At 64.1% G+C, this 56357-nt stretch carries 51 protein-coding genes, 2 tRNA genes, 2 pseudogenes and 1 riboswitch (1 of these 56 running past the window's edge); of the genes and pseudogenes, 33 read left to right on the forward strand and 22 right to left on the reverse strand.

The genetic code is table 11. The annotated features are described in order from the left end of the window. Positions 1-177 precede the first annotated feature (177 nt). The 3 genes from purH to IVA80_RS35135 all read right to left on the reverse strand — a co-directional run bounded on the left by purH (position 178) and on the right by IVA80_RS35135 (position 5159). Positions 178-1770, reverse strand: coding sequence for a bifunctional phosphoribosylaminoimidazolecarboxamide formyltransferase/IMP cyclohydrolase (gene purH / locus IVA80_RS35125; protein ID WP_247439696.1), 1593 nt, complete (start codon positions 1768-1770; stop codon positions 178-180). Positions 1771-1794: 24 nt separating this feature from the next. Beyond that, positions 1795-1876, reverse strand: a riboswitch (ZMP/ZTP riboswitch). 59 nt (positions 1877-1935) lie between these two features. Then, positions 1936-3654 carry a heparinase II/III family protein gene (locus IVA80_RS35130; protein WP_247439748.1) on the reverse strand — a complete coding sequence of 573 codons (1719 nt, stop codon included), beginning with the start codon at positions 3652-3654 and terminating at the stop codon, positions 1936-1938. Positions 3655-3812: 158 nt separating this feature from the next. Continuing rightward, on the reverse strand, positions 3813-5159 hold the full coding sequence (locus tag IVA80_RS35135; protein ID WP_247439697.1) for a transcription antitermination factor NusB: 1347 nt from the start codon (positions 5157-5159) through the stop codon (positions 3813-3815). Positions 5160-5344: 185 nt separating this feature from the next. Here IVA80_RS35135 and IVA80_RS35140 point away from each other — a divergent pair, with 185 nt between their 5' ends. Beyond that, positions 5345-5542: a DUF1674 domain-containing protein gene (locus tag IVA80_RS35140; RefSeq protein WP_247439698.1), complete on the forward strand. Its 198-nt coding sequence runs from the start codon at positions 5345-5347 to the stop codon at positions 5540-5542. Positions 5543-5625: 83 nt separating this feature from the next. After that, the gene (locus IVA80_RS35145; RefSeq protein ID WP_247439699.1) at positions 5626-6216 is read left to right on the forward strand and encodes a thermonuclease family protein; all 591 of its coding nucleotides are present in this window, start codon (positions 5626-5628) and stop codon (positions 6214-6216) included. A gap of 55 nt (positions 6217-6271) precedes the next feature. Here IVA80_RS35145 and IVA80_RS35150 read toward each other — a convergent pair whose 3' ends face one another. Next, entirely contained in the window at positions 6272-6787 is a 516-nt protein-coding gene (locus tag IVA80_RS35150; RefSeq protein ID WP_247439700.1) for a L,D-transpeptidase, read from the reverse strand. A 310-nt stretch (positions 6788-7097) separates the two neighbouring features. Further along, on the reverse strand, positions 7098-9044 hold the full coding sequence (gene acs, locus IVA80_RS35155) for an acetate--CoA ligase (RefSeq protein ID WP_247439701.1): 1947 nt from the start codon (positions 9042-9044) through the stop codon (positions 7098-7100). A 397-nt stretch (positions 9045-9441) separates the two neighbouring features. Between acs and IVA80_RS35160 the strand changes: the two genes are divergently transcribed. Further along, a complete protein-coding gene (locus tag IVA80_RS35160) occupies positions 9442-10611 on the forward strand; it encodes a DNA topoisomerase IB (RefSeq protein ID WP_247439702.1) in 1170 nt (389 codons plus the stop codon). A 123-nt stretch (positions 10612-10734) separates the two neighbouring features. Here IVA80_RS35160 and IVA80_RS35165 read toward each other — a convergent pair whose 3' ends face one another. Then, positions 10735-11190 carry an SRPBCC family protein gene (locus IVA80_RS35165; RefSeq protein WP_247439703.1) on the reverse strand — a complete coding sequence of 152 codons (456 nt, stop codon included), beginning with the start codon at positions 11188-11190 and terminating at the stop codon, positions 10735-10737. Positions 11191-11291: 101 nt separating this feature from the next. Here IVA80_RS35165 and IVA80_RS35170 point away from each other — a divergent pair, with 101 nt between their 5' ends. Next, positions 11292-12371, forward strand: coding sequence for an adenylate/guanylate cyclase domain-containing protein (locus IVA80_RS35170; RefSeq protein ID WP_247439749.1), 1080 nt, complete (start codon positions 11292-11294; stop codon positions 12369-12371). A 28-nt stretch (positions 12372-12399) separates the two neighbouring features. Here IVA80_RS35170 and IVA80_RS35175 read toward each other — a convergent pair whose 3' ends face one another. From IVA80_RS35175 to tsaD, 3 genes are all read right to left on the reverse strand, one after another. Beyond that, a complete protein-coding gene (locus IVA80_RS35175) occupies positions 12400-12813 on the reverse strand; it encodes an EVE domain-containing protein (protein ID WP_247439704.1) in 414 nt (137 codons plus the stop codon). Positions 12814-12815: 2 nt separating this feature from the next. After that, positions 12816-13796, reverse strand: coding sequence for an NAD(P)H-dependent glycerol-3-phosphate dehydrogenase (locus IVA80_RS35180; protein WP_247439705.1), 981 nt, complete (start codon positions 13794-13796; stop codon positions 12816-12818). Positions 13797-13984: 188 nt separating this feature from the next. After that, positions 13985-15106 (reverse strand): tRNA (adenosine(37)-N6)-threonylcarbamoyltransferase complex transferase subunit TsaD, encoded by a 1122-nt coding sequence (gene tsaD / locus IVA80_RS35185; protein WP_247439706.1) that lies wholly within the window; start codon positions 15104-15106, stop codon positions 13985-13987. A 114-nt stretch (positions 15107-15220) separates the two neighbouring features. On the opposite strand from tsaD, the gene IVA80_RS35190 reads away from it, so the two are divergent. The 5 genes from IVA80_RS35190 (at position 15221) to IVA80_RS35210 (ending at position 19976) form a co-directional block, all read left to right on the forward strand. Further along, on the forward strand, positions 15221-15967 hold the full coding sequence (locus tag IVA80_RS35190; protein ID WP_247439707.1) for a uroporphyrinogen-III synthase: 747 nt from the start codon (positions 15221-15223) through the stop codon (positions 15965-15967). A 65-nt stretch (positions 15968-16032) separates the two neighbouring features. Next, positions 16033-17256 carry a hypothetical protein gene (locus IVA80_RS35195; RefSeq protein ID WP_247439708.1) on the forward strand — a complete coding sequence of 408 codons (1224 nt, stop codon included), beginning with the start codon at positions 16033-16035 and terminating at the stop codon, positions 17254-17256. A 37-nt stretch (positions 17257-17293) separates the two neighbouring features. Then, complete coding sequence (locus IVA80_RS35200) at positions 17294-19054, forward strand: heme biosynthesis HemY N-terminal domain-containing protein (protein WP_247439709.1); 1761 nt, start codon at positions 17294-17296, stop codon at positions 19052-19054. A 99-nt stretch (positions 19055-19153) separates the two neighbouring features. Then, positions 19154-19229 (forward strand) — tRNA-Thr (locus IVA80_RS35205). A gap of 189 nt (positions 19230-19418) precedes the next feature. Continuing rightward, positions 19419-19976: a dihydrofolate reductase family protein gene (locus tag IVA80_RS35210; protein WP_247439710.1), complete on the forward strand. Its 558-nt coding sequence runs from the start codon at positions 19419-19421 to the stop codon at positions 19974-19976. 581 nt (positions 19977-20557) lie between these two features. Here the strand turns inward: IVA80_RS35210 and IVA80_RS35215 are convergent. Beyond that, positions 20558-21601, reverse strand: coding sequence for a polysaccharide deacetylase family protein (locus IVA80_RS35215; RefSeq protein WP_247439711.1), 1044 nt, complete (start codon positions 21599-21601; stop codon positions 20558-20560). A gap of 253 nt (positions 21602-21854) precedes the next feature. On the opposite strand from IVA80_RS35215, the gene IVA80_RS35220 reads away from it, so the two are divergent. Both IVA80_RS35220 and IVA80_RS35225 read left to right on the forward strand, forming a co-directional pair. Next, on the forward strand, positions 21855-22160 hold the full coding sequence (locus IVA80_RS35220; RefSeq protein ID WP_247439712.1) for a hypothetical protein: 306 nt from the start codon (positions 21855-21857) through the stop codon (positions 22158-22160). A 191-nt stretch (positions 22161-22351) separates the two neighbouring features. Next, complete coding sequence (locus tag IVA80_RS35225) at positions 22352-22564, forward strand: hypothetical protein (RefSeq protein WP_247439713.1); 213 nt, start codon at positions 22352-22354, stop codon at positions 22562-22564. A 104-nt stretch (positions 22565-22668) separates the two neighbouring features. On the opposite strand, the gene IVA80_RS35230 is transcribed toward IVA80_RS35225, so the two are convergent. Continuing rightward, positions 22669-24357, reverse strand: coding sequence for an MFS transporter (locus IVA80_RS35230; RefSeq protein ID WP_247439714.1), 1689 nt, complete (start codon positions 24355-24357; stop codon positions 22669-22671). Between the two features lie 137 nt (positions 24358-24494). Here IVA80_RS35230 and IVA80_RS35235 point away from each other — a divergent pair, with 137 nt between their 5' ends. The 7 genes from IVA80_RS35235 to IVA80_RS35265 all read left to right on the forward strand — a co-directional run bounded on the left by IVA80_RS35235 (position 24495) and on the right by IVA80_RS35265 (position 32356). Then, positions 24495-25865, forward strand: a complete 1371-nt coding sequence (locus IVA80_RS35235; protein ID WP_247439715.1) for a hydrolase — start codon at positions 24495-24497, stop codon at positions 25863-25865. Between the two features lie 34 nt (positions 25866-25899). After that, on the forward strand, positions 25900-27267 hold the full coding sequence (locus IVA80_RS35240) for a cytochrome P450 (protein ID WP_247439716.1): 1368 nt from the start codon (positions 25900-25902) through the stop codon (positions 27265-27267). Between the two features lie 50 nt (positions 27268-27317). Continuing rightward, positions 27318-28727 carry an adenylate/guanylate cyclase domain-containing protein gene (locus IVA80_RS35245; RefSeq protein ID WP_247439717.1) on the forward strand — a complete coding sequence of 470 codons (1410 nt, stop codon included), beginning with the start codon at positions 27318-27320 and terminating at the stop codon, positions 28725-28727. 294 nt (positions 28728-29021) lie between these two features. Continuing rightward, entirely contained in the window at positions 29022-29510 is a 489-nt protein-coding gene (locus IVA80_RS35250; RefSeq protein ID WP_247439718.1) for a TerB family tellurite resistance protein, read from the forward strand. A 231-nt stretch (positions 29511-29741) separates the two neighbouring features. Beyond that, a complete protein-coding gene (locus IVA80_RS35255; RefSeq protein WP_247439719.1) occupies positions 29742-30521 on the forward strand; it encodes an SDR family oxidoreductase in 780 nt (259 codons plus the stop codon). A 125-nt stretch (positions 30522-30646) separates the two neighbouring features. Then, the gene (locus IVA80_RS35260; protein ID WP_247439720.1) at positions 30647-31441 is read left to right on the forward strand and encodes a glutamine amidotransferase; all 795 of its coding nucleotides are present in this window, start codon (positions 30647-30649) and stop codon (positions 31439-31441) included. 102 nt (positions 31442-31543) lie between these two features. Further along, positions 31544-32356 carry an enoyl-CoA hydratase gene (locus IVA80_RS35265; RefSeq protein ID WP_247439721.1) on the forward strand — a complete coding sequence of 271 codons (813 nt, stop codon included), beginning with the start codon at positions 31544-31546 and terminating at the stop codon, positions 32354-32356. A gap of 104 nt (positions 32357-32460) precedes the next feature. On the opposite strand, the gene IVA80_RS35270 is transcribed toward IVA80_RS35265, so the two are convergent. Next, positions 32461-32536 (reverse strand) — tRNA-Ala (locus tag IVA80_RS35270). Between the two features lie 187 nt (positions 32537-32723). Between IVA80_RS35270 and IVA80_RS35275 the strand changes: the two genes are divergently transcribed. From IVA80_RS35275 to folD, 3 genes are read left to right on the forward strand one after another with little or no spacing between them, the layout of a single operon-like run. Further along, on the forward strand, positions 32724-33014 hold the full coding sequence (locus tag IVA80_RS35275) for a YggT family protein (RefSeq protein ID WP_007598721.1): 291 nt from the start codon (positions 32724-32726) through the stop codon (positions 33012-33014). Positions 33015-33032: 18 nt separating this feature from the next. After that, positions 33033-33401 carry a DUF167 domain-containing protein gene (locus tag IVA80_RS35280; protein ID WP_247439722.1) on the forward strand — a complete coding sequence of 123 codons (369 nt, stop codon included), beginning with the start codon at positions 33033-33035 and terminating at the stop codon, positions 33399-33401. A gap of 1 nt (position 33402) precedes the next feature. Further along, positions 33403-34287 (forward strand): bifunctional methylenetetrahydrofolate dehydrogenase/methenyltetrahydrofolate cyclohydrolase FolD, encoded by an 885-nt coding sequence (folD, locus tag IVA80_RS35285; protein WP_247439723.1) that lies wholly within the window; start codon positions 33403-33405, stop codon positions 34285-34287. Between the two features lie 94 nt (positions 34288-34381). Here the strand turns inward: folD and ppa are convergent, their stop codons facing one another. Both ppa and IVA80_RS35295 read right to left on the reverse strand, forming a co-directional pair. Then, positions 34382-34918 carry an inorganic diphosphatase gene (gene ppa / locus IVA80_RS35290; RefSeq protein WP_247439724.1) on the reverse strand — a complete coding sequence of 179 codons (537 nt, stop codon included), beginning with the start codon at positions 34916-34918 and terminating at the stop codon, positions 34382-34384. 177 nt (positions 34919-35095) lie between these two features. Then, complete coding sequence (locus IVA80_RS35295) at positions 35096-35605, reverse strand: GNAT family N-acetyltransferase (protein WP_247439725.1); 510 nt, start codon at positions 35603-35605, stop codon at positions 35096-35098. A gap of 266 nt (positions 35606-35871) precedes the next feature. Between IVA80_RS35295 and IVA80_RS35300 the strand changes: the two genes are divergently transcribed. The 3 genes and pseudogenes from IVA80_RS35300 (at position 35872) to IVA80_RS35305 (ending at position 37320) form a co-directional block, all read left to right on the forward strand. Further along, complete coding sequence (locus IVA80_RS35300) at positions 35872-36759, forward strand: alpha/beta fold hydrolase (RefSeq protein WP_247439726.1); 888 nt, start codon at positions 35872-35874, stop codon at positions 36757-36759. Continuing rightward, positions 36756-36836 (forward strand): annotated as a pseudogene (locus IVA80_RS38810) (DUF2269 domain-containing protein); the annotation flags it as partial. The gene IVA80_RS35300 and the pseudogene IVA80_RS38810, both read left to right, overlap by 4 nt. 76 nt (positions 36837-36912) lie before the next feature. Next, complete coding sequence (locus tag IVA80_RS35305) at positions 36913-37320, forward strand: thiol-disulfide oxidoreductase DCC family protein (RefSeq protein ID WP_247439727.1); 408 nt, start codon at positions 36913-36915, stop codon at positions 37318-37320. Between the two features lie 93 nt (positions 37321-37413). On the opposite strand, the gene IVA80_RS35310 is transcribed toward IVA80_RS35305, so the two are convergent. The 3 genes from IVA80_RS35310 to IVA80_RS35320 all read right to left on the reverse strand — a co-directional run bounded on the left by IVA80_RS35310 (position 37414) and on the right by IVA80_RS35320 (position 41745). Continuing rightward, the gene (locus tag IVA80_RS35310) at positions 37414-38661 is read right to left on the reverse strand and encodes an NAD(P)/FAD-dependent oxidoreductase (protein ID WP_247439728.1); all 1248 of its coding nucleotides are present in this window, start codon (positions 38659-38661) and stop codon (positions 37414-37416) included. A gap of 183 nt (positions 38662-38844) precedes the next feature. After that, positions 38845-40671, reverse strand: a complete 1827-nt coding sequence (gene typA, locus IVA80_RS35315) for a translational GTPase TypA (protein ID WP_247439729.1) — start codon at positions 40669-40671, stop codon at positions 38845-38847. Between the two features lie 297 nt (positions 40672-40968). Next, complete coding sequence (locus IVA80_RS35320) at positions 40969-41745, reverse strand: Crp/Fnr family transcriptional regulator (RefSeq protein WP_247439730.1); 777 nt, start codon at positions 41743-41745, stop codon at positions 40969-40971. A gap of 187 nt (positions 41746-41932) precedes the next feature. Here IVA80_RS35320 and IVA80_RS35325 point away from each other — a divergent pair, with 187 nt between their 5' ends. Then, entirely contained in the window at positions 41933-42316 is a 384-nt protein-coding gene (locus IVA80_RS35325; RefSeq protein WP_247439750.1) for a response regulator, read from the forward strand. Between the two features lie 24 nt (positions 42317-42340). Here IVA80_RS35325 and IVA80_RS35330 read toward each other — a convergent pair. Continuing rightward, positions 42341-43883: pseudogene (locus IVA80_RS35330) on the reverse strand (alkaline phosphatase D family protein). A gap of 163 nt (positions 43884-44046) precedes the next feature. Further along, on the reverse strand, positions 44047-45492 hold the full coding sequence (locus tag IVA80_RS35335) for a TAXI family TRAP transporter solute-binding subunit (protein ID WP_247439731.1): 1446 nt from the start codon (positions 45490-45492) through the stop codon (positions 44047-44049). A 149-nt stretch (positions 45493-45641) separates the two neighbouring features. Between IVA80_RS35335 and IVA80_RS35340 the strand changes: the two genes are divergently transcribed. The 6 genes from IVA80_RS35340 (at position 45642) to IVA80_RS35365 (ending at position 51329) form a co-directional block, all read left to right on the forward strand. Beyond that, positions 45642-45968 carry a 4a-hydroxytetrahydrobiopterin dehydratase gene (locus IVA80_RS35340; RefSeq protein WP_247439732.1) on the forward strand — a complete coding sequence of 109 codons (327 nt, stop codon included), beginning with the start codon at positions 45642-45644 and terminating at the stop codon, positions 45966-45968. Positions 45969-46060: 92 nt separating this feature from the next. Further along, the gene (locus IVA80_RS35345) at positions 46061-46444 is read left to right on the forward strand and encodes a YkvA family protein (RefSeq protein WP_247439733.1); all 384 of its coding nucleotides are present in this window, start codon (positions 46061-46063) and stop codon (positions 46442-46444) included. 360 nt (positions 46445-46804) lie between these two features. Further along, a complete protein-coding gene (locus IVA80_RS35350; protein ID WP_247439734.1) occupies positions 46805-47461 on the forward strand; it encodes a LuxR C-terminal-related transcriptional regulator in 657 nt (218 codons plus the stop codon). A gap of 169 nt (positions 47462-47630) precedes the next feature. After that, positions 47631-47915, forward strand: a complete 285-nt coding sequence (locus tag IVA80_RS35355) for a circadian clock KaiB family protein (RefSeq protein WP_247439735.1) — start codon at positions 47631-47633, stop codon at positions 47913-47915. Continuing rightward, positions 47912-49381 (forward strand): circadian clock protein KaiC, encoded by a 1470-nt coding sequence (kaiC, locus tag IVA80_RS35360; protein WP_247439736.1) that lies wholly within the window; start codon positions 47912-47914, stop codon positions 49379-49381. The genes IVA80_RS35355 and kaiC overlap by 4 nt, the downstream gene beginning before the upstream one ends. Beyond that, positions 49365-51329, forward strand: coding sequence for a response regulator (locus tag IVA80_RS35365; RefSeq protein WP_247439737.1), 1965 nt, complete (start codon positions 49365-49367; stop codon positions 51327-51329). The genes kaiC and IVA80_RS35365 overlap by 17 nt, the downstream gene beginning before the upstream one ends. 117 nt (positions 51330-51446) lie before the next feature. Here IVA80_RS35365 and IVA80_RS35370 read toward each other — a convergent pair whose 3' ends face one another. The 3 genes from IVA80_RS35370 to IVA80_RS35380 all read right to left on the reverse strand — a co-directional run bounded on the left by IVA80_RS35370 (position 51447) and on the right by IVA80_RS35380 (position 54763). Beyond that, positions 51447-52613 (reverse strand): TAXI family TRAP transporter solute-binding subunit, encoded by a 1167-nt coding sequence (locus tag IVA80_RS35370; protein ID WP_247439738.1) that lies wholly within the window; start codon positions 52611-52613, stop codon positions 51447-51449. An 18-nt stretch (positions 52614-52631) separates the two neighbouring features. Further along, positions 52632-53474 (reverse strand): hypothetical protein, encoded by an 843-nt coding sequence (locus IVA80_RS35375; protein ID WP_247439739.1) that lies wholly within the window; start codon positions 53472-53474, stop codon positions 52632-52634. A 314-nt stretch (positions 53475-53788) separates the two neighbouring features. Next, a complete protein-coding gene (locus tag IVA80_RS35380; RefSeq protein WP_247439740.1) occupies positions 53789-54763 on the reverse strand; it encodes an NADPH:quinone oxidoreductase family protein in 975 nt (324 codons plus the stop codon). Positions 54764-54985: 222 nt separating this feature from the next. Between IVA80_RS35380 and IVA80_RS35385 the strand changes: the two genes are divergently transcribed. Together IVA80_RS35385 and IVA80_RS35390 are read left to right on the forward strand one after the other, a co-directional pair. Next, positions 54986-55825 carry an SDR family oxidoreductase gene (locus IVA80_RS35385; RefSeq protein WP_247439741.1) on the forward strand — a complete coding sequence of 280 codons (840 nt, stop codon included), beginning with the start codon at positions 54986-54988 and terminating at the stop codon, positions 55823-55825. A gap of 106 nt (positions 55826-55931) precedes the next feature. Further along, positions 55932-56357 carry the 5' portion of an invasion associated locus B family protein gene (locus IVA80_RS35390; RefSeq protein ID WP_247439742.1) on the forward strand. 222 nt of this gene lie beyond the right edge of the window, so the window shows 426 of its 648 coding nt (coding positions 1-426); it begins with the start codon at positions 55932-55934; its stop codon lies off the right edge, out of view.

Below are 56357 nucleotides of genomic sequence, written 5' to 3' on the forward strand. Positions count from 1 at the left end.
GAAAGCTCGGCTGATCCCGGCTGACACCGGTCTTGAAGGTACGATTCGTCATGCCGAATCGTACCTTCCTTCGCTATAAGAATCTTGCCCAGTCTCGAAGCGCAATCCGGGAAACCTGTCGCTGCAGATGCGCTGTCCCGGATTGCGCTGCGCTCCATCCGGGCTACCGCTAACCAATCAGTGCCTGAAATGCCGCGTGCCCGTGAACGCCATCGCGATGCCGTGCTCGTCGGCGGCCTTGATCACCTCGTCGTCGCGCATGGAGCCGCCGGGCTGCACCACGGCGGTGGCGCCGGCCTCGATGCAGGCGAGCATGCCGTCGGCGAACGGGAAGAATGCATCCGATGCCACCACCGAGCCCTTGGTAAGAGGTTCGGCAAGCTTCAGCTCATTGGCTGCATCCTGCGCCTTTCGTGCCGCGATCCGCGCTGAATCAACCCGGCTCATCTGGCCCGCGCCGATGCCGACGGTGGCAAGATCCTTGGCGTAGATGATCGTGTTGGACTTGACGTGCTTGGCCACACGAAATGCGAACTTGAGATCGCGCATCTCGGCCTCGGTCGGCGCGCGCCTGGTCACGACCTTGAAAATCATGTCGTCGACCACGGCGTTGTCGCGGCTTTGTACGAGCAGGCCGCCTGCGACCGTCTTGGCGGTGAGGCCGGGCGCGCGCGGATCGGGCAGGCTGCCGGCGAGCAGAAGTCGAAGATTCTTGCGCGCGCCGATGATGGCGATCGCCTCCTCGCTGGCATCGGGTGCGATGATCACTTCGGTGAAGATTTTTGTGATCTCGCGCGCGGTGTCGGCGTCGAGTGCGCGGTTCATTGCGATGATGCCGCCGAAGGCCGAGGTGGAATCGCAGGCAAGCGCCTTACGATAGGCGCTGACGAGGTCGGAGCCTTCAGCCGCGCCGCACGGATTGGCGTGCTTGACGATGACGCAGGCCGCGGTGCGCGTGGCGTCGAACTCGCCGATGCACTCATAGGCCGCATCGGTGTCGTTGATGTTGTTGTAGGAGAGCTCCTTGCCCTGGAGCTGCCGCGCGGTCGAGACGCCCGGCCGCTTGTCGGGCGTCGCATAGAACGCCGCGATCTGGTGCGGATTCTCGCCATAGCGCAGCGACTGGATCAGCTTGCCGCCGAAGGCGCGGAAGTCGGGCGCGCCAATCTCGAGCTGGCGGTTGAACCAGTTCGAGATCGCGGCGTCATAGGCCGCAGTGCGCGCATAGGCCTTGGCAGCAAGCCGCCGGCGCAGCTTCAGCGTGGTCGCGCCATTGTTGGCGGCGAGCTCGTCGAGCACGGCCTGATAGTCCTGCGCCTCGACCACGACGGCGACATCGTCATGGTTCTTCGCCGCGGCGCGGATCATCGCGGGGCCGCCAATGTCGATGTTCTCGATGCAATCCTCGAAGCCGGAGCCTTTGTCGACGGTCGCCTCGAATGGATAGAGGTTGACGACAAGAAGATCGATCGGCGCGATGCCGTGCGCCTTCATCGCCTCCGCGTGGTCCTTGTTGTCGCGGATCGCGAGCAGGCCGCCATGCACCTTCGGATGCAGTGTCTTGACGCGGCCGTCCATCATCTCGGGGAAGCCGGTGAGGTCGGACACGTCCTTCACCTCGAGGCCGGCTGCGGCGATCGCCTTGGCGGTGCCGCCGGTCGAGACCAGCTCGACATCGTGCGCGGCAAGCGCCTTTGCGAACTCGATCAGGCCGGTCTTGTCGGAAACGGAAAGCAGGGCGCGGGTGACGCGGCGGGGATGGTCAGTCATGAGCAAGATCCTCTGTTAAGGGAGTCCCTATGCCCAGGCGCGCGGCAGCTATGTCCCGCGCTTCCCGATGGTGCTCCATCCAAGGTCGCCAGTCGCGCGAGCGAGGGCTCGATAGCAGTTTTCGACGCGCTTCACAACGATCAGATAGAGCTGAGATACGCGCGTCTACAGCGGAAGTTCCGGCTCGCGCCGGGCGTTGCGGCGGGCATTGGTCACCGCCGGCGAGGCGCTCGATCGGACAAAGCTCCAGCGGATCGACGGCGCCTGCCGCGCATCCTGCCGGATCACGATCTGCCCGGTGCGGCGCGGACCGTCATTGCCGGCCAGGAACACGCTGTCCTCGAGGTCGACCTTGTCGTCCAATGCTTCAAAGGTCCAGACGTCGCGGTTCGGCAGCACAAGCATGACGCCGCGAGCATCCGACAGCCGGCTCGCCTTCACCGCCGGATGTAAATGGAAGCGCAGCGCGAAATCGGCATCCGCGCCCTTGAAGCGTCCACCCTGCGGCGGCGACAGCGTGTCCTCGCCGTCGATGCGCGCGCCGTCATTGGCGATCATCAGCACGCGGCGATGGATCGCGCCGAATTTCGCGAGATAGCCGTCATGCGAGGTCGTGAGCAGCGTGCCGTTCTGAACGACCTCGCGATAGCTCTCGACCTCGACAGGTCCGCTGGTGACGGGCGAGCCGTGCAAGAGGCGCTTCATCGCCGACATCTCGACGAACTGGCATGAGGAGGTGTCGCGATAGGTCAACGTTGAATGTGCCGCCGTGCCGCGCGCGAACGGTCGCCAATTGTCGCGCCCCGTCGTCGGCATGCCGCAATTGGTGACGATGCGGCTGATGCCGGAGGACAATTCGAACGACAGGCAGCCGGCATGGGCGTCGTGGCTGACGCCGGCCGGCGGCGGCGGGCCGGTGTCGATGATCAGCGTGGTCTGGCCGGCGTCGAGGCGCTGGAAACCCGTATGCGGCATGTTCGCCATCGGCGTGCCGTGGGTGTCGTCATAGGCGAGCAACGTGGCGAGCAGGTCCGAAGACGTCGCGCTCATGCCGTTGAACAGCGCGAAATTGCCGTCGCCGTGCCGGAAGAAGCGCAGCATGGGCATCATGCGGTCGATCGCGTTGAGCAGCGCCGGCGGTGGCGCGATGTTCCTTGCGGCAAAAGTCTGCCGCAGCGGCAACAGGTCGATCAAGAGTTCGATCAGCGCGCCCGGATTGCGCGAGATGTGGCCGCCGTCGGGCAGGATCTGCCGCTGCAACTCGTCCGAGAGCTTTTTCGAGGCATTGCGGATGTGCCGCGCCTGGTTGGCAAGGCACAGCGCCGCGTAGCACAGCGCGATCAGCACCTGGAGCTTCGGCACCCCGTCGGGAATATTGATCATGGTGTAGCGGAGGAAACGGATCTCCCGCGCCAGCGCCCGCAGATAGCGGCGGTAGAACTTGTTATCGGTGTCGTTGAGCACCAGCGGCGCCTGCGACAGCAGCGAGATCACACGCCGCGCCAGCACGTCGGCACGTCGCGCGACGGCGCGGCGCTTGTTGGCGGGGTTGGCGATCCAGTCCTCGACCAGCGCGCGCGCATTGGCCCGCGTCAGCGCGGTGTCGGCGGCGCGCAAATGGCGCAGCCAGCCGAAGCCGAGCAGCGCGACCTCCCAGTCTTCGGACGGCGGTTCGAGATCGAAGATCGAGCGGCCGTGGCAATTGACGATCTTGCCGGCGAAGACGAAGCGGCCGGCATAGATCTCTGCGGCGCGGGTCGCATCCGCCGTGCGCAGGTCGTGCGGCGCGATGATGAGCCGGTCGGTGCGGCCGGGCCAGACCCGCGACAGCGCAACGGAACCGCCGCTCGCGCGCGCGAGCATGTTCCGCGCGAAGCGGTTCATCACCAGCGTCGAGATACGTCTTCTGCGTTGAGCGACCGACACGCCTTGCCTTGAAGGGGGGAGAGGATTCCGACGAATCCTTATTAATCCCAAAATCGGACGACCGACACCATCTTGAAGGGTCGCGAATCAGCGTTGTCGCAAAAACCGGTGCAAAATCAGGATTTAACGAGCCGGGCCGCGTAGAAACCGTCGAGCCCGCCGAGCTTGGGATCGGCGTTCGGCAGATGGCTGGGCAGGGTGCGCAGGTCGCCCTCAATGGTAACGATCTCGCTGAGCCCCGAGACCTCGGAGGCTTCGATCGGCACACGGCGCAGGCCAGCCTCAGTGGCCAGCAGTGCCGCGATCGCCTGCTCGCCCTCTTCGGGTTCCAGTGAACAGGTGCAGTAGACCAGCGTCCCGCCCGGTTTAAGCAACGAGACGGATTTCTTCAGCAGCCGCTGCTGGAGCGCGGTCAGGGTCGCGACGTCGGATTCCTGCCGGAGCCATGCGACGTCGGGATGGCGTCGGATCGTGCCGGTCGATGTGCAGGGCGCATCGATCAGGATGCCGTCGAAGCTTTCGGCAGGGCCGGCCCATTCCGCGGCGTCGGCGACGACAGTCTCGGCCCGGAGCGACAGCCGCGTCAGATTCTCGCGCAAACGGGCCACCCGGGCGGGTGAGCGGTCGATCGCCGTGACATGCGCGCCGGCTTGCGCCAATTGCGCGGTCTTGCCGCCGGGGGCGGCGCAGAGATCGGCAATGGACTTGCCCTTGACGTCGCCGAACAGACGCGCCGGCAGCGCGGCGGCGGCGTCCTGCACCCACCATTGTCCTTCGGCAAAGCCCGGCAACATGGTCACCGAGCCGTGCAGCAGCATCCGTACCGTCCCGGTCGGCAGCGTCTCGCCATGCAGGCGGCTTGCCCATTGCGCGGCGTCCGACTTCACGGTGAGATCGAGCGACGGCTCGTGGCCGAGCGCCAGCGCCATGTCCCTTGCGGTCGCCTCGCCGTAATGCGCGCTCCAGCGCGCGAGCAGCCAGGGCGGCAGGTCCAGCGATTGCGTGGCAACTTCATCCACCAGCGCCTTGCCCTCGCGCGCGCAACGGCGCAGCACGGCATTGACGAGGCCGGCATAGCGCGCGGCGCGCCGGTCGGATTGCACGAGGCGGACGGAAAGATCGACCGCGGCGTGATCGGGCACGTCCATCCAGAGGATCTGCGCGGCGCCGATCAGGAGCGCGCTCTGTGCGCGCGGCGCTTCGGAGGGAATGCCCTTGTCGAGCAGGCGGGACAGCACATGGCCGAGGGTGCCGAGCCGGCGCAGCACGGTCGCGACCAGGCGGCGCATCAGCGCGCGGTCGCGGTCGGCCAGCGTCTTCAGTCCGGGATGGGCACCGCCGCCGTCGAGTTGGTCATCGAGCGTGCGGTGCTTGTGCAGCACGCCGTCGACGATGTCGGCGGCAATCCGCCGCGCCGCGAGACCGGGCACTTCGGAGGGAGGAGCGAAACGTTGAGATGGCATGCGGCTTAAGGTTCTTAGCGAGCGGCAGTTCCGCCGAAGGGGCGCATGCCTTAACAACCCATCTTTGGCACGCGAATATGCCGAATGTAAGAATCGTCTCTCGCATTTTCAGCCCGTGACAACCATTTCAGCAATGCGTTATTGCAAGTCGCGCACGCCGCGACCCTGCGCTAGGACCCCGGACGATGAGTGACCAGCCCTCCGTTCCCGATCGCAAGCTGCTCTCGCCGGCCGCCCAGCGCGCGCTGGCCGAAGCCGAGGCTCGCCGGCGGGCCGCGGCTGCCCAACCCAAAGCGGCGCCAAAGGAGTTGCAGGGGCCGAAGGGACCCGAGCCCACCCGTTACGGCGACTGGGAGCGCAAAGGCATCGCCTCGGATTTCTGAGACTCCAGTTTTGAAGTTCCGATTTGAAGCTCCGGTTTGAAGCTCTCTTGCCGCTCCGGCCGACTCAGCCCTAGCGTGCGCGGATGTCGCGTTTCGACCCCAGCCATCCATCTCGGCCTTCTTACAGCGGCTCGCCATTCGGCCGCCGCTTCTCCGGATTGTTGCCCTGGATGTTCGTGGTCGGCGTCGCGCTTGCGGCCGTGCTCATCTTCCGCCATGGGACGAACTGGCCTGTTCCGCGCGCGGATGGCGATCGCACGCGGGACGCCGAGATCGTTCTCCAGCAGGCCGGCCATCCCGATCGTCGCGAACCGGTCGATGTCATCCGCACCGTCGACGGCGACACTTTTCTCGCGCGCATTCGTCAGCGCCACGGCCGCGATCTCGTCGTGCGCGTTCGCCTGCGCGGCATCGATGCGCCCGAGATGAAGGCGTCCTGCCAGGAGGAGTTGGACAAGGCCGAAGCTGCGGCTCGCGCGCTACGCGATCTGCTCGGCCAGGGCGGCGTGATGATCACCAATCTTGGCCCCGACAAATACGGCCGCGTTCTCGCCGATGTCACGACCAGGAGAACGGCCAGCGTCTCGGCGGCGTTGCTCGCCGGCGGCTATGCGCGGAGCTACAATGGCGGCCATCGCGACGGCTGGTGCGCGCGCAGCTGGCGCTTCTGGTAACAAAAAAGCCGCGTCGAAGGACGCGGCTCTTGCCGTTTTGCCCTGATCCCGGCGATCAGCGCGCCACGACCACCGTCGTGCCGACGGAGACGCGGCCGTAGAGATCGGTAATGTCGTCGTTGAGCATGCGGATGCAGCCATAGGAGACGAAGCCGCCGACCGAACCCGGCACGTTGGTGCCGTGGATGGCGTATTCGCCGCCGGCCAGCGTCATCGCGGCGACGCCCATCGGGTTGCGCGGCGAGCCGCCCGGAATGACGTCGGGGATGCTGGGCTTGTCGCGCTTCACTTCCGCAGGCGGCGACCATGCCGGGTTGCGATACTTGCCGTCGATGCGGGTGGTGCCGGCCCATTGCTTGCCGGACTTGCCGACGCCGACCGGATAGCGCACGGCGTGGCCGCTATCGAGGATGAGATAGAGCCGCCGCTCGCTGGTTTTGACCACGATGGTACCCGGCGAATAGTCGGCCAGGTGCGCCCCCACCATTTCCGGCCGCGCCTGCGCCGCCGTCGACATCAAGATCCCAATCCCGATGGTGGCGGCCAGTGCCACAGCAATCCTCATCGACATCAATTTTCCCCTTGCCCCAAACGGACCGTCCAAATTGACGCAAAACCGGCCATCGCCAGCTCGCCAAGTCCCCGTGAAGGGACATTCTTGACCGCGCTTGTTAACCGGATGGTTTCCACGCACGGCCGCCGAAGGCCAGTCAGCAGGGGGAACAAAGAAAATGTTCGAAATAAAGTAAATGACCTGAAAACAACACTCGGCCGGAAAGATGCGGGGGGCAGCGGCGCGCGCCCTGACAAGCGCGTGAGGATGTGAACCGCCGTCATTCCGAGGCACACAGTCGCGCACCCCGGAATGACTGATGATGAACTCAAGCCGACTTGCGGTTCTGCCGGTTCTTGACGAGGTCGTCGACCACGGCGGGATCGGCGAGCGTCGAGGTATCGCCCAGGCTGCCCGGCTCGTCCTCGGCGATCTTGCGCAGGATGCGGCGCATGATCTTGCCGGAGCGGGTCTTGGGCAAGCCAGGTGCGAACTGGATCTGGTCGGGCGAGGCGATCGGGCCGATCTCCTTGCGCACCCAGGTCACGAGCTCCTTGCGCAGGTCGTCGGTCGGCTCGACGCCGGCCATCAGCGTCACATAGGCGTAGATGCCCTGCCCCTTGATGTCGTGCGGGAAACCGACGACGGCGGCCTCTGAAACCTTCTCATGCGCGACCAGCGCGCTTTCGACTTCCGCCGTGCCCATGCGGTGGCCAGAGACGTTGATGACGTCGTCGACGCGGCCGGTGATCCAGTAATAGCCGTCGGCGTCGCGCCGGCAGCCGTCGCCGGTGAAATACTTGCCCTTGTAGGTCGAGAAATAAGTCTGCTCGAAGCGGGCATGGTCGCCATAGACCGTGCGCATCTGGCCCGGCCATGACCGCGTCAGGCAGAGATTGCCTGACGTCTCGCCCTCCAGCACCTTGCCGTCGGCATCGACGATTTCAGGCACCACGCCGAAGAACGGCTGCGTCGCCGAGCCCGGCTTCAGCTTGGTCGCGCCCGGCAACGGCGTGATCAGGATGCCGCCGGTCTCGGTCTGCCACCAGGTGTCGACGATCGGGCAGCGATCGTCGCCGACGACGCGGTGATACCACTCCCAGGCCTCGGGATTGATCGGCTCGCCGACCGAGCCGAGCAGCCGCAGGCTTGCACGCGAAGTCTTCTTCACGGGCTCGTCGCCGGCCTGCATCAGCGCGCGGATCGCGGTCGGCGCGGTGTAGAAGATGTTGACCTTGTGCTTGTCGATCACGTTCCAGAAACGGGAATTGTCCGGATAGTTCGGCACGCCTTCGAACATCAGCGTGGTCGCGCCGTTCGCCAGCGGCCCATAGAGGATGTAGCTATGGCCGGTGACCCAGCCGACGTCGGCGGTGCACCAGTATATGTCGTCGTCGTGATAGTCGAAGACGTATTGATGCGTCATCGCGGCGAACACGAGATAGCCGGCGGAGGTGTGCAACACGCCCTTGGGCTGACCGGTCGAGCCTGACGTGTAGAGGATGAACAGCGGATCCTCGGCGTGCATGTGCTCGGCCGGGCATTCGGTGGTCACCATCGCCGCAGCCTCATGGTACCAGAGGTCGCGCGTCGGGTTCATGTCGATCTTGCCGCCGGTGCGCTTGACCACGACGACCCAGTCGACGCCGTCGGTCTTGGCGAGCGCCGCGTCGACATTGGCCTTCAGCGGCACTTTCCTGCCGCCGCGCAGGCCTTCGTCCGCGGTGATGATCACCTTGGATTGGCAGTCGCTGATGCGCTGGGCGAGGCTGTCGGGCGAGAAGCCCGCGAACACCACGGAGTGGACCGCGCCGATCCGCGCGCAGGCCAGCATCGCATAGGCCGCCTCCGGAATCATCGGCAGATAGATGGTGACGCGGTCGCCCTTCTTGACATTGCGGGTGCGCAGGATGTTGGCCATCCGGCAGACCTCGTCATGCAGCTCCTTGTAGGTGATGTGTTTTGACTGCGAGGGATCATCGCCCTCCCAGATGATCGCGGTCTGGTTGGCGCGCTTGTGAAGATGCCGGTCGATACAGTTATGGGCGACGTTGAGGACGCCGTCCTCGAACCATTTGATCGAGATGTTGCCGGGCGCGAAGGAGACGTTCTCGATTTTCGTCGGCGCCTTCATCCAGTCGATGCGCTTGGCCTGCTCCGCCCAGAAGACGTTCGGGTCCGAGATCGAGCGGGCGTACATGTCGTTGTACTTGGCCTGGTCGATCCAGGCGCGCTTGGCCCATTCCGCGGGGACGTCGTAGATCTTCTCGGACATGCTTCCCTCCAGATACGGCATGCCGAGCCCAGGTGACCGGCGAGCCGACTTCATCGTTGAACCGATTATGCGTCGGGCTAACCGGGCCCGACAAGGAGCACAAGCTGGACCTTCGGCGAGCGGCCGGCCATGCGGAGGATCGAGACCATTTGGAGCGACTGTCGCAGATCTGAAACAGACCGGGGCGGCCTTCCGGGTCTTTACCTAACCCCCGGAAGGGCCCACGCAGGGCGCCATGCACCCTGCGGAGGTATTTAGTGACCGCTTCTCACTGATTCGGGACTCGCAATACGGTTCGGAACACCCTAAATGGCCAAACCGGGTCCAACGAGGCCCCCGGAACAAAAATCAGAACGATTGCATTGTCCGGTAACAGGCAGGGCTAAGGCGTAAGACTATGATGGATCAGCGGAATCTCGGGACGATGCGGCCCGCTTCAGCCGATCCTGTAGCCATTGCACTCGCCAAAGCCCTCGGACAATGGCCGAAACCCGCCGCTTTCAGGCGCCCAAGCCCGAAGAGGGCCTTCGACTCGGCGCCCGCGGCGACGGTCGAGGCCCTCGCCAAGGAGCTCGGCCTGCGGCTCGGCGACCAGAACGGGCTGACGATTCGGCGCATCAGGCGCGGCAAGGGCTATTCCTTCGTCCGTCCCAACGGCGCGCATATCCGCGACGCCCGCACCATCCGCCGGCTGCACGCCATGGCGGTGCCGCCGGCCTATCGCGAGGTGCGTTACTCGGCTGATCCGAGCTCGCATCTCCAGGCGGTGGGACGCGATGCCGCGGGCCGGCTGCAATATCGCTATCACGCCGACTGGGAAAAGGTCCGCGAGCACCGCAAGGCCCACCGTCTGGAAAAGCTCGTCGGCGCGCTGCCAAAGATCCGGCGCAAGGTCTCGATGTTTCTCTCGGGCGACGAGCCGACGCGTGAATTCGCACTCTCCGCCGTGATCGAGCTGATCGCGCGCACGGCGATCCGCCCCGGCAACGAATCCTATGCGCGCCTCAATGGCACGCGTGGCGCCACCACGCTGCTGAAGTCCAACGTGTCGCTGGAAGACGACAGCTTCGTGCTGACCTTCAAGGCCAAGGGCGGTAAGGCGGTGCGCAAGGAGTGCGACGCGGCCAAGCTGGTGCGTGCCATCGGCATCCTGAACGGCGTTCCCGGCAAGCGCATGTTCCAGTATCGCGACGCCTACGGCATCGTGCGCGCGGTCAGCACCACGCAGGTCAACGCGTTTCTGCGGGAGATCGCCGGCATCAAGATTTCGCTGAAGGATTTTCGCACGCTGATGGCGTCCGCCGTCGTGGTGGAATCGCTGTCGCGGATCACGCCGGCGAGCAGCCAGCGCGGCCGCAAGAAGCAGGTGCTGGCCGCGATCCGCGCCGCAGCCGACAAGCTCTCCAATACGCCGGCGATCTGCCGCAAGAGCTACGTCCACGACACCATCGTCACTGCCTTCGAGGACGGTATCCTCGAACGCTTCGCTGCGACCATGAAGGGCCAGCGTTCGCAGGCCAGGCGCGAGCAACTTTTGCAGCAGGTGGTGGCGACCGCGGCGGTTTAGCGTTGTGCTGCCGTAGGATGGGCAAAGGCGCGCTTGCGCCGTGCCCACCATTCCAGCAAGAATCGAGTGCGAGAGCGGTGGGCACGCTTCCGCTTTGCCCACCTACGAGTCCTATGTCTTATCCTAGGTCTTATCGGACACGCCGTTGTCCGGACCGGGATCGCTGCCGGCGGCGGCGGCGGTGAGCCGTTCCAGATAGTGCCTCCATCCTTTTGCGTGCGCAGCCGCCTGTTCCTCGGTCGGTAGTCCGCTATGAGTCATGCACAGCAGTGTGCCGCCGTCGCGCTCGATCAGGTCGATCTCGATCAGGCTCGAGCCGGGCGGCACTTCCTGGCCGCCCTCCCAGCCGAACGTATAGGCCAGACGATGCACCGGCACGACCTCGCGAAAGGCGCCGCGGGCGACTCCGCCGCGCGGGCCGACGCCCTTGAGCAGATAGATCCCGCCGGGATGCGGCTCCGTGGTCGCATCGGAGCCCATCCAGCTCAGGATTTTCTCGGGATCGGTCAAATAGGCGAAGACGGTGGCGCGCGGGGCTGCGATCTGGGTTTCGCGTCGCACTACGAACGGCTCGGTCATCGGCGATCATCCCTGGGCTGACACTGGCACATGGCGGCAGTGGAGCGATCGGTCAAGGATTGCCCGTGACAAAGACGGTCCACCTTCGCCATCATCGGGTCATGCAACTCTCCCGGACCCTAGCCTGGCTCGTCGATGCTGCCTCAGATTGTCCCGGGGCCGACCGTCTGCTCGCGGAACTCGGCGCTCATCTGGTTGCCGACGGCGTGCCGCTTGCGGCCGGGGCCCTGACGCTGGAGGTGCCGCATCCGCTGATCGCGAAGCGGACCTGGCTGTGGCGCGCGGAGAACGGCCGGGTCATCGAAGCGCTCGGCTTCGCCCCAGGTGGGCTGGCGCCCGACCCGGCCAATGACGCCGGTCGCCGCTGGCTGCGCGACATCGCGCGCGGCGAGGTGCACGAAGAGGTCGTCGGACGGCAAGATGGGCCGCAGCTCGGCTGGATCGGGCCGCGTCCGTTCACCGCAGACGAGATCGAGCAATTGCGCCAGGCTGCGCGCTTCGCCGCGACGCCCCTTGTCGTGCTTGCCGCGCGTGCAACGCTGCGCGCGACGCTCGATGCCTATCTCGGCAAGCGGAGCGCGGAGCGGGTGCTGGCGGCACCCCTGCGGCGCGATCTCGGCGAGACCATTCAAGCCGCGTTGCTCTATGCGGACTTGCGCAACTTCACGATGTTGTCCGAGACCAGTCCGCCGGCCGACGTCATCGCGGCGCTCGACGCCTGGTTCGATCGCATCGCCGGTGCCGTTCATGCCTTCGGCGGCGAGGTGCTGAAATTCATCGGCGACGGCGTGCTCGCGATCTTCCCGGTGGTCGAGGCGTCACCGCGCCGCGCGTGCGATGCCGCTCTGCGCGCCGCAAGCGCGGCCGAAGCCGGCATGGCGTATCTCAACGGGGAGCGCCGGTCCCACGGGCTTCCGCCGCTCGCGTTCGGCGCGGCCCTTCATCTCGGCGAAATACTCTGGGGCAATATCGGCGCCGCCAATCGGCTCGATTTCACGGCGATCGGTCGCGCCGTCAATCTCGCCAGCCGCCTCGAAGGATTGTGCAAGCCGCTTGGCAGGACAGTGTTAGTGTCAGGCGCGCTCGCGGCCGAGACGGACACGCCGCTCGTTGCGCTCGGACCGCATCCGTTGCGCGGCATCGCTTCGCCATGCGAGGTCTTTGCGCTGCCGGAAACGTAAGTTCGGATATCGTTGATGTCGCAGCCAACTACATCCCGCCCATCTTGCAGACGAGCTTCCATTCCTCGGTCGTCACCGGCTGCACCGACAGGCGCGAATATTTCACCAGCGCCATGTCGGCGAGATTCTTCTCGGCCTTAATCGCGGCCATCGTGACCGGCGTCTTCAAGGGCTGGTCCGCCTTGATGTCGACGCAGACGAATTTTTCGGTCTTGTCGCTCGGATCGGGGTAGGCCTCCTTGATGATCTCCGCGATGCCGACGATCTCCTTGCCCTCGTTGGAATGATAGAAGAACGCCTTGTCACCCTTCTTCATGGCAACGAGGTTCTGGCGCGCGGTGTAATTGCGCACGCCGGTCCAGGCTTCGCCCTTGGCGCCCTTCGCCACCTGCTGATCCCAGGACCACACCGACGGTTCGGATTTCACCAGCCAGTACGCCATGCTCATTCCTCTGCCTTGAAGGGGCGCGTCAGCAGCCCCGAGATCGCCGCATCAATCGTGCTCCTGCCGCTCAGGATCGCCGCGACCGCTTCTGATACCGGCATGTCGACGTTCCGCGCGGCCGCAAGCTCGACCAGCACCGGAGCCGTGAATGCACCTTCCGCAAGCTTGCCCGCCGGCGCAGCCTCTCCGCGACCGAGCGCAATACCGAGCGCGAAATTGCGCGATTGCGCGGTCGAACAGCTCAGGAGCAGGTCGCCGAGGCCGGAGAGGCCGGAGAGCGTTTCCGTCCGCGCGCCGCAGGCACGGCCGAGCCGTGCCAACTCGCTAAAGCCACGCGTGGTCAGTGCGGCGAGGGCCGAGGCGCCGAGGTTGCGGCCGACCACGATCCCGGCCGCGATCGCGAGCACGTTCTTGGCCGCGCCGCCGATCTCGACGCCGCGAACATCTGTCGTGTGATAGGGCCGAAAGGTCGCCGAGCCCAGCGCCTGCACCAGGCTGCTGGCCAGCGCCTCATCCTTCGCCGCCAGCGTCACCGCGGTCGGCAGGCCGCGCGCGACATCATCGGCAAAGCTTGGGCCCGACAGGATCGCCGGCTGCGCGTGAGGCGCGGCCTCGGCGATGACATCGGTCATGAATTTGTGGGTGCCGTGCTCGATGCCCTTGGCGCAGGCGACGATCGGCATCGGCTTTGCCAGATGCGAGGCCAGCATGTTGACCGTGCCGCGCAGATGCTGCGCCGGCGTTGCGATCAGCAGCATGTCGGCGCGCGCGGCCACCGCAAGCTCGTGCGTCACGATGATCTCCGGCGCCAGCCGCACGCCGGGCAGCCGCGGATTGTCGCGGGTCGATGCGATTCGCGTCGCATGCTCGGCGTTCCGCGCCCAAAGCGTCACGCTCCGTCCAGCCCGTGCCGCCACAGTCGCGAGCGCAGTGCCCCAGGCACCGGCTCCGATCACTGCGACGGATTGGAACGCCGTCATTGCTCGATTCCTCCTCTCCCTCGCCCCGCTTGCGGGGAGAGGGTCGGGGTGAGGGGGAGTCCCCGCAAGGACGGTGACAGAGAGACTCGCGGAGAGTCCCCCTCACCCGGATTGCATCTGCGATGCAATCCGACCTCTCCCCGCAAGCGGGGCGAGGTGAAGCGGAGCTCGTAGTGACACCGCAGCATTCAGTAACCCGCCCGCGTGTTGCCGTACCCGGCCGGCGCCGTGGCGTTGGCATCCAGCAGCCAGCGCGCGCGGGGCTGCGCTTCCATCGTGTCGGTCAGGCCGAGTGCGAGGCGCTCGGCGCCGGCCCAGGCGATCATCGCGCCATTGTCGGTGCAGAGCGCGGGCGGCGGCATGATCAGTTGCGTCCTGGCCTGCCGCGCGACGCCATGCAGGGCGCCGCGAATCGCCTGATTGGCGGCGACGCCGCCAGCCGCCACGAGTGCGCGCGGAGAGCCGAACTGCTCGCGGAAAAGCGTGAGACCAACGCTCAGCCGGTCAGCCGTCGAGTCGAGCACGGCGGCCTGAAAGCTCGCGCAGAGATCGCTGATATCCTGTGGCGTGATCTCGTTGATTCGGCTCGCTTCGTTGCGCACGGCCGTCTTCAATCCGGACAGCGAGAAATTGGCATCAGGCCGTCCCTGCATCGGCCGCGGAAAGGCAAAGCGCGTGGCATCGCCGCTTGCCGCGGCGCGTTCGACCTGCGGTCCGCCGGGATAGGGCAGGCCCAACATCTTCGCGACCTTGTCGAAGGCTTCGCCGATCGCATCGTCGACGGTGGTGCCGAGCCGCACATATTGGCCGACCCCGGTGACGGCGACGATCTGGGTATGCCCGCCCGAAGCGAGGAACAGGCAGTAGGGAAATTCAATTCCGTCGGTGAGGCGCGGCGTCAGTGCATGCGCCTCCAGATGGTTCACCGCGACCAGCGGCGTGTCGTACACCATCGCGATCGCCTTCGCGGTGGTGAGGCCGACGATGACGCCGCCGATCAGCCCCGGCCCTGCGGCGGCCGCGACACCGTCGAGCTGGGCGAAGCCGATGCCGGCCTCCTGCATGGCGTGGTCGATGATGCCGTCGAGCAGGTCGACATGCGCACGCGCGGCGATCTCCGGCACCACGCCGCCGAAACGGGCATGCTCCTCGACCTGCGACCGCACGATGTTGGACAGGATCTTGCCGGTACCGTCGGGCGCGCGCTCGATCACGGCCGCGGCGGTCTCGTCGCAGGTGGTTTCGATGCCCAGTACCAGCGTTGGCGAATTGTTGTCCAATTTGCGCCCTTCTCGCCCCCTTGCGCTCATCCGCAAAGCAGAGTTCTGGTACGTCCGGTAGCATTCCGGGGTCGACTTGCGCAATCGTCACGCGCAGCCGCCCTCATGAATGCCTCACCGCCACGTGGTTCGGGAACACAAGCGATGTCCATTCTTGTCACACGGCCGCATCCCGACAACGAGGCGACGGCGGAAAATTTGCGCGCACGGGGTCATGCGGTGCTGCTCGCGCCGATGCTCAAGTTCGAGCCGGTCGCCTTCCATGACAAGAGTGAGGCGGACTACGGCGCCATCATCGTCACGTCGGCCAACGCGATCCGTGCCGTCGTGCCGCAATTGCGCGACCTTAGCCTCCTGGAGCTACCGCTGTTTGCGGTCGGCGAGCACACGGCTGCCGTGGCGCGCGACGCCGGCTTCGCCGAAGTGATCGTCGCCGGCGGCGACGCTGCGGCCTTGCGTGACAAGGTGATGCGGAGCGCGCGCAACAAGCTGCTGAAGAAGAAAAGCACGCTGCTTTATCTCGCTGGCGCGGATCTGTCGCGCGATCTCGGCGCCGAGCTAGGCGCGGAGGGCTATAGCGTGGTGACCCAGACCACCTATCGCATGGCTCCGGTCAAGATCCTGCCACGCGATGTCTGCGATGGCTTTGCCGCGCATGGGATCGAGGCGGTGCTGCATTACTCCCGGCGCAGCGCGCGGGCCTTCCTGGAGGCGGCGCGGGACGAAGGCGTCGAAATCTCGGCGCTGGCGATCCCGCAATGCTGCCTGTCCGAGACGGTCGCCAGCGTGCTGCGCGATGCCGGCGCGTCACAGGTTCTCGGGGCCGCGACGCCGGATGAAAATGCCTTGTTCGACACCTTGGAGCGTGCTTTGCGGACCCGATTGGCGTAAGAGGTCGGGCCGAATCCGACGCGATCGGGTCCGTTTAGGGCATCTAAGTGTGAGGAACCGTCACGATGGCCGATGACAAGCCTGAAGACGTAGGATTGGCTTCCGAGTCCGGCCGTCCCAAGCGCACCCCGCCCACCATCGACCTTGAGGCAACCGAAGTCTCGACCCAGCCGCAGGAGACGGCCGCCGGACCGGAGGCTCAGGCGGCGTCCGAGCAGGCCGCGCACGAGCAGGCCACGGCCGAAGAGTCAAAATCCGAAGAGGCTAACCCCGACCCGCAGCCCGAGCACGCGCAAGCCGCGGTTGCTTCCGCTCCCGCGTCGGCGCCGATTTCGCCCTGGGTCATTGCGCCATTCTCCGGCGCGGTCGCAGCCGCGATCGTGATTGCGGTCGGCTGGATGCTGGGCTGGCCCGCCGTGCAGGCGCCGCCGGCCGCGCCGCAGGTCACGAGCGGGACGGTCGACGCGCTCAGCGGACGGCTTGCCGCGGTCGAAGCCAAGGCGGGCAAGCCTGCGGCCGATCCGGCCATGGTGGCGCGGATCGATGCGCTGGAGAAATCCGTCAGCGCCTTGCGCGGCGACGTCGTCAATCTGCGCGCGCAATCCGACAAGACCGCGAGCGCGTTGAGCGACGCGAAATCCGCGCCGCGCGACGTCGCGGCATCGTCCGATCTCGCCAACCGCGTCGCGCAGCTCGAGCGCGCCAGCAAGACGGAACGCGCCGAGCTCGCGCAGCAGGGCGAGAAGATCGCCGACGCCAGGACGATGGACGACAAGCCGCTGCGCCACGTCGTGGCAGCGTCCCTGCTCGACGTCGCCGTTCGCCATGGCGATCCCTATCAATCGCAGCTGTCCGCAGCGCGGTCGCTCGCCGCCAAGCCCGACATGCTGAAGCCGCTCGATGCGTTTGCATCGTCCGGCATTCCGACGCCGGTCGCGCTGAGCCGCGAGCTGCTCAACATCGTGCCCAAGCTCTCTCCGCCGGCCGAAGCCCCGGCCGCCAGAGCCGGCATCGTCGAGCGCCTCCAGGCGGGGGCCTCAAAACTCGTCCGCATCGAGCGCACCGACGGCGTCGGCAATGATCGCGGCGCGATCGTCGCACGGGTGACGGCGGCGGCGCTCCGCAACGATTTCGCGGAGGCGCGGCGCGAGCTGAAGACGCTGCCCGAGGCCGATCGTGCACCGGCGCAAGCCTGGCTCGATAAGGCCGATGCCCGTGACGCCGCGCTCGCCGCCTCACGCAAATTCGCCGACGATGCCATGGCGGATCTCGTCAAGCCTGCTCAGTAAAGGTTCGCGCAATAATCAGCGCGTAATAGGGATCGCCATGCTTCGCATCGTCCTCTTCCTCGTCCTGATTGCGCTGGCGGCGGCCGGCGCAGCCTGGATTGCCGATCAGCCCGGCGATCTCGTGCTGACCGCGGGCACGTTCCGCGCGTCAACGACGTTACCCAGGTTCGTGTTTCTGCTCGGCATCTTTGCAGCGGCAGTCGTGCTCGTCTGGAGCATCCTGACGATGATCTGGCGCGCGCCGGGACGCCTGCGTCGCCGCCGTCATGAGAAACGCCATGCGCGCGGCCGCCATGCCATCACCCACGGCCTGCTCGCGATCGGTCATGGCGACACCGCGCTCGCCCGCCGTCACGCCGACACCGCGCGGCGGCTGGCCGCGAACGATCCGCTCGCGCTTCTCTTGCACGCGCAGTCCGCGCAGCTCGAGGGCAATCGCGACGAGGCGCAGCGCGTCTTCCGTGCCATGGTCGAGCGCGAGGACATGCGCCTGCTCGGCCTGCGCGGCCTGTTCATCGAGGCGCAACGCGCCGACGATGCGGTCGGCGCCGTGATGATCGCGGAGGAAGCGATCAAGCTGTCGCCGTCCTCGACCTGGGCCTCGCACGCGGTGCTCGGTTTCCGCTGCGCGCGCGGCGACTGGAGCGGCGCGCTCGCGATCCTGGATTCGAATCTGTCCGCAGGCCTGATCGACAAGCAGGCCTATCGCCGCCAGCGCGGCGTGCTGCTCGCCGCACGCGCGCTGGAACTGGAAACTATGGACCGCGACGTCGCGCGCGAGAGCGTGATGGAGGCGATCAAGCTCGCGCCGACCCTGGTGCCGGCCGCGGTGCTCGCTGCAAAATTCGAGAGCGAGGCGCATCAGGTGCGTCGCGCCATGAAGGTGGTGGAAGCCGCCTGGCTCGCCAATCCGCATCCCGATCTCGCGGACGCTTATGCGCATGTGAAGCTCGGCGATTCCGCCCGGCAACGCTTGCAGCGCGTCGAGACGCTCGCCGCCAAGATTCCTGCCGACAAGGCCGGCCATGTCGAGGGTCAGCTCGCAATCGCCCGCGCCGCGATCGATGCCTCCGAATTCGCCCGTGCGCGCGAGGTGCTGGCGCCTTACGTCAACGATCCGACCCAGCGCGTCGCGCTGCTGATGGCCGAGATCGAGCGTACCGAGCACGGCGACGGCGGCCGTGCCCGCGCGTGGACCTTGCGCGCGGTGCGTGCCCGCCACGATCCGGCCTGGACGGCAGACGGCTATGTCAGCGACCGCTGGCGGCCGGTCTCCCCCGTCACCGGCCGTCTCGATGCCTTCCAGTGGCAGACACCGGTCGCGAGCCTGCCCTCCGGCAAGGGCGCCACGATCGAATCCTCGGCCTTCGAGGAAGCCATGCTGGCTGCTCCGCCGCCGAAGCGGGTGACGGCTGCCCCGAGCGAGGCCTTGGTGGAACCGGCTGTGGCTGCACCGGATCCGGTGCCCGCCGAACAGGACAATTCGCCTCCTGAGGCCAAAGAAGCCGCCAAGGAAGCCGTCAATGAAGAGCCTGCGGTCACGCCCGCCGAACCGGTCAAGCCGGCTCCTGAGGCGGCCGAATCATCGCCGGTGGCGGCAACCCCGGTGTTCCGGACACGCGCCGATCTCGGCAAGGCTGCACAGCCGCCGATTCAAGCCGTCATCCCGATCGTCCGGGCCCCTGATGATCCCGGGATCGATGACGAGGCTCCGAGCGATGAATTCACGGAACAAATCGGCACACCGAAGGCCCAGGCCGGCGGCTGGCGCGGATTCTGGTCCCGCTGGGGCGCATGAGGCGCATTTCGGACCCCGCTCCATCTTGCCAATTCGGGCCATGCCCGATATCAGGAGCGCGCGTATCGGGACCGGCTTTGCCTGGTCCCGGCAGGGTTCGCCGCAATAGCTCAGTTGGTAGAGCACGTCATTCGTAATGACGGGGTCGGGGGTTCGAATCCCTCTTGCGGCACCATTTTTATCCCTTGTTTCATAGGTGAACTCGGCAAGCTCTCAAAAAATGCGAGCGTGTCAAACCCCAGCATGTAGCCACCGCGTAACCACGCGGTGAGCCAAAGGGCGAAATCGACCCATCGCGGAAGTTGAACATAATCCGCGAGCAATTGTCCTACGTGTTCTCCATTGTATGGCTTAGACTGGCCGCATGGGACTATTGACCTTCAGCATCAACGTCACCCTGGACGGCTGCGTCGATCACCAGGAGGGAATTGCCGACGACGATACGCACGCCTTCTTCACCCACCTTATGAACGAGGGCGGAGCGATGCTGTGGGGTCGCGTCACCTATGAGATGATGGAGAGCTATTGGCCGGCAGTCGCCCGCGGCGACGAGGAGGCGCCGCCCGCAATACGCGAGTGGGCCGTCAAGCTGGACGCCAAGCCGAAGTACGTAGTGGCGTCGACGCGAACGGTCTTCCCGTGGACCAACAGCCACCACATCGCCGGCGACCTGCGCACGGGCGTGCAGAGGCTCAAGGACGCGACTCCGGCCGGCGTGCTCCTCGGTAGCGGCAAGCTCGCGACCGCCCTGGACCGGCTGGATCTCATCGACGAGTACCAGCTCCTCGTCCATCCCAGGATCGCCGGCCACGGCCCGACACTCTACCAGAGCGGGCTGCCCAGCACGCGACGGCTCGAACTGATCTCGGCCAAGCCGCTCCGCAGCGGCGCGGTCGCGATGCATTACCGGCGCGCGCGCTGACCCAGAGCAGCCTCTTCGCGCCCAGCTCGCGGGGCTCCGCGTCGTAGTAAGCCTTCTTGCCGCGCAACACGGCATACGCGCTGCCTCTGCCATGGGAGCTCGGTTGATCGGGCCGGAAGCCTCTTGAGCAATGGCGGCTTCCCACCCCGAACCGAAATTCGGCGGGTCCACTTTGGGGCAGACCCGCCGGGCATCAGAAGTCTAGTTGCTCGGAAATCTCAAGGGCATGTTGGAGGGCGCCTGTGTCCGCGACCTTGAGGCCCTCTGGCTAATGAGAGATTGGCGCCGGATTACCGGACGATCGCCGCGCTTCGGCACGACAATCCCGAAGTACCCGCCTACAACCTCCAGAGCGTCGTCGATGTGGAGAGCGGCCTGATCGTTCATCACGACGTCTGCAACGACGCCAACCCGCCGCGAAGGCGGACAAGCCGAAGCACAAGCGCAGCTGGACCGAAGGCCGCATCATCGGCGAGCTGCATCGCCACGGCATCTATTGGTAAGGTGTCTTTGGTCCCAAAAGCATATGGCCGGGACTAGCCCAGCCATGACGCAAGAGTTTTGGATCTGATTGATCGGGCTTACTGCGAGATCGTCTGCACCACGCTCGCGATCGGACGGGCGCTCGACGTCGGGACCTTCAGGTCCTTCAGCAGCGCCTCGTCATATTCCGGCAGCGTCTGGAGCGTCGCCTTGGCCTTCATCTGAACGACCTTGTAGCCGCCGGCCTTCAGCCGCGCGAGCAGCGCCGGCATGGCTTCGCCGGTGTGCTTCTGGAAGTCGTGCATCAGGATGATGCCCTTGCCGAGCTTGTCGAGCTTGGTCATCACGTTATCGACGATCTTCTCCGGCGTGGCGCCCTTCCTGAAGTCGAAGGAGTCGATGTCGGTCGAGAACATCGCGACATTGCGGGTGCCGAAATAGCTCACCATCGCCGGATTGTGCTGAAGCTGCGGGAAGCGGAAGAATGGCGCCGGGTTGGTGCCGAGCGCGAATCGTACCGCACTAAAACCCTTCTCGACCTCGTCCTCGACTTGGCTCTCCGTCATCTTCTTGCTGTTCAGGTTGACATGCGACCAGGTGTGCGTGCCGACCGTGTGACCCTGGGCCAGCACCTGGCGCAGGATTTCCGGATGATAGGTCGCGTGCTTGCCGACCGAGAAGAACAGGCCCTTGGTGCATTCATCTCCGAGCGCCTTCAGCACCGCGGGCGTGTTGACCGGCCACGGGCCGTCGTCGAAGGTCAGCACGACCTCCTTGTCGACGAGGAAGTCGAACTGCTTGAAATGCTCGAAGCCGAAGCCGGGGCCGCCGGTGGTGTCGATCTCGACCACGCGGGCAACGCCCAGCGCGTTCGGATTTGCGCAAGCCGGTTTCTGCTGCACCGGGGCGGCCGGTGCCGGCGCCGCGGCAAGTACCGCCGGCTTACCCGCGATCGCCGCGGTGGTCTCGACGTCATCCTTGGCGGCGAGCTTCACCTGTGCCGGCAATTGATCGGCGGCACGGGCGGCCGTTGTTTTGGGAGCGCCCTGATCGGCGCGCGAGGAATAATAAAACCAACCGCCGGCGGCAATCACGACCGCCGCAACTACACTGGCCAGCATCAGGCCCAACGCATTACGCATCGCTATTCTTTCCAATTACGCAACCAAACCGGCGGAATTTCCCGCGCGCCGAGCCATTAATGCGAAAGAACAGTTAACGCGACACCAACACGACAGCGTTTGCGTCGGATTTTCAGCGGGGTACGCCAAAGTGATGGAAGTCACAGAGAATGGGCCACCGGTGACCGTCATCACAGTAGAAACTGTTTTGCTGGAGCATCGTAGTTCCCATCAACAACGGGCCTCGTTCCGGCGGCGCCAATGGGAGCTTCAAATGACCAAGTCTTTGATCACCGAGTCCCTGACCGCCAAGATCCGCGACATCAGCCTTTCCCTGGGCTTTGCCGCCATGGTCTCGATGGTCTCGACCTCGAGCTTCGCGTTCTCGTCCGAAGCGCAGCAGCAGTGCACCGGCGATGCCTTCCGCCTGTGCTCGTCGGAGATCCCCAACATCCCGAAGATCACGGCGTGCATGGTGAAGCATCGCTCCGACCTGAGCGCCGGCTGCCGCGCGGTCATGGACAAGGACCTCGCCAAGGGCGCGTCGCGCAAGGTCGCTGACGCCCAAGACAATCAGTAAGAGACAATCAGTAAAAGCACGCAACGATAACGATAATGTCGTTGCGTCGGTTAGCTCCCCTCGCGATGTGCCCCGGCGTCAAGCCGGGGCCACGCGGTGGTGCCATGCAGCCTGCCAATAAAGCCGTTGCGGCTCCAGGATCGTCGCACTAGCTTCGCCCGCACATTCTTCCGGGTAAGAGGCATTACGCGATGACCAGATTTCTTTTCATTGTTTCTTTGGTCCTGTGCGCATCCGGCGCGTCGGCGCAACAGCCCGGCCACGACGCCTGCACGCGCGACGTCACGCGCTTTTGCCGCTCCGTGATGAACAATGGCGATCAGGCCGTGCTCGCCTGCCTGAAGCAGAACCGGACGCGCCTGAGCAAGGGCTGCGACAAGGTGCTGATCGACCACGGGCAGTAGTGGTTCTCGTAGCCCGGATGGAGCGAAGCGAAATCCGGGTTCTGTGCTTGCGGTGAGACCGTCCCGGATTGCGCTGCGCTCCATCCGGGCTACGCGGCAAAAACCTACGTGCTGCTCCCCGCCGCGGTGGCGACCACCGGCAGCACCTCGGCGCTCGCACGATCCGGCGTCTCTTCCTTCCAGCGTACCGAGCCGAAGGGACGCTCCAGCATGCGGCGGATCCGCACCGGATCCGGGCCGATGTGGAAATCGATCGCCTCCTGATGCAGCGCGCGTTCGGATTGGGTCGAGCGGTTGCGCTGGCGCAAATAGTCGAGCCAGGTCGGACAGTGGTAGCGCTCGGTCCATAGTTCGGGGTCGGCGATGTCACGCGCGATCGACCAGCCATAGGCGCCGTTGCGCTGCCGCGAGAGCTGCACGTCCTGCATCACATTGTGGAAGGCGCGCGCGTTCTCCTGCGATACCCTATATTCGATCTCGACCACCAGCGGGCCGCTGCGCGCCGTGAGCGACAGTTTCACTTCCGGATCGGCGAGCACGTCCGCGTCCTCGTTGCGGGCGCCGACGCGCGGCATCGCCAGCCAAATACCCAGCACCGGCGAGATCAGCATCAGGCCGGCTGCAACCAGCAGCGCGACCTCGACGCCTGCATAATCGGTGAGATGACCCCAGCCCCAGGCACCGATCGCGATGCCGCCGGAAATCGAGGCCTGGAACGCCGCGAGCGATCGGCCCGCGACCCAGCGCGGCGCCGACAGTTGCACGCCGATGTTGAACAGCGCCACCGCGGCCATCCAGACCGCTCCGGCGAGAACGAGCGCGGCCGCGGTCAGCACGGGTTCAGCGCTCAAGGCAAGCGCGGCCATCGCGAACGCCATCGAGATGGTACAGGCGCGGATCGCGGCCTCGCCGCTCATGCGCTTGCGCAATTCGTGGATGTTGAGCGCGCCGACCACGGCGCCCATGCCGAAGGCGCCCAGCATGATGCCGTAGGTCTGCGCGCCGCCATGCAGCAGGTCGCGCGCGACCAGTGGCATCAGCGCCATGATGGCACCGCCGATCAGGCCCATCACCAGCGTGCGCAACAGCACGATCTTGATCGGCGGCGAATTGGTGATGTAGCGAAAGCCTGAGACCATGGCGCGGTTGAGTTTTTCCCGCGGCAGGCGCGAGGGTTCGGTGCTGCGCCGCCACAGCAGCAGCACCACCAGCAGCGGCAGATAGAGGATCGCGTTGCAGGCGAAGGCGGCCACCGCGCCGAGCGCCGCGACGATGACACCGCCGACCGCGGGACCGAAGCTGCGCGCGATGTTGTAACTGATGCCGTTCAGCGCGACAGCCGACGGCAGCGCATCCGGCGGCACCTGCTCGCTGACCGAGGACTGCCAGGCCGGACCGAATAGCGCGTTGCCGCTGCCTACGACGAAGCAAAAGGCAAGCAGCGTCTCCGGAGTGATAAGGTTGAGCCAGGCCAGGATCGTGAGCGCGGTTGCGCCGGTCAGCGCGATCGCCAGCGAGATCAGGGTGACGATGCGCCGGTCATACATGTCGGCGATGGCGCCGGCCGGCATCGAGATCAGCATGATCGGCAGCATGAGCGCGGTCTGCACCAGCGCCACCTTGTCGGCCGAGGCCGCCATCTGCGTCATCGCCCAGGCCGCGCCGACGCCCTGGATCAGCAGGCCGAGATTGGAGAGCAGGCTGGCAAGCCAGATGCGCCGGAACACGGTGTACCGCAGCGGTGCGGTGATTCCGTCGGCGGCCAATTTCTGACGGTTCGGCTGCTCGGTCATATCCCCTTCCCTATGGGCTGGCAGAAGTGGTCTCGGGTGAGTCCGGCAAATCCAGTGATGCCCGCGAAAGTCCTTCGCTGTCCAGTGGTTAGGTCGGTATAAGCGGTGCAAAGCCGTGGTTTTGCCGGGAGGAACATATGAAGCTGTCGCGACGGACGATCCTGCAAGGGGCGAGCGTGCTGCCTTTCGCAGTTGCGAGCTTCCGGATGGATGCGCTGGCACAAACCGCGCCTTCGGCGCCGACCCCGGAGGTGCCGCCGATTCTGTTCGTCCACGGCAATGGCGACTACGACGCGCTCTGGATGACGACCTTGTGGCGGATGGAATCGAACGGCATCGCACGCGATCGCATGTTGGCGATCAATTTCACCGATCCCAATGCGCGGAGCGACGACAAAGTCGAGCAGGCGGGCCGCTCTTCGACCGAGGACCAGCGTCGCGAGCTCGCCGCCACCATCGCTGAATTGAAGCGCCGCACCGGCGCAGCCCGCGTGGCGCTGGTCGGCAGCTCGCGTGGCGGCTATGCGATCCGCAACGTCATCAAGAACGGCGGTGCCGGCGATGTCAGCCATGCCGTCCTGTGCGGCACGCCCAATCACGGCGTATTCGCAACCGACGATATGCCCAACAGCGAGTTCAACGGCCGCGGCGCATTTCTGCGCGGCCTGAACGAGGGCGAGAGCGAGGTGACGCCGGGTGTGGCCTTCCTCACCTTGCGCAGCGACGGCATGGACAAATACGCCCAAGCCGACGGCCGGTTCATCGGCAAGCCCGGCACGGCGACCGGCGTCACCGTTGAAGGTCCTGAACTGAAGGGCGCCACCAATCTCGTGCTCGGCGCGCTCGATCATCGCGAAGTGGCGTTTCACCCCAGAGCCTTCCGTGAGATCTACAAATTCATCGCCGGCCGCGAGCCCGCGCGCATCGCGATTGTGCCGGAGCAGAGCGTCAGCCTGAGCGGCCTTGTGACGGGCACGCCGGGCGGCGCGCCGACCAATCGCCCGGTGGCGGGCGCAACCGTCGATATTTTCTGCGTCGATCCGGAAACCGGAGAGCGCAAGGGCAACGCCGTGCACAGCGTGAAAACCGGCGCCGACGGCCGCTGGGGTCCCGCGCAGGTCGATTCTTCCTGGTCGCTCGAATTCGTCCTGGCATCGCCGAACGCGCCGACGACGCATATCTACCGATCGCCCTTCCCGCGCTCGTCAGGCGTCGTGCACCTGCGCGCTGCGCGCCCGCTCGGGCCGGCGGACAAGGATGCCGGCGCTGTCGTGATGATGTCGCGTCCGCGCGGCTATTTCGGCCTGCCGCGGGACGTGGTGCTGCTCGATAGCAAGGAGCCCGCCGACGTCAAGCCGGGTGTGCCCACGGATTCGACAGCAACCTTGCGCCTTCCGGCCAGCGAAATCGGGCGTAACATCGTGGCCCAATTCGGCGAAGAACGAATTGTGGCACGTCTCTGGCCTGCCGCCGAGAACAGGATTGCGGTTGCCGAGCTGACTTACTAGCTATTTGCCTGCGTCACACCTGCGGGAGGGAGCCATGAATATCGCCAGCGTGCGTCGGCCCATCGTCCCTCCGACCCCGCCGCGTGCGCCCGACGACATGTCGTTTCTCGGCCGGGTTGCGGTCATCAGGCAGAACATGATCGCAACCTGGGGGCAGCGCGCGTACGAAGAAGACGTCATCAAGGGCCGCTTCCTCCTTCGCAACAGCTTCATCCTGAACCAGCCGGACGCGATCAGGCACGTCCTGCTCAGCAATTATGAGAATTATACCCGCACGCCGGCGGGTATCCGCATGCTGCGTCCCGTGCTCGGCGAAGGACTTCTGATCGCGGAAGGCCAGGCCTGGACGCATCAGCGCCGTACGCTGGCGCCGGCCTTCACGCCCCGCGCGACTGCAGATCTCGTCCCGCACATGACGGCGGTGCTCGACGAGACCGTCCCAAAGCTCGAGGCGCGAACGAGCGAGCCGGTCGACCTGCGCGAGATCATGCAGCGCATGACGCTCGAGATCGCCGGGCGCACGATGTTCTCGTTCGGCATGGATCTCCATGGCCCGACCTTGCGCAACTTCGTCATGGAATATGGCGCGCGGCTGGGACGGCCGTATTTCTTCGACATGCTGCTGCCGGTGTCCTGGCCGAGCCCGATGGATTTTGCCCGCGCTCGCTTCCGCAAGCGCTGGACCGAATTCGTCGCCACGCTGATCTCGGAGCGGCGTGCCGCGGGCAAGAAGGACGGCGCACCGCCGCGCGATCTGTTCGATCTCATGGACGCGGCGCGCGATCCCGAAACGGGCAAGGGCTTTTCCGACGAGCAACTCGTCGACGAGGTCGCGACCATGATTCTGGCGGGTCATGAGACCACGGCGACGGCGCTGTTCTGGGCGTTCTATCTGCTCGCGCTCGATCCGGAGACGCAGGAAGAGGTCGCCTCCGAAACGCGCGGCGAACATCTCGACAGCATGGCCGACATCGACCGCCAGAAGTTCGCCCGCGCGGTGGTCGAGGAGACCATGCGGCTCTATCCGCCCGCCTTCCTGATCGCGCGTGCCGCGCGCGAGAAGGACAATGCGGCCGGCGTCGAGATCGGCAAGGGCGACATCATCATGATCGCGCCGTGGCTGCTGCACCGGCACGAGAAGCTGTGGGATCAGCCGAACGCCTTCATTCCAAAGCGCTTCATGTCGAAAGAGGCTCCCGATCGCTTCGCCTATTTGCCGTTCGGAGCGGGTCCGCGCGTCTGCATTGGCGCGCCGTTTGCACAAGCCGAATCCGTGCTGGCGCTGGCCCGGCTGATCGGCGCGTTTCGCGTCGAGCTGGCCGACACGACTCCCGTGATCCCGTGCGGCGTCGTGACGACCCAGCCCGACCACGCACCCATGTTCCGCATCACGCGTCGGTGACAGGCCGCTGTCTGGCCAATGGCGTGATCCACCCTAGATAGAGTTCCGCCATGAGCGATATTCAAGCCCAGCTTTCCGTTCTGAAGCAGACCGCCGATCCGAAGGTGGTTGACGCAATTCAGCATCTCATTGACCACGGTGAGGATCACGAGCTCAACCGCGTCAATGTTCTCGACTTCTCCAGGCAGCACAATCTTGACGAAGAACGGGCGATCTCCGGCTTCCTGCATTCGGCGCGGCTCGGGCTGTTCGACCTCGGCTGGAACGTGCTGTGCCCGGGCTGCGGCGGCGTGCTTGGTGCGCATTCCACACTGAAGGCGCTCAAGCCGGACGATTATCACTGCGCGCTCTGCGCTTGCGGCTACAAGGCCTCCGTCGACGATCAGGTCGAGGTCTCCTTCACCGTGAATCCGCGCGTGCGTCACATCGCATCGCACAATCCCGACGCGCTTCCGGTGTGGGACTATTTCAGGCAGGTATTCTGGAGCTCCGGCGTCGACTTCAACAAGGAATCGTTTGCGACGCTGGCCAACGAGGTGACGCTGGATACGATGGAGCTGCCGGCCGGCGAGAAGGCGACGATGTCGCTGCAACTGCCGAACGACTTCATCATCATTTTCGAGCCGGTGACGCACGCCGCCCATTTCATCGACGTCCAGGGCGAGCCGACCAAGGAGCGCCAGCAGCTCGCGATCATGTACAACAAGGTGCAGGCTCCGACAGGGACGACGACCATGCGGCCGGGCCCGCTGCGGCTGTCGCTGGAAAACCAGGCCGGCGTGCGCGTGCTGCCGTCGGTGTTCATCGCGGCCGACGCCCTCCATCATCTCATCGGCAAGCGCAAGCCGTTCCTCACCGCCAAGCGGATGCTGTCGAACCAGACGTTTCGCGATGTCTTCAAGGCGGACAATCTCAGCCTCGACCAGCGGCTCCAGATCACGTCGCTGACTTTCCTGTTCACCGATTTGAAGGGCTCGACCGCGCTCTACGAGCGCGTCGGCGATCTCGCCGCCTTCGATCTCGTGCGCGCGCATTTCCATGCGTTGCTCGAGATCATCTCCTCCGAGAAGGGTGCGGTGGTGAAGACGATCGGCGATGCCGTGATGGCGACCTTCGTCCGCCCCGAGCACGCCATCGCCGCGGGCCTGCGGATGCGCGCGGCCATGGACGAACTCAACAAGAAGCGCGGCACCGCCGATCTCATCGTCAAGATCGGCATCCACGAAGGTCCGTGTCTTGCGGTGATGCTCAACGAACGTCAGGATTATTTCGGCCAGACCGTCAATATCGCCGCCCGCGTGCAGAGCCTGTCGACCTCGCAGGAAATCCACATCACCGGCCCGGTGCTCGATGCGCCCGCGGTTGCCGAGGTGCTTCAGCGGCGCGCGATCAAGCCGATCCAGAAACAGGCCGCACTGCGCGGCATCGCCGACAAGATGGTGGTGTACGAGATACCGTGAGGACGGCGACGGCCGCCGCGTTCTCCATCATTGCGAGGAGCAATTGCGACGAAGCAATCCGGTCTGTCACCGCGGAAAGATTCTGGATTGCTTCGCGGCGCTCGCAATGACGACGGAGGCAGGTTCGCACCAAAACTCCGTCGTCAAATCCGGCCATGACGGAAACGGTGGCTCCCAGATTGCCGAAACGTAATGCGGGCGCGGAACTGACGCACGTTGCGGCGGTTGAGTTTCCCGCTCATATAAGGCCGGTGGGCCGTAACCCTGCGGCTTCATTGATTTCGGTAGGATCTTATGCTCGACGGCTTGCGCCAATTCATCGCCGACATTGTTGCCCCTCAGGCACAGGACCGCGCATTCGGCGACAGCGATTACCGGCTGGCGGCCACCGCGCTACTGGTTCACGTGGTCTCGCTGGACGGCCAGCCGACGGCAACCGAGCAGCGCAAGCTGCATAGCCTGATCGAAAGCCATTTCGGGCTCGATCGCGGCACCGCCGATCGCCTGATCGCGGATGCGACCCAGGTAGAGGGCGAGGCGGTGGACCTCTATCACTTCACCAGCGTCATCATGCGCTCGCTCGACGAAGAGGGCCGCAAGCGCATCGTCCAGATGATGTGGGAGCTGGTCTATGCCGACGGTCAGGTCACCGAATTCGAGGACAACGTCGTCTGGCGCGCCTCCGACCTGCTCGGGATTTCCCAGCGCGACCGGATCGACCTGAAGCATGCGGTTGCCGACCGCGCCGGTGGTCAGGTCAAGGACGGCGCCGTCGGCGGCTGACCCGCCGCAACATCGGCCAATTGCCGGTTGTACGAACCACATGACAAAACTTTAATGTACCTCCCGGGTCGCCCCGGCCTCGGATTCGCCTGTAAATCCGCGTTTTTTCTGCTCTCCTTGTTGCCTGCTCAAGCAGCCATGCTGTCGGCGCCGCTTGCCTGCCGCGCACGGCCTATGCTCTCGTTCCGCCATTGCCGGGCCAAAAAAACTTCTAATCAAGAGACTTCGATCGTGACTGAGCGGGTAACATTGATCACCGGTGCCTCGGCGGGCATCGGCACGGAGCTGGCACGTGTGTTCGCCGCGAATGGACACCGCCTTGCGCTGACGGCGCGTCGGGCGGACCGGCTGGAGGCGCTCGCGAACGAGCTTGCCGCCAAGGGCGGCAAGAAGCCAATCGTGATTGCCTGCGATCTGCAAGAGGCAGATGCCGGCGAGAAGATCGCCGCCGCGCTCGCGGCCGCAGGCGTCGAACTCGATCATCTCGTCAATAATGCCGGCTTCGGCGTGTTCGGTGACGCAATCGAGCGCGACCGCGTCGAGCAGGTCGGCATCGTCGATGTCAACGTCCGGGCTCTGACGGACCTCTCGCTACGCTTTGCCGATCAGCTCATCAGGAACAAGGGCGGTCTTCTCAATGTCGGATCGGTGGCCGGCTTCCTGCCCGGTCCCGGCATGGCCGTCTACTACGCCTCCAAGGCCTTTGTGATCTCGTTCACCGAGGCCTTGCGGGCGGAGCTCGCGCCGCGCGGCGTTCGCGTCACCGTACTTTGCCCGGGTCCGGTGCCCACCGAATTCCAGGCGCGCGCCGGTGTCGGGTCCGGGCATGATACGGCCCTTCTCAATGTTCCTGCGTCCGACGTTGCACAGCAGGCCTATCGCGGCTTGATGGCCAACAAACGGGCAGTGCTGCCTGGCCTCGGCATCAAGATCGTGCCATTCGCGCTGCGCTTCTTCCCGCGCGGCTTCATCCTGTTCGCCACCAGCCGGTTCCAGAGGCAGAGGCGCTAAGGAAGCCCGAAGCGTCCGTGGTGGCCCGGAGCTTGCTTCAATGTCGGGCGTGTGTGCGCAAACTCACACGAAATTAACGATCGTTTAGTTATGCTGGCGGTCTGAACCGAGCACTCGCATAGGCCATGTCGTTCCGGACGAACAGGTTTGGTGGCGCAGAAGTGGTGCCCTTCGCCAGAAGGACGCCGAGCGCCGCCGCCTCCGAAACCCGGTTGCCGGTTCTGATCGTCCTGCATCAGGAATCCTCGGCGCCCGGCCGAGTCGGCAATGCACTGCGTGCGCTCGGCCACCGTCTCGACATCCGCCGTCCCCGCTTCGGCGATCCCCTGCCTGAGACACTCGATCAACATGTCGGCGCTGTTTTCTTCGGCGGTCCCATGAGCGCCAACGATCCCGACGACTACATCCGCCGCGAGATCGACTGGATCGAAATTCCGCTGCGCGAACAGCGGCCGTTCCTCGGCATCTGCCTCGGTGCGCAGATGCTGGCGATACAGTTAGGGGCCCGCGTTGCGCCCCATGCGGACGCGCTGACCCAGATCGGTTACTACCCAATCCGCCCCACCGCCGCGGGCCACGCGCTTTGCCCGAATTGGCCGGCGCAGGTCTATCATTGGCATCGCGAAGGCTTCGAGCTGCCGGTCGGTGCCGAATTGCTTGCGGAAGGCGATGATTTTCCGGTGCAGGCGTTCCGCACCGGCAATGCCTTCGGGGTGCAGTTTCATCCTGACGTGACCTACGCGATGATGCATCGCTGGACCACGCGCGGCTATGACGGCTTCAGCGCGCCCGGTGCGCGGCAGCGGCATCATCATTTCGCGGACCGTGCCGTCTACGATGTCGCAGAACGCGCCTGGCTCGATCATTTCATCGACGGTTGGCTGACGCGCCGGCCGGTGCTGGCGCAAGCCGCGGAGTAATCGCGCCTTCGCGCGACAAGCCCTTGCCTCATCCCCGGATATGCTAGGCTCGCTTCCAACGTGCGCAGGAGAAATTGCGCCGGCAAACAAAGGGAGCGCGCCATGGCCTACGACCACATTCTCTATGATGTCAGCGACAAGATCGCGACCATCACGCTCAATCGCCCGGACCGCATGAATGCGTGGACGCCGACCATGGAGCACGACGTGCGCCAGGCGATGGAGGCGTCAAGCGCCGACGACAATGTCCGCGTCATCGTGCTCACCGGCGCGGGCCGCGCCTTCTGCGCCGGCGCCGACATGGATGCGCTGAAGGGGCTCGACCCCAACGACGTCAGGCGCGCCTCGAACCTGCCGCCCTTCGACATGAACCGTCGGCCGGACTGGCAGACGCGCTACGGCTTCTATCCGTCGATCGGAAAGCCCGTCATCGCCATGCTCAACGGCGCAACCGCCGGCATCGGCCTCGTCCACGCGCTCTATTGCGACCTGCGCTTTGCGGCCGACAATACTGTCTTCACCACAGCCTTCGCGCGGCGTGGCCTGATCGCCGAGCACGGCATCAGCTGGATGCTGCCGCGCATCGTCGGCCACGCCAATGCGATGGATCTGTTGCTTTCGGCGAGGCGTGTGACAAGCCATGAGGCGCTGCGGATCGGCTTGGTCAACCGGCTATGCTCGCCTGAAAAACTCCGCGAGGAGACCTACGCCTATGCGCGCGACCTCGCCGATTTCGTCTCGCCGAGCGCGATGGCCGTGATCAAGCGGCAGCTCTATGAGGTGCCGTTCCAGACGCTGGCGGAGGCGACGATCGAGGCCAACCGGGAGATGATGGTGGCGCTGAACGGCAGCGATTTTCGGGAGGGGGTGGCGAGCTTCATGGAGAAGCGGCCGCCGAGGTTTACGGGGAAGTAGGGGGATTTCTTTGGAGGGGTCCGCCGTCGCCCTTCGGGCTATGGCGGGACAGTCTTCGCTACACGAGGGCTTGCCTAGCCGAAGCAGGCGTAGCCTGCGAAGACTGGTGGAGCCAGGCGGGATCGAACCGCCGACCTCGTCATTGCGAACGACGCGCTCTCCCAGCTGAGCTATGGCCCCTTTGCTGGCCGCTCTGGTCAATGCGGCCGACAACCGGGCGCCATTTAAGTCCCCGCCAAGGTCAAGTCAAGGACGGGTGTAACCCGGTTTTAGCCATCCCGGCACCGACTTCCCTTGTTTGGGCCGGGGGGAACCGATATCTAGCAAAAGGCGTCAATCCCGACCGAAGCCAGAGTTTTCAAAAGCCATGCGTGCCGTTCTCGACATCGTCATCATCGTGCTCGACCTCTACGTCTGGCTGCTGATCGCTTCCGCGATCCTGTCCTGGCTGATCGCCTTCAACGTCGTGAACACCCGCAACCAGTTCGTATCGGCGGTAGCGGAGTTCCTGTACCGGATCACCGAGCCGGTGCTGGCGCCGATTCGCAATTTCCTGCCCAGTCTCGGCGGCCTCGACATCTCACCAATCATCCTGATCCTGCTCATCATGTTCATCGAGCGGGTGATCCTGTATTACATCTACCCGAACGTGATCTAAGCAGGCTGGAGCGCTTGGTTGCCAAAGAACCTTGTTTCTAAGGAACCTTGGCGTTACTCGGCCGCGGGAATCAGCATCGCGCTGCGCGTGACGCCGCGCGGCGGCCGCGACGACATCGACGGAATCGAGCAGCTGGCCGATGGCCGCAACGTGCTCAAGGTGCGGGTGCGCGCCATCGCCGATGGCGGCGCGGCCAACAAGGCCGTCTTGGTCCTGCTGGCGAAAACGCTTGGCGTCCCCAAGGCCAGCGTCAAGCTCCTGTCCGGAGCGACCTCGCGGCTGAAGCAGATCGCGGTCGCCGGCGATCCGACGCGGCTCGGCGAAGCCCTGCGCCAGCTCGCATCAGCCAAATCGACAGACACCAAATCGATAGACCAGGGGAACTGACATGACCGCCAACATCATCGACGGAAAAGTCATCGCCGCGGAACTCCGCGCCCGCGTCGCTGATGAGGTCGCCCGCGTCAAGCGCGAGCACAATCTGGTGCCGGGCCTTGCGGTGGTGCTGGTCGGCAACGACCCGGCGAGCGAGGTCTATGTCCGCTCCAAGCACAGCCAGACGCAAGCAGCGGGCATGGCCTCCTTCGAGCACAAACTGCCGGCCGACGTCTCGCAGACCGACCTTCTCGCGCTCGTCGCAAAACTCAACCGCGATCCGGCCGTGCACGGAATTCTGGTGCAACTGCCGCTGCCGAAGGGCCTCAACACCGAGGTCGTCATCAACGCCATCGATCCCGCCAAGGATGTCGACGGTCTGCATCCGAACAATGCGGGCCGGCTCGCCGGCGGTTTCGAGGCGCTGTCGCCCTGCACGCCACTCGGCTGCATCATCCTGGCCAAAACCGTGCACGCCTCGCTCGAAGGCATGAACGCCATCGTCATCGGCCGTTCAAATCTTGTCGGCCGCCCGCTGGTGCAATTGCTGTTGAATGAGAACGCGACGGTGACGATCGCGCATTCGCGCTCGCGCGACCTGCCCGGGCTCGTGAAGCGCGCCGATCTCGTCTACGCCGCGGTCGGCAAACCGGAGATGGTGCGTGGCGACTGGCTGAAGCCGGGCGCGACCGTGATCGACGTCGGGATCAACCGCATCCCCAAGGATGACGGCAAGACGCGCCTCGTCGGCGATGTCGCCTATCAGGAAGCGCTCGGGATCGCGGGCGCGGTGACGCCGGTGCCGGGCGGTGTCGGTCAGATGACGGTTGCCTGCCTGCTGGTGAACACGCTGCGTGCCGCCTGTGCGGTTGCAGGGCTGCCGAAGCCGGCGGTTTGATCCGTCATTCCGGGGCGCACGAAGTGCGAACCCGGAATCTAGCGCTACAACTTCTGGGTTCCGGGTTCGCGCTGAACGCGTCCCGGAATGACGACTAGGCCTTCTTGTTTTTCTCGCGCTCGATGCCTTCGAGGATCAGCTTGTGCGCTTCCTCCGGGCCGCCCCAGCGCAAGATCTTCACCCATTTGCCCTTCTCGAGATCCTTGTAGTGCTCGAAGAAGTGCTGGATCTGCTGCAGCGTGATGTCCGGCAGATCGCTATAGGTCTTCACCTTGTCGTAGCGCTGCGTGAGTTTCGACGACGGCACCGCCAAAATCTTCTCGTCGCCGCCGGCTTCGTCTTCCATCATCAGCACGCCGACCGGACGCACGCTCATGACAGCGCCGGGAATGATGGCGCGGGTGTTGATGATCAGGACGTCGCAGGGGTCGCCATCGTCGGACAGCGTGTGCGGAATGAAGCCGTAGTTCCCAGGGTAACGCATCGGCGTGTAGAGGAAGCGGTCGACCACCAGCGTGCCGGCCTCCTTGTCCATTTCGTATTTGATCGGTTCGCCGCCCACGGGGACTTCGATGATAACGTTGACGTCGTGTGGCGGGTTGGTCCCGATTGAGACCGCATCGATACGCATTCAAGGCTCCGTTGTTGCCGAGGTTAAATCGCGCCCGGCAGCGATTTTGGCACTGTCATACGCGGGCTTGCCCCGCCTATCCATCGTGTTTTTGTGAAAAAATGAATCCAGCGACCACCGGCTCAAGGGCAACGGTATCGACGAATGGGAAACGCTGCCGGCTGGTCTTTCAGCAGCTCAATTGGTCCAAGCGAAGGCAATCTTGTCGAGCGACTTCGGCCCGAAACGCTCCGAGGAGCGCGCCACCATGCGGCCGCCCAGGGCACGATAGAACTCGGTCGCCGCATCGTTGTCCGAGAGCGCCCACACCACCATGCTCTTCAGGCCGCTTTGCATCAGGTCGCGGCGGGCGGCTGTGAACAGGCGGCGCCCGAAGCCGAGGCCCTGGAATTCCGGACGCAAATAGAGTTCGTAGATCTCGCCGTCGAAGTGCAGGCTGCGGGCGCGGTTGCGGCCGTAATTGGCGTAGCCGGCGATCTTGTCGCCAAACACGAGCACGCTGACGCGGCTGCCTTTGCGGATCGCACTGTCCCACCACTGCGGACCGCGGCGATTGATCAGCTTCTCCAGCTCGCCGCCGGGAATGATGCCCTGATAGGCGGAGCGCCAGGCATCGTCATGGGTGGACGCCACCGCAGTTGCATCTGCAGCTTTGGCCGGCCGGACCTCGATCAGGGTTGTGCTCATGGACGCGATCAAACCAAGTCGCCGCGCCGGCGGCAAGACCTATCGTTAATTATCGGTTAACCTGTGGACTTTGTGCATCAGTATTTTGCCCATGTTGTGCCGAAAAAAGACAAGCTGTCGCTTTGAATGGCAAAGGCCTGCCGTGCGACGGTGCAAAACTGCTTTGCGGCAACGAATGAACGGCAATGGCACCGCAAAAAGTCCGCCCCGAATGATTCGTTCCTACTAGTCTGGCTGTCACTGATCGTGTTCGCCTTCGGCAATTCATGCGACTCCTCAACACCCTTTCCCTTCTCCCTCTGCTGGCCTTGCTGACCGCGCCGCCTCTGTGCGCTCAGGTCACGTTTGGTTCATCGAGCGAGGAAGGCCAGCCGTTCCGCCGGCAGGAATGGCGTGTGCCCTCGCCGGATACCGACATCGCCGCGCATGCCCTGCTGTTTCGCCCCGTTGGCGCCGGTCCGTTTCGGCTTGCGGTCATCGCACATGCCTCGACGCAGAACGTGTTGCGTCGGGCGCAAATGCCGCAGCCGGAATACCGCCCGCTTGTATCTTATCTCGTCGCACGCGGCTTCGCCGTGCTGGTGCCGGTACGGCTTGGTCATGGTCCGACCGGCGGCCGCTATGTCGAGGATCAGGGCGGCTGCGACGAGGCGGACTACGCGCGCGCGGGCCGCGCCACCGCGGACGAAATTTTGCTCGCGCTGGACTATTTGCGAAAGCAGGATTTCATTCGTAAAAACGCCGTCGTCGTGCTCGGCCATTCCGCCGGCGGCTGGGGCGCGCTGGCGCTCGCGAACGCCGATCCGAACGCGATCTCCTCGATCGTCGTGCTTGCGCCGGGGCGCGGTGGCCGCGCCAATGATGAACCGAACAAGGTCTGCGCGCCGCATACGCTTCTTGCGGCTGCCGCCGAGTTCGGCAAGACGGCGCGCATTCCCGTGACCTCGCTGGTAGCAGCCAATGACAGCTATTTTGCGCTGGCATTTTCGAAAGCGTTGGCGGATGCGTTTCGTAGTGGAAGTGGCAAAGTCGATTTCCGCACATTGCCAGCTGTTGGCAGGGACGGTCATTGGATGATCGAAACTGACGCAGGTGTCAAAGCCGCGAGCAGCGAACTCGATCGCGCGCTGAAGCCGGTGGGCAAAATGCCATGACTCTGTATTTCCTGGTCAAATACCTGTACGTGCTCGGCGCCATCGTCACCGAAACCGAAATCGTCTTCTTCATGCTGCGGTTCGGTGCGTAGGCAAAGACCATGGCGGCGATTGTGCTGATGCTGGTGGCACTCTGATACTGGATAATCGCTGATGCAAAAATGGCCCGATGACGACGTGATCCTGTTCGATGGCGTCTGCATCTTCTGCTCGCGCTGGGTCCGGTTTGTCGCTGCGCGCGATACGGCGAAGCGGTTTCGTTTCACGCCGATCCAGTCGGCGTACGGCACGAAGCTTGCGCTGACGTTTGGCGTCGATCCCGATGATCCCGACACCAATGCGGTGGTCCACGGCGGCGAGGTGTTCGTGAAGTCAGATGCTGCGCTGACCGTGCTCTCTCAACTGCCAGGATGGAGTTGGGTGCGTGTGCTGTTCTTCGTGCCGAAGCCGCTGCGAAATGCGGTGTACAATCTCGTCGCACGCAACCGCTATCGGCTCTTCGGAAAGTATGATGCCTGCTTCGTGCCGGATGCGGATTTACGGGCACGGCTGATCGAGTAGTGCGTCATTGCGAGCGCAGCCAAGCAAATCCAGCGTCTTTCCGCAGCACAAGTCTGGATTGCTTCGCTGCGCCCGCAATGACGGAGTTCGCGGTTATAGCTTGCTGAGTGCCGCCAGCAATTCCCTTGCCGCCCGCTCTCCGCTGTCCCGCGCCCCATGTGCCGTGGAGAAAAAGTTCGGCGACGTCGCTTCCCCGGCAAAGAACAGCCGCCCATCGACCGGCGCTGCCAAGGCGGCCCGGGCACCCGCATGCCCCGGCAGGGCGTGCGAATAGGCGCCGCGGGCGAAGGGATCGTGGGCCCAGCGGGACTCGTAGAGCGGTTTCAGCTTTTGCCTGATGTCGTTGCCGAGGAAGCCCGCGATCTCGTCTATGCTTTGGGCTGCAAATGCGCCGTCCCCGGCATTCTCCAATTCGCGTGCAAAGCTGCCGCCGAAAAAGCCTTCGATGCAGGGTTGGCCGAACGGGCGGATGTGATAGGTGCCCATGGCAGTGCGCATCGTGACGCCGCGCAAATTGCCCTCTTTCGGGAAGGCTTCGGCGTCCTCGAGCGCCAGCGTCACTTTGTCGTCGACGCCGAGCGGAAGACCACGCGCGGCATCGAGCTTGGCCGGCAGCGCCGGAGAAAAGCGGATCGCTTCATCGGCGATCAGATTGGTCGGCAGGGTGACGATCACCTTGTCCGCGGTCAGCGTGCCCTGCGAGGTTTCGAGCCGGTTACGCCGCCCGGAATGGTCGATCAGCGTGACGTTGCAGTTCAGTGCGACCGGGCAGGGCGCGCCATAGGCCGCGATCAGGGTCCCATATCCCGCGCGCACGCGCCAATTGAAGTAGGTGTCCTCGTAGGCTTCCATGTCCAGGATCGAGACCTGATCGAGCTCGCACCCGTTCACATAGGTCGAGACGGCGTCGATCATGGGATTCCAGCAATTGCCAGGCTCGAGATAGCGTGAGGCGGGCGCATCCTCGTCTTCTTCCGCAGCCTCGGAGGCGCGTTCGTAGAACTGATCGATCGCGCGCACAAAATCCCGGCGCAGAGCTTCCGGAAAGGCGTCACCAAAGGCGCGATCGCTCCAGGGCGGCAGGTCGGTATTGAGTTCGAAATTGAGCTGCCGGGCGATCGGAACGAAGGAGTTCTTGTCCGCCGAATGCAGCCAGCCGCAGCCGACGTCGAACGTCACCTCGGGTGAGGCCTGCACGGTCCATGCGCGGCCGCCGATACGGCCGCGCGCTTCGAGCACGATGGTGGAAAGATTGGAATCCTTCAGCGCATGCGCTGCGCCGAACCCGGCAGCGCCGGCCCCGATGATCGCGACGTCAACGGAGGAGGGAAGGGAACTCATGGTCTGGCTCTAGCATGTTCCCCGTGAGTGCTAAAGTGGTCCACGCAATCGTGTTCCGGTCGTGCCCCGCATGCGCTGTACGCTCGGTGGGGAGCCAAGCAAGCAATCGAGAGGCTGGATTGTCTAGGCGCCGGCAGCGCATCACTTCGTGATGCGCTGCGTCCGGGGCACGAGAGCGGCGGCTTACGCCACCGCTTCCTTGGACTTTTCCGCGCGCTTGCGCTCGTTCGGGTCGAGGTGCTTCTTGCGCAGGCGGATCGACTTCGGGGTGACCTCGACGAGCTCGTCGTCCTCGATATAGGCCAGCGCCTTCTCCAGCGTCATGCGGATCGGCGGGGTCAGGCGCACGGCCTCGTCCTTGGACGTGGTGCGAATGTTGGTGAGCTGCTTGCCCTTGAGCACGTTGATCTCGAGATCGTTGTCGCGGGTGTGCTCGCCGACGATCATGCCCTTGTAGACCTTCCAGCCGGGCTCGATCATCATCGGGCCGCGGTCTTCCAGCTTGAACATGGCGTAGGCAACCGCCTCGCCCTGGTCGTTGGAGATCAGCACGCCGTTGCGGCGGCCCTGGATCTCGCCCTTGTACGGCGCATAGCCGTGGAACAGGCGGTTCATGATCGCGGTGCCGCGGGTGTCGGTGAGCAATTCGCCCTGATATCCGATCAGGCCGCGGGTCGGTGCGTAGAACACCAGGCGCAGGCGGTTGCCGCCGGACGGCTTCATCTCGACCAGCTCGGACTTGCGCTCGCTCATCTTCTGCACGACGACGCCGGAATGCTCCTCGTCGACGTCGATGACGACTTCCTCGATGGGCTCCATGGTGGCGCCGGTGGCCTCGTCCTTCTGGAGAACGACGCGCGGACGCGACACCGAGAGCTCGAAGCCCTCGCGGCGCATGGTCTCGATCAGGATCGCGAGCTGCAATTCGCCGCGGCCCGAAACTTCCATCGCATCCTTGTCCGAGGCTTCGACGACGCGCAGTGCGACGTTGCCTTCGGCCTCGCGCAGCAGGCGGTCGCGGATCATGCGGCTCGTCACCTTGTCGCCTTCGGTGCCGGCGAGCGGGGAGTTGTTGACGATGAACGACATCGACACGGTCGGCGGGTCGATCGGCTGTGCCGGCAGCGGCACTTCGACGGTCGGATCGCAGAAGGTGTCGGCGACGGTGCCCTTGGTCAGGCCCGCGATGGCGACGATGTCGCCGGCTTCGGCTTCATCGAGCGGCGTGCGCTCGAGACCGCGGAACGCCAGGATCTTGGTGATGCGGCCCGTCTCGACCAGCTTGCCGTCGGCGTTCAGCACCTTGACCTGCTGGTTCGGCTTGAGGATGCCGGACGAGATGCGGCCGGTGATGATGCGGCCGAGATAGGGGTTGGCTTCCAGGATGGTGCCGATCATCCGGAACGGGCCTTCTTCGACCGTGGGCGGCGCGACGTGGCGCAGGATCAGGTCGAACAGCGGCTCCATGCCCTTGTCCTTCGGACCCTCGGGGCTCTCGGCCATCCAGCCCTGCTTGGCCGACCCGTACAGGATCGGGAAGTCGAGCTGCTCCTCGCTGGCGTCGAGCGCGGCAAACAGGTCGAACACCTCGTTGATGACTTCGGTCGGGCGCGCGTCGGGACGGTCGACCTTGTTGATGACGACGATCGGCTTGAGGCCGACCTTGAGCGCCTTGGAGACTACGAATTTGGTCTGCGGCAACGGGCCCTCGGCGGCATCCACCAGCACCAGTGCACCGTCCACCATGTTCAGGATGCGCTCGACCTCGCCGCCGAAATCGGCGTGGCCGGGGGTGTCAACGATGTTGACGCGGGTGTCCTTCCACTGCACCGAGGCCGCCTTGGCCAGAATAGTGATGCCGCGCTCACGCTCCAGATCGTTGGAGTCCATGGCGCGATCGGTCACCTTCTGGTTCTCGCGGAACGTGCCGGATTGCTGGAGGAGTTTGTCGACCAGGGTCGTCTTGCCGTGGTCGACGTGGGCGATGATGGCGACGTTACGGAGGTTCATGAGTGAGCTTCTTTGCGTTCGAACAATGGGTTAAGCGCGATCTCGCCGGCCAGACCGGGACCTCTTCTCGGATAACGCTGGAAACAGGAGAACGGGCGCTTTCCGCCCAAAAAGAAGCCCGGTCAGCTCGACCAGACAACCTGCGTTGCGGCGCAATATATGCAAAAAGAGCCAAAAAACAATGCGTTCTTTCGCGGTTGGTTGACCGAATTTTGTCCGGGAATTCCCGGGACTTAGGGCCGATCCAAGCCAATCCGGGGCTTCGCCGCCGGTCTGATCGCAAAATGGCCGGGCGGATCAGCCTTGCGCCGAGCCGAGGTCCGCCTCCTCGGTTGGATAGACCCCTCGCAGCACCTCCTCGAAGTGCATCTTCACGGCGTCGTTGCACAGGCAGGCGCGCAGGTGCAGGCCGTCGATGTTGCGGACCAGGATCGCGCCGCGTCGCGTGTCGAGCACGCCCTCGGCCTTGAACGACTGGAGCACACGGCTTGCATAGCTGCGGCCGACCCCGAGCAGCGTCGCGAGCTGCTCATGCGTCAGCGGCACGCTGCTCTCGTCGCCGGTCCGCTCCATCGCCGCAATGATCCACTTTGCCGTACGCTGTTCGATGGAGTGGATGGCGTTGCAGGCGGTCGACTGGAAGATCTGCGCCAGCATGCAGTCGGCATAGCGGGCGAAGATGTTGCGCAGCGAAGCCGAGCGCATCTTGGCCGCTTCCAGCTTGGCGACATGAATGCGCGCAAATGGTCCGCCGAATTTCACGCAGATGCGGGTATAGGCCGGCAAAAACCCCTCGCTGACGATGCCGCCCACTGCACCTTCGCGGCCGACCAGGATGGTCTCGACGTCGCGGCCATCCTCGTTGGGAACGAGAAATGTCGCGAGCGACGGCCCGCAGGGAAAGTGCACGACCTGGACATCGTCGCCGGGATTGTAGAGCAGCTCGTTGGCCCCGGCGTCGTCCAGCGTGACGTGGGGTGCCAGCAGCGCGTAATCGGCCGGACTCAAGCGCCGCAGCAGATTGTTGGTCGGCCGGCTGCCGACCTCGATTGTCTTGCTGATACGGGCATCCATCGTAACCCCCCTGCTTTCCTTTCAGCACGAGCGAGGTCCGATCGCTGGCTGCGTGCACAAGTGGACAGACGTGAAAACTGTTCTGTGATGAGTTTCGTTCCGGGAACCCTCCGATGCTCTGGGCGCAGGCATCGGGACGAGGCTGTCCTCGATGGATGAGAACATGCAGCGCTCGATAGCCAGCATCATGATACCTGCTCCCCCGGACGGATCGGCCGGCATGCCCGCGGATGTTCTGATCGTCGAAGACGATCCGATCATTGCAATCGACTTCGAGGATCGCGTGCTCGGATTTGGCGTGAAGAGCGTGCGCACCGTAGGATCGGTGGCGCAGGCGCTGGCCGCCATCACAGCGCGCGCGCCCGACTTCGTGCTGCTCGACGTCGAGCTCGGCCGCGAGAAAAGCTTTGCCGTCGCCGAGCGGCTGGCGGCTGCGCAAATTCCCTTCGTCTTCGTGACGGGCTATGGCGCCGAGGCTCGGATCGCTTCCGAATTCAACGCGCGGCCGCAGCTGCAAAAGCCCTGCTCGAGCGAAGCGCTGGAGGCCGCGTTGCGCTCGCGCGGCGCCTGAACGCTCGTCTGCGTTCTTCCAGCGTCAGGCAAATTTCGGATCGAGCGTGGTAGACCACAGCGCGACGTCGGCGCGGTCGCGCCAAGGTCACCGTCATCTGGCCGGATGCGCCGTCGATCTTGACGTGACCGAAGAATTGCATGCCCGCGGACGGCGGCAGGTTCTGGTTGTCCTTGCCCGGCGCTTTGACGAAACGCACCTCCGGCCCAAAGGTGTTGTCGAGCGCATTTGGACCGAAGGTGCCCGCATGCAGCGGGCCCGAGACGAATTCCCAGAACGGCTCGAACTCCTGGAATTGCGCCTTGCTCGGATCGTAATAGTGCGCGGCGGCGTAATGCACATCCGCGGTCAGCCACACCGTGTTGCTGATCGGCGCCATCTTGATGAAGCGCAGGATGTCGGCGATCTCGAACTCGCGGCCACGCACCGGGCCATCGCTCTGGGCGAAGGCTTCCGAGCCACCCTTCGGCGTGTCTGAGACGACGAGACCCAGCGGCATGTCGGACGCGATCACCTTCCAGGTCGCGCGCGAGTTGAGAAGGCCGCGCTTGAGCCAGGCGATCTGGTCCGGGCCGAGAAAGTAGCTGGCCGTTCCGTATTCCGTCTCGAGATTAGCGCCGTTGGGGCCGCGATAACTGCGCTCGTCGAGCACGAACACGTCGAGATGCGGACCGTACGAGATCCGGCGATAGACCCGGCCTGGCTCGACGATGCTTTCGCGCATTGGATACATCTCGTGGAAGGCGCATGCGCCGCGCGCGGCCAGCAGCGCGATGTCGCGCTCCCTGTAGGTCGCCGGCAACTCCTTCGACAGCGACCAGTTGTTGGTCACCTCGTGGTCGTCCCATTGCACGAAGATCGGCACCTCGGCATTGAAGGCGCGGACATTGCCGTCGGTGAGATTGTATTTGTGCGCGGCGCGGTACTCGTCCAGCGTCTCCGCGACCTTGGCCTTCTCGGGGATGGTGACATTCTTCCAGATCTTGCCGTCGGCGAGTTTTACTTCGGATTGGATAGGTCCGTCGGCGTAGATGGTGTCGCCGGAGTGGAGGAAAAAATCGGGACGGTGCTTGCGCATCGCAGAGAAGGTGAACATGCCGCCGTCATCGGGATTGATGCCCCAGCCCTGCCCGGCGACATCGCCGCCCCAGACGAAGCTGACGTCGCGGCGGTCGGCCGGAGCGGTGCGGAAGCGGCCGATTGCCGGTTCGCCCTCGATCGCGCTGTGCGAGAGGTCGCGGAAACGGACGCGATAGAAGATGTCCTGTCCGCTCGGCAGGTTCTCGATCAGCATCTTGGCGGTGAAATCGCTCTCGGGCAGGGCCGCGATCGGCGGCAGCGCACGGGCGTTCTTGAAGGACTCCGTCGTCGCCACCTCGACCAGCATCTGCGCCGGCCGATCAGTGCGCGCCCAGACCACGCCGCCATCGACGGTGACGTCGCCGGACTGCACGCCATGCGTCACCACCGGCCGGTCGGCCGCGCGCGAGAGATGGGGCATTGCGATCGCGCCGAGCGCACCGGCGCTCGTGGCAAGGAAACGGCGGCGGGAAAATTTGAGATTCATGAACCGGTTCGCTGAATGTCTCGTGCAACTCGCGCTGTCATTCCGGGGCGCGCAAAGCGCGACCCGGACTCTCGAGAGTCCGGGTCTGGTCCTTCGACCATCCCGGAGTGACAGCAACAGCTATATTGAGGCAATGTGACGCAGCGATTACGGGCGTGAGCGGCTACGCGTTGCCGGCGGCCCTGAACTGCGCACCCGCGCGTTGCAGGTTCTGCGGCATGCTGAACAGCACGGCCTTGCGGTCGGCGACCGCCGTGTGGAACTGGTCAAGCACGATGTTGAACGCCGTGAGCGCGCCTTCCTCGACCGCGCCGTGATCGAAGCAGCGCAGCGTGTCGCGCAGGATCTCGTCGGCCTCGGTCTGCATCTGGTCGAGCTCTTCGGTCGTTTCGCTCTTGCGTGCCGTCGCGATCATGTCGAGCAGGCGTTCGCGCTGATGATTGTTGTTGTTGCGCTCGTCCTTTTTCAGGTAGCCCGCGAACCAGGCGCCGATCGAGCCCATCGCCGAGAGCGCCATCAGGGTCCACCAGATGTAATCGCTGTATTTGTCGAGGAAGGTCTTTTCCTCGCCATCGACGAAGGCGGCCGCGCCCGGATGCACGGGAATCACGGCATCCTTGTCGGTGTCGGGCGTCTCGATCTTCGCCGCCAGCGGGAATTCCGCCACCAATTGCTGGCGCACGGCGAAGAGCTGGCGCGTGAACGCCGCGATGGTGGTATCGGACACACCTTTGCGCGCCACGATGTGGTGCGAGAAGCTGATGGTCTTGACCTCGTCGTCGGGGCGATCGGGCGAGCCGCCATAGGTGCCGGCGGGAATCTCCGATGCTTCGTAGACCGGATGGTTTTGCGCGATCGCGTCCGCAGAATCGATGGCGAGGAAGGTCGGTGTGCCGCTGTCCTTGGCGGAAGCCGCGATCGCATCTGACGTGATCTTGCTGTTGACCGGGCCGGCAGCAAGATAGGCATCGGCCTTCTGGGCCTTGATCGCCTCGGCGGCTTCATTGGCCGGGAACTGTATGACCTCGACCTTGGCGGGATCGACCCCGTATTGCTGGAGGATCACCTTGAGCAAATTGACGTTGGCCTGGGTGCGGCCGATCACCCCGACGCGATGGCCGGCGAGCTGCGCGATCTTGGTGATCTTCGCGCCCTTCTTCTTGCCCTTGCCGGGCACCGACCACAGCACCACGACGTTCTTGCGCAGGGTCGCGACCGCTTGTGCGTTCTTCGGCACATCGACGTCGCCGCGCACGATGGCGAGATCGGCCTTGCCTTCGGCGAGTGCAACGGCGCTGGCGGTGGCGCCGTCGGTCTGAATCGGCCGCAGCCGCACAGAGCTCTTGTTCTGCGTGAAAGCCTGCGTCAGCGCCTGCACGACCTTGATGTCATCGCTATTGGGAGGGCCGACCGCGATCTTCAGCGTCACCGGGCGCATCGCGAAATAATACCCGCCGGCGAGCGCGCCAACGATCGCAAGCACCAGCGCGAGGGTCACCAGCGCCGTCTTCCGCGCCGCTGATCGCGGCGAAGGAGGGGTGGGCGCTTCGGCAAGGTCCAATCCCCCGGTCATCGATCTCCCGAACAGGCGCTTGAGGCCCAGTTTCATCTCGGCCCGGCTTACACCCGCAATTGTAGCAAATTTCCTGTCCGGCGGGGTTACATCTCGGTCATGGTTAGCGGATGGACGAAATCCCGTATGAACCCGGGCCATATGCACCGTGTTAGGGTAAAGTTCCCCTGAAAACGGAGGCAATCATGGCAGAGCGGCTGACGGCGGAAGCACGCAAGCAGGCGCTGAGTGGACTACCGGGCTGGACCGAGGTCCAAAGGCAGGTCCAAGGCGACGTCCAAGGCCGCGATGCGATCGGGAAGACCTTTGTCTTCAAGGATTTCAACGAGGCGTTCGGCTTCATGACCCGCGCGGCGCTGGTCGCCGAGAAGATGGATCATCATCCCGAATGGCGCAACGTCTACAAGACGGTGGAGGTGGTGCTGTCGACCCATGACGCCGGCGGCGTCACCAAGTTCGATATCGAGCTCGCCAAGGCGATGAACACGATCGCGAAGCTGACACCCGCCTGACGTCTTGCGGGGACCGGCCGCATCCCCATGTTGTGATCAGCAGGAGATGCGGCGATCAGCCGCCCCTGGGCTGAACGGGGAGGTTGTCGAACATGGCTGCCGAACACAGCGTCGGCTTCGAGCCGGCCGATCGGCTCGCGGAGGATCGTGAGAGCGTACGCCGCCGCTTCTGGCGCAAGCTGAAGCGCGTCGCCGCGCAGCTGCCGTTCGCGGAAGACCTGCTCGCGGCCTATTACTGCGCGTTCGACCGGCAGACGCCGCGCCATGTCCAGGCGTCGCTGCTCGGGGCGATCGCCTATTTCATCCTGCCGTTCGATTTCGTCCCCGACGTGATGCCGATCCTCGGCTTCACCGATGACGCCGCCGTGCTTGCCACCGCCATTCGCATGGTCGCCAGCCACATCACGACCGAGCACCGCGAAGCCGCCCGCGCCAAGCTGAAGCGCGAAGTGGAGAAGGCAGAGATTGTGCTGTAGCGCCGGCCATGTGTTTCTGCCGTCATTCCGTTTCCTCATCCGCCTCGCGCGCCTTTGCCGCCGCGAGGAAGCGCTCGACGCGCTGCCGCGCCACCGGCTCGACGCGATGACAGCCGAGGAGCCATTGCTGCGCCACCGGCAGCCTGCTCCAGCCTGACAGGTCGCTTGTCGGTCGTAGATTGGCCCGTGAGAGATGATTCTTGCGATGGCATCTGCGCCGGTGTCCACAAATTCGATCACGGCAGGTGCCAATTGGCACATAACTACCAGTGACTTAGTGGAAAGGAACCATGCTTCTTCGCCGGCGTTAGTACCGCGACCCAACCATACCAACACATCCAAGCAACGCAGGGGACAGCCATGGACCAGGTGGTGAGCGATGACGCGCGCGAGAACGAGCGACGGAAAGAAATTGCTTCGGCGTTGAACAGCGGCGTCATCCTGGTCGATGCCGATGGCCAAATCGTTTGGATGGATGACAAAACACGCCGCAGCGTGAACGGCGAACTGCAGAATCTGGTCTTGCCGCTTCAAAAATCTGACTCGATCGCGATCGACTGTTTCCTGGAGGCTACCCATTTGACGATTAATGGCCAGTCGTCCGTCGTATGCGTGATCCAGGAAACCAAGGAAGCCAATCGCGACTTGTTGGCGGCTTTCGAATCGGTTCTGGCCGATACCTCATCGTTTACGCGCAATGTCATTGAAAAGCTCAGAGGTCTCCGCCAGACGGCTCAAAGAACGATACAGTCTCAAGACCTGGAATTTCTCAGCGAGCGAGAGCGCGAAGTCCTTGCCCTGATATGCCAAGGAAAAAGCGATATCGAGATGAGCGGGCATCTGAAACTGTCGGAAAACACCGTACGAAATCACATCGCATCGCTCTATCGGAAAATCGGCGTCAACCGTCGTAGCGCAGCGATCATATGGGCGCGTGAGCGCGGCATCACGGCCGATGCACTGGGTGGCAAACGACGCACCCGCCCTCCGCTCGGTTTCCGGGAACAGGAAAGATGATGCGTTACTAAGAGCTTGGTATTTTCCGCTCTCTTGCGCAGCAATGGAGCCTGTTGTTTCCTGCACCACTCATCGCGTCATTTAGATGAGGCTTTCCGTCCCCCGAACCGCCGCGGGGGACGGTGCGCTCCGCAGCGCCGCGCGACGGTCCATCATAAGGCGAAGCCCCGTGGCCGAACTCGTGCTCCGACTGTACATCGCCGGGAAATCGGCCAGCTCTCGGCGGGCAGAACAAAATCTTCTTAGTCTGAGAGCCTCGCTCGGCGAATCGTGGAGCGTTGAGACCATCGATGTGCTGCGCCAGCCGGAGCTTGCCGAGCAGGCCGGAGTAATCGCCACCCCGACGCTTTCCTTTGAACAATCCGGACGGCCACGGCGGATAATTGGCGATCTCAGCGACAAGAAACGGATCCTTGGATTTCTCGGAATCGAGGCAGAAGGAAACAGTCCATGACTGCACAGGATGACGTCGACGTAACCGGCGTCTTGGAGAGAGTAAAAACCGGGGTCGAGGCGTTCGATGAACTCGTTATGGGTGGGCTGCCACGGGCGCGAACCACCGTGGTCAGCGGCACACCTGGAAGCGGGAAGACCGTATTCGCGACGCAGTTTCTCGCCCACGGCATTACGACGTTCAACGAAAATGGGGTGCTCGTGACCTTCGAGGAGCCTCCGGCGGATATCGAAGCCAATATGCGCGGTTTCGGCTGGGATCTTCCAAAGTGGCGCAGGAACGGTCGACTGGCTTTCGTCGATGCAAGTCCTCCCGCCAGCGAGGAACTGGTAATCGGCGATTTCGATCTCGCCGGTCTGCTGTCGCGGATCCAGCATGCCGTAAAGAACGTCGATGCCAAGCGAGTGGTTCTGGATTCGCTAACCCAATTGTTCGATCACTTCATTGGTGATCCAAAGATCCTGCGCCGGGAGCTGTTCCATATCAGCACCGCCCTCAAGAAAGCAGGTCTCACGGTCCTCATGACTGCCGAGCGCAATAGCGAGTATGGCGAGATTACACGCCACAGGCTCGAAGAGTTCGTCGCCGACAATGTCGTGATCCTGCGCAACGTCCTTCATCGCGAGAAACGCCGCCGCACCATAGAAGTGCTGAAGATGCGCGGTAGCCATCACGCTGAAGGCGAGGCACCATTTACCTTGCTTGCCAGTCAGGGCGTGGTCGCCGTCCCGTTATCTTCGCTTCGGCTCGAACAGCAGTCGAGCACGGTGCGGGTGACGAGCGGCAATCCCGCGATCGACGAGATGTGTGGCGGTGGCCTCTTCCGCGACAGCGTAACGCTGGTTAGCGGAGCCACCGGCACCGGCAAGACCCTGCTGGTGACGAATTTTCTCGCCGGCGGGGTAGCGGCCGGAGAAAGAGCTATCCTGTTTGGCTATGAGGAAAGCAAGGGGCAACTCTTTCGGAATGCCGGCGGCTGGGGCTCCGATTTCGCGCAGATGGAAGCCGAAGGGAAGCTCAAGATCATCTGTCTCTATCCAGAAGCTCAAGGGCTGCCCGATCATCTCCTGACGATTCAGGGCTTGGTTGATGAATTCAAGCCGAACCGAATTGCAGTCGACAGCCTGTCCGCGTTGGAGCGAATCGCGCCGGATGCCGGTTTCCGAGAGTTCTTGATAAGTTTGACATCCTTTATCAAGAAACGCGAAATTGCCGGACTGTGCACCGCAACCAGCAAGTCGCTCGTTGGCGGCGAGAGCGTCAGTGAACAGCACATCTCCACTCTCACCGATTCGATCATTCTGCTGCGGTATATCCAGGAGCAGGAGACAATGCACCGTGGTCTTATGGTGCTGAAAATGCGCGGCAGCGAGCATGCCAAGGAGATTCGACGGTTCACGATCGACGGCGCCGGCATGCACCTCGGCGATCCCTTCAAGGGGGCGCCGAATGTTTTCAAACCATAAGGAGCTTGATCGGGCGGGGAGAGGCACCGCTAGTCGCATTGAAATCGGCACAAGTATGACGGGTCCCAACATCGATCATGCAGAGATCAGATTTCTCATCGAGAAAAACGCCGATGGGATCATCGTCGTTGACGAAATGGGTGTTGTACTTTTCGCCAATCCCGCCGCAGAGCAGATCTTCGGTAGGTCCTCGGCGTCATTGACCGGTTCTCCAATTGGAATTCCATTTGTCGCCGGTGACATGACAGAAATCGCTATTCACAGGCCGGGCGGCGATCAAATTGATGCTGAAATTCGAGTCGTCGAGACGATCTGGGACCATCGGCCAGCACGGCTCGCGACCATCAGGGATATTTCGGCGCGGAGGGCCATCGAGGAGCGGCTTCGGCATACAGCGAAAATGGAGGCGGTCGGCCGTCTGACGGCGGGTATTGCGCATGATTTCAATAACCATTTGACGGTCGTACTCGGCAATCTGGAAAGCGCCCGACGGCGCTTCGCAAATGTGGATCCCGCGCTGACGCGCGCGCTCGAAAATGCCACCCGAGGCGCACAGCAAGCTGCCGTGCTGACCGAGCGCCTGCTTGCATTTGCGCGGCGAAAGCCGCTTGAGCCTCGGCTGCTGAACCCAGACGAAGTGATTTTGAGAGTCTCGGATTTGCTTCAGCGCACGCTCGGCGAGAAAATCAACATCCAGGCAAAGATCAGCCAGGATGTCTGGGGTATAGAAGCCGATCCGACTGAGTTAGAAGCAGCCATCCTAAACCTCGCGGTTAACGCGCGAGACGCGATGCCCTCGGGAGGCAACCTCATCCTCGAAACTGCCAATGTTGAGCGTGCCGGCCCCGACGACGGAGAATTTGGCAACCGACCGCACGTCCTTATTTCAGTAACCGATTCCGGGATGGGAATGACGCCAGACGTGCTCGATCACGCGTTCGAGCCGTTCTTTACGACCAAAAATGATGGGCGGGGAACAGGGTTGGGACTAAGTCAGGTTTATGGTTTTGTGAAGCAGAGCGACGGGCACGTCAGGCTTTTCAGCCAGCCGAACGTCGGGACGACGGTTAAGATTTTTTTTCCGGCCATCGCAAAACCCAACCTGGCCTCGCCTGGTATTGGTCTGGCGGTCACTCAGCAGCAAACGCTCGCAGAAAATCAGCTGCAAATTCGAGTTGCCCGTTCGGGTGAGACAATTCTCGTGGTTGAAGACGAGGAGGACGTGCGCAACTACACCGTCAGCAGCTTGCTGGAGTTAGGCTACCTCGTGTACGAAGCTGCCGACGCGGAAACCGCGCTAAATATCCTTCAAACGAAGCCTGAGATAGCGCTTCTGTTCACCGATCTGGGCCTGCCGGGTGAAATTGACGGCAAGACTCTAGCTGATCGCGCCCAATCAAGCCGACCTTCACTGAAGGTTTTGATTACAACGGCCTATGCGGGACAATCCCTCATTCATGAAGGACGTCTTGATCCCGGCATCGAGCTGATCAAGAAACCCTTTTCGTTTGGGGCGCTTGCCGCGCGAATCCGCGAACTTCTGGACGGCGACGTCGGCCAGAAGGAGACCGGTTCACGTATTCTCGTCGTGGAAGACGAATTCCTGTTGAGTGCGTTTGTCGCAGATGTGTTGGCGGAGTGGGGATTGACGGCGGAGGTCGCCGGAAGCTTCAAGGAAGGGCTGACCAAAGTTCAAAATTCCGGGGACAGTTTGGCCGGCGCAATCGTCGATCTTGGCCTGCCCGACAGGTCCGGTGGTGAATTGGTTACGGAGATTCGATCGTTGTATCCAGACATACCGATCGTCTTGGCGACTGGTTATGCCAATGACGACGTGCGCGAACAATTTGCAGCCCTGGAGCGTTTACAGATACTCACAAAACCATTCAATCCGCATGAACTGGCAACGGCGCTCAATAGGATCGGTGTCGATGTGACCGGCCATTGACGAAGCCAGGGCATCAATTATCCCGCGGATCTTCAAGCTGCCACCGAATACCGAGCGTTGAGCGGTAGCGACGGCGTCGCGCCGCCGCCCGCCCACTTCACATGGCGCAATTCCCCGCTACTTCCTCTCCGGCCCCGCCTGCGCCCGCACTTTCTCCGCATCCCACGCCTGGAATTGCTTGAACAGCGTTTCCTTGTCCGCATCGGGCACCTTCGCGGCCGTGGAGCTCTGCTTCAGAAACGCCTCGAAGCGCTGCCGCGTCACCGGCTCGACGCCGTGACGGTCGAGCCATTGCTGCGCCACCGGCAATCTATTCCAGCCCGTCAGGGGTGCCGCGAGCGAGACTTCCTTCCACTTGGGATGGAAAGGCGGGTTCTGCAGCGTCGGGAATTTCGTGAAGAACGCGTCCACGAACAACGCAAGCTTGCGGTAGCGCTCGGTGTTGGGCGCCCAGTTATAGGCCGCGAGCACCGCCGGCACAGCGATGGTGTCCACGCTCTCGCCCTCCTTGATCAGGTTCGGATAGTCCTTGGCGGTCAGCGTCGCGGGCAGATAATCGCTCTGCAGCGGCTTTGCATAATCCACTTGCGCGAGATGGAAGCGACCGTCATTGCCGAAGCTCGAGACCGACTTGTACGGTTTGCCGCCGACCACGATGACGGCGTCGATCTCGCCGGCCTTCAGCTTCTCCATTGCGATCCGCTGCTCGACATAGACGAATTTCGCCTTGATCCCGAGCCGCTCGAACACGGTGAGCGCGGTGACGAAGGTGCCGCCGTTAGGCAAGTCGACGCTTACCGTCTTGCCTTCGAGATCCTTCAGGGTCGCGACCGCTTTCGGCGCGATCACCTGCATCTCCTCGTTGTAAAGCTTCGTCACATAGGTGAACTGTCGCTTGATGTCCTTGGCGAAGCCCTTGCGTTCGAGGTAGTCGAGCGTGTCGGCCCGCACGACGCCGAGATCGACGCCTTGAAGGAACAGGATGTCGGCGACGCTCTGCACCGAGCCCCGGCCGACCACCGGCAGCACACGAATCTTATTGCCGTCGTCGAGTACGGAGGCCAAGTCGGCGCCGAATTGCACATAGGTGCCGCCGATCGTGCCGGTGATCACCGTGACGGTGTTGGCGTTCAGCGCCTGCTTGGTCGAGGTCGAGCCGAACTGGAAGACGGCCTTCAGGCTGTCCGAGACTTTGGCCGGATCATATTCGGTCTGCTCGGCGCGTGCCGCGAAGGCACAGATCGTCATGATGGCGGCAACCGCCATTCCCAAAGCGTTACGCATGATGTCCCCTAAAGAGTTCTAGTTCTGAAGTTGGGCGAGGCGCTGCCGCGCCTCCGCCGATCCGAGTGCCGCGGCCTTTTGGTACCAGTCGCGCGCGGCGGTCGCGTCAGCGGCGATGCGCCGTGCGTCGCTGGTGCCCAGCACGGCCGGGTCATAGGTCTGCGCCAGCAGAAACGCGGCCGTTACATCCTGGGCATTGGCCGCGCGTTCGAGCAGCAGGCGCGTCGCAACGATATCGCCGACCGCCAACAGGCTCTTCGCGCGCGCCATCAGCCCGGCCAGCGTGTCGGCATCGAGCGTCTTGGCGGGCGGCGGGGGCGTAGGCGGCGGGACGTCGGGCGCAGGCGCCTGAGCTAGTAACGCGGTCTGATAGGCGGTCGCGATTGCTTCGCGGCTCGGCGTTGACGGGGCAGGGAGATCCTGCGCGTCCGCGCTCGCCAGCCTTGTGTCGGTCGCGCGCGCCGGATCATCGCGCGGGGTCTGCGGTATGGCCGGCGCGTAAGCCGACGCCATCGCCTGGTCCAGCGCGACGCCCGCCGAGCCACCGGCACCGGCGGCGAAGATGCTGCGAAGGTCGGACTGAAACAGCACGGCCAGAATTGCCAGGGTGGATGCCGCGAGAACGGCCGCGACAACGCGCGGGACAATTCTGGCTCGGGGACGCGACCCCAGCGCCGTATATTCGCGTGGGTTCGGCGCACCGAGCGGATCGGACAGGAATAGTGGAATTGGATCGTCCGGTGACAGATCGACCCGTGCGGCGCCCGCACGGATATAGGACGCAACGGGCGAATGTGATGCAGCTTGATCGGAATCGAACGCCCTCGATTCCTTGGACGGACGGTACGCCGTCGTCTCCATGGTGATGCTCCCCATAATTAACGCAACGCAGGGGCGTTCTCGGCTTCAGTCTTTTTGTTGTTGTCCAGAAGTTCCCCGCAAACTGGAGCCGGTAAATCGCAGTTTGAATCAGCCCAAAAAGCGACGGCGGTTTGCGCGAATCTGGAGATATTTGGGTTTGATTAGGGCAAGGCGGAGGAATGCACCGCAATTTTGGCGGCAATGGTTGAGAACATTTTACCAAACGACGGTGCGGAAAAGGCCGGCGCAGCTTAGCAACGCCGGCTTTTCGCGCGATGACAGTTGTGTATATGACGATGGCGGCGCCTGCATCCTTACGGATGCAAAATCACCTTGCCCATGGCTTGACGCCCCGCAAGCACCTTCAGCGCATCCGCGGTCTGCGCAAGCGGGAAGGTACGGTCGACATGCGAGGAGATTTTTCCTTCCGCCGTCCACTTCACGAGCTTCTCGAGATTGGCGCGATTCTTGGCCGGGTTGAGCCGGGTCCATGCGCCCCAGAACACGCCGCGGATGTCGCAGCCTTTCAAGAGCGCAAGGTTCAGCGGCATCTTCGGAATGTCGCCGGCGGCAAAGCCGATCACGAGGAAGCGGCCTTCCCAGGCGATCGAGCGAAGCGCCTGCTCGGCATAGGCGCCGCCCACGGGATCGAAGATGATGTCGACACCCTTGCCGCCGGTAAGTTTCCGCAAGCCTTCCTTCAGATCTTCCTTGCCGTAGTTCAGCGTCAGCTCGGCGCCATGTGCTTTCGCGAATTCGAGCTTCTCGTCCGACGAGGCACAGGCGATCACCTTCAGGCCCATCAGTTTGCCGAGCTCGCAGGCGGCTAGGCCAGTGCCTCCGGCTGCGCCCAGCACTGCGAGCGTCTCGCCCGGCTTCGGGCTCGCGCGGTCCTCCAGCGCATGCAGCGCGGTGCCGTAGATGATGATGATGCCGGCCGCGCGGTCGTAGTCGAGATTGTCGGGGATATTCACGATCGATGCCGCGGGCAGCGCGATCTTTTCGCGCGCGCCGTTGTGGCCGCAGGACGCAACGACGCGGTCGCCGACCTTCAGATCGGTCACGCCGGGGCCGATGCTCTCGATTACGCCGGCAACTTCGGCTGCGGGCGAGAACGGGAACGGCGGCTTGATCTGGTACTTGCCCTGGATCATCAGGATGTCGAAGAAGTTCAGCGCCGCCGCCTTGATCGCGATCACCGCTTCGCCGGGACCTGCCACCGGATCCGGCAGGTCGGCAAGCACGAGATCATCGGGCTGGCAATATTGCGAGCAGAGGATGGCTTTCATGGCGGCACCTGAGACGTTTCGAGTGGAATTATAGTTTGCCTGGTTCTGCCGGATTTGAAGCGGCCCGACAATCCGGATTCTTTGTCTATTGGCGCGCGCAAGCCTATCCTTGCGTCATTGCGAGCGACGCGAGGCAATTCAGACTATTTCCGCGGGACGGGTTTCGGATTGCTTCGCTTCGCTCGCAATGACAAGCGTGTGGAAACACCGAGGATTCAAACGATGTTTGAAACAGGTCTGCTCAAGGACAAACGCATTCTCGTCACCGGCGGCGGCTCGGGCCTCGGCGCCGCGATGGGACGCCGCTTCCTCGCGCTCGGCGCCGAGCTCGTGATCTGCGGCCGCAAACTCGACCGGCTGGAAGCGACGGCGAGCGAAATGCGCGCGCAGACCGGTGGGAAGGTCACGACGATCGCTTGCGATATTCGCGATGGCGCTGCCGTCGATAACATGCTGGAGCAGGTCTGGCGCGAGGCGCCGCTCGACATTCTCGTCAACAACGCCGCCGCGACATTCGTCGCGCAGAGCGAACACCTCTCTTTCCGTGCCGCGGACGCGATCCTCGCGCCGACGCTGCATGGCGCGATGTACTGCACGCTCGCCGCCGGCAAGCGCTGGATCGACGGCCAGCATGGCGGTGTCGTGCTCTCGATTCTCTCGACCTCGACCATCACCGGCCGCGCCTTCACGGTTCCCTCCGCAATGGCGAAGTCGGCGGTGCTGGCGATGACCAGGAGTCTCGCGGTGGAGTGGGGCCCGAAGGGCATCCGCACCGTCGCGATTGCGCCGGGCCCGTTCCCGACCGCGGGCGCCTCGGGGCAGCTCCGTCCCGAGGGCCGCGACGAAGGCTGGACCGCGCGTAACCCGATGGGGCGCACCGGCGAGCACAGCGAGCTCGCCGACCTTGCCAGCTTCCTGGTCTCGGACCGCGCCGGTTACATCAATGGCGAGATGGTCGTGGTCGACGGTGGCGCGCATTTGCGCAGCTCCGGCGCCGAGGATTTGCTCGGCTGGACCGACGCCCAATGGGCCGACCAGCGCGCTGCGCGATCCAAAGGCTGACCCGCTAACTGCCTTCCCAAATTGAACTTTCCCGGCTATCCCTGCCACGGGGACAAAGCGCGGCCGGGCCATCTTCCAGTCACAATATTGAGGGAACCACTCCAGCATGTGGCGGGTGCTGATTTTAGCCTTGATGACCGGCGTTATGGCCGTGGGAATCACCGATTCCGCGCGGGCGCAGACGGCGCCACCGGCACCCAAAGCCGCGCCGAAGGCGGCTGCGCCGGCGGCCAATACGACTGGAAAGACGGCAGCAAAGCCCGAGAGCAAGCCGGTGGCCCCGCCCGCGGCGGTTGCAGGCGGCGCCGAGCCGACCCTGATCGGCCAGTTCGGCACCTGGGGCGCCTATTCGGCCACGCCCAACGGCAAGAAGGTCTGCTTCGCGCTGGCCAAGCCGTCGTCGTCGAAGACCATTCCGCCGAACCGGCCGCGCGATCCCGCTTATGCCTTTGTCTCGACCCGACCGGCGGAAAAGGTGAACAACGAAGTCTCGGTCATGATCGGCTATGCGCTGAAGCCGGGCTCGGAATCC

This window comes from Bradyrhizobium sp. 139 (genome assembly GCF_023074175.1).
GTDB lineage: Bacteria > Pseudomonadota > Alphaproteobacteria > Rhizobiales > Xanthobacteraceae > Bradyrhizobium.

Coding starts and splice junctions, on each gene's coding strand:
- purH (WP_247439696.1), bottom strand. CDS start 1,770: ATGACTGACCATCCCCGCCGCGTCACCCGCGCCCTGCTTTCCGTTTCC.
- IVA80_RS35130 (WP_247439748.1), bottom strand. CDS start 3,654: ATGAACCGCTTCGCGCGGAACATGCTCGCGCGCGCGAGCGGCGGTTCC.
- IVA80_RS35135 (WP_247439697.1), bottom strand. CDS start 5,159: ATGCCATCTCAACGTTTCGCTCCTCCCTCCGAAGTGCCCGGTCTCGCG.
- IVA80_RS35140 (WP_247439698.1), top strand. CDS start 5,345: ATGAGTGACCAGCCCTCCGTTCCCGATCGCAAGCTGCTCTCGCCGGCC.
- IVA80_RS35145 (WP_247439699.1), top strand. CDS start 5,626: ATGTCGCGTTTCGACCCCAGCCATCCATCTCGGCCTTCTTACAGCGGC.
- IVA80_RS35150 (WP_247439700.1), bottom strand. CDS start 6,787: ATGTCGATGAGGATTGCTGTGGCACTGGCCGCCACCATCGGGATTGGG.
- acs (WP_247439701.1), bottom strand. CDS start 9,044: ATGTCCGAGAAGATCTACGACGTCCCCGCGGAATGGGCCAAGCGCGCC.
- IVA80_RS35160 (WP_247439702.1), top strand. CDS start 9,442: ATGATGGATCAGCGGAATCTCGGGACGATGCGGCCCGCTTCAGCCGAT.
- IVA80_RS35165 (WP_247439703.1), bottom strand. CDS start 11,190: ATGACCGAGCCGTTCGTAGTGCGACGCGAAACCCAGATCGCAGCCCCG.
- IVA80_RS35170 (WP_247439749.1), top strand. CDS start 11,292: ATGCAACTCTCCCGGACCCTAGCCTGGCTCGTCGATGCTGCCTCAGAT.
- IVA80_RS35175 (WP_247439704.1), bottom strand. CDS start 12,813: ATGGCGTACTGGCTGGTGAAATCCGAACCGTCGGTGTGGTCCTGGGAT.
- IVA80_RS35180 (WP_247439705.1), bottom strand. CDS start 13,796: ATGACGGCGTTCCAATCCGTCGCAGTGATCGGAGCCGGTGCCTGGGGC.
- tsaD (WP_247439706.1), bottom strand. CDS start 15,106: ATGAGCGCAAGGGGGCGAGAAGGGCGCAAATTGGACAACAATTCGCCA.
- IVA80_RS35190 (WP_247439707.1), top strand. CDS start 15,221: ATGTCCATTCTTGTCACACGGCCGCATCCCGACAACGAGGCGACGGCG.
- IVA80_RS35195 (WP_247439708.1), top strand. CDS start 16,033: ATGGCCGATGACAAGCCTGAAGACGTAGGATTGGCTTCCGAGTCCGGC.
- IVA80_RS35200 (WP_247439709.1), top strand. CDS start 17,294: ATGCTTCGCATCGTCCTCTTCCTCGTCCTGATTGCGCTGGCGGCGGCC.
- IVA80_RS35210 (WP_247439710.1), top strand. CDS start 19,419: ATGGGACTATTGACCTTCAGCATCAACGTCACCCTGGACGGCTGCGTC.
- IVA80_RS35215 (WP_247439711.1), bottom strand. CDS start 21,601: ATGCGTAATGCGTTGGGCCTGATGCTGGCCAGTGTAGTTGCGGCGGTC.
- IVA80_RS35220 (WP_247439712.1), top strand. CDS start 21,855: ATGACCAAGTCTTTGATCACCGAGTCCCTGACCGCCAAGATCCGCGAC.
- IVA80_RS35225 (WP_247439713.1), top strand. CDS start 22,352: ATGACCAGATTTCTTTTCATTGTTTCTTTGGTCCTGTGCGCATCCGGC.
- IVA80_RS35230 (WP_247439714.1), bottom strand. CDS start 24,357: ATGACCGAGCAGCCGAACCGTCAGAAATTGGCCGCCGACGGAATCACC.
- IVA80_RS35235 (WP_247439715.1), top strand. CDS start 24,495: ATGAAGCTGTCGCGACGGACGATCCTGCAAGGGGCGAGCGTGCTGCCT.
- IVA80_RS35240 (WP_247439716.1), top strand. CDS start 25,900: ATGAATATCGCCAGCGTGCGTCGGCCCATCGTCCCTCCGACCCCGCCG.
- IVA80_RS35245 (WP_247439717.1), top strand. CDS start 27,318: ATGAGCGATATTCAAGCCCAGCTTTCCGTTCTGAAGCAGACCGCCGAT.
- IVA80_RS35250 (WP_247439718.1), top strand. CDS start 29,022: ATGCTCGACGGCTTGCGCCAATTCATCGCCGACATTGTTGCCCCTCAG.
- IVA80_RS35260 (WP_247439720.1), top strand. CDS start 30,647: ATGTCGTTCCGGACGAACAGGTTTGGTGGCGCAGAAGTGGTGCCCTTC.
- IVA80_RS35265 (WP_247439721.1), top strand. CDS start 31,544: ATGGCCTACGACCACATTCTCTATGATGTCAGCGACAAGATCGCGACC.
- IVA80_RS35275 (WP_007598721.1), top strand. CDS start 32,724: ATGCGTGCCGTTCTCGACATCGTCATCATCGTGCTCGACCTCTACGTC.
- folD (WP_247439723.1), top strand. CDS start 33,403: ATGACCGCCAACATCATCGACGGAAAAGTCATCGCCGCGGAACTCCGC.
- ppa (WP_247439724.1), bottom strand. CDS start 34,918: ATGCGTATCGATGCGGTCTCAATCGGGACCAACCCGCCACACGACGTC.
- IVA80_RS35295 (WP_247439725.1), bottom strand. CDS start 35,605: ATGAGCACAACCCTGATCGAGGTCCGGCCGGCCAAAGCTGCAGATGCA.
- IVA80_RS35300 (WP_247439726.1), top strand. CDS start 35,872: ATGCGACTCCTCAACACCCTTTCCCTTCTCCCTCTGCTGGCCTTGCTG.
- IVA80_RS35305 (WP_247439727.1), top strand. CDS start 36,913: ATGCAAAAATGGCCCGATGACGACGTGATCCTGTTCGATGGCGTCTGC.
- IVA80_RS35310 (WP_247439728.1), bottom strand. CDS start 38,661: ATGAGTTCCCTTCCCTCCTCCGTTGACGTCGCGATCATCGGGGCCGGC.
- typA (WP_247439729.1), bottom strand. CDS start 40,671: ATGAACCTCCGTAACGTCGCCATCATCGCCCACGTCGACCACGGCAAG.
- IVA80_RS35320 (WP_247439730.1), bottom strand. CDS start 41,745: ATGGATGCCCGTATCAGCAAGACAATCGAGGTCGGCAGCCGGCCGACC.
- IVA80_RS35325 (WP_247439750.1), top strand. CDS start 41,933: ATGATACCTGCTCCCCCGGACGGATCGGCCGGCATGCCCGCGGATGTT.
- IVA80_RS35335 (WP_247439731.1), bottom strand. CDS start 45,492: ATGAAACTGGGCCTCAAGCGCCTGTTCGGGAGATCGATGACCGGGGGA.
- IVA80_RS35340 (WP_247439732.1), top strand. CDS start 45,642: ATGGCAGAGCGGCTGACGGCGGAAGCACGCAAGCAGGCGCTGAGTGGA.
- IVA80_RS35345 (WP_247439733.1), top strand. CDS start 46,061: ATGGCTGCCGAACACAGCGTCGGCTTCGAGCCGGCCGATCGGCTCGCG.
- IVA80_RS35350 (WP_247439734.1), top strand. CDS start 46,805: ATGGACCAGGTGGTGAGCGATGACGCGCGCGAGAACGAGCGACGGAAA.
- kaiC (WP_247439736.1), top strand. CDS start 47,912: ATGACTGCACAGGATGACGTCGACGTAACCGGCGTCTTGGAGAGAGTA.
- IVA80_RS35365 (WP_247439737.1), top strand. CDS start 49,365: ATGTTTTCAAACCATAAGGAGCTTGATCGGGCGGGGAGAGGCACCGCT.
- IVA80_RS35370 (WP_247439738.1), bottom strand. CDS start 52,613: ATGCGTAACGCTTTGGGAATGGCGGTTGCCGCCATCATGACGATCTGT.
- IVA80_RS35375 (WP_247439739.1), bottom strand. CDS start 53,474: ATGGAGACGACGGCGTACCGTCCGTCCAAGGAATCGAGGGCGTTCGAT.
- IVA80_RS35380 (WP_247439740.1), bottom strand. CDS start 54,763: ATGAAAGCCATCCTCTGCTCGCAATATTGCCAGCCCGATGATCTCGTG.
- IVA80_RS35385 (WP_247439741.1), top strand. CDS start 54,986: ATGTTTGAAACAGGTCTGCTCAAGGACAAACGCATTCTCGTCACCGGC.